At 73.3% G+C, this 57,671-nt stretch carries 39 protein-coding genes and 1 tRNA gene (2 of these 40 cut by a window edge); 23 read left to right on the forward strand and 17 right to left on the reverse strand.

Annotated features, from left to right (window positions below):
- Both ACZ4E1_RS28485 and ACZ4E1_RS28490 read left to right on the forward strand, forming a co-directional pair.
- Window positions 1-541 carry the 3' end of an NHLP family bacteriocin export ABC transporter peptidase/permease/ATPase subunit gene (locus tag ACZ4E1_RS28485; protein WP_467544532.1) on the forward strand. It extends 1,691 nt beyond the left edge of the window, so the window shows 541 of its 2,232 coding nt (coding positions 1,692-2,232); its start codon lies off the left edge, out of view; the stop codon is at window positions 539-541.
- A 1-nt stretch (window position 542) separates the two neighbouring features.
- Window positions 543-3,413, forward strand: coding sequence for an NHLP bacteriocin export ABC transporter permease/ATPase subunit (locus ACZ4E1_RS28490; protein ID WP_467544534.1), 2,871 nt, complete (start codon window positions 543-545; stop codon window positions 3,411-3,413).
- Window positions 3,414-4,126: 713 nt separating this feature from the next.
- Here the strand turns inward: ACZ4E1_RS28490 and ACZ4E1_RS28495 are convergent.
- Window positions 4,127-4,798, reverse strand: a complete 672-nt coding sequence (locus tag ACZ4E1_RS28495; RefSeq protein ID WP_467544537.1) for a GntR family transcriptional regulator — start codon at window positions 4,796-4,798, stop codon at window positions 4,127-4,129.
- Between the two features lie 208 nt (window positions 4,799-5,006).
- Here ACZ4E1_RS28495 and ACZ4E1_RS28500 point away from each other — a divergent pair, with 208 nt between their 5' ends.
- The 7 genes from ACZ4E1_RS28500 (at window position 5,007) to ACZ4E1_RS28530 (ending at window position 12,818) form a co-directional block, all read left to right on the forward strand.
- A complete protein-coding gene (locus ACZ4E1_RS28500; protein WP_467544541.1) occupies window positions 5,007-6,344 on the forward strand; it encodes an MFS transporter in 1,338 nt (445 codons plus the stop codon).
- On the forward strand, window positions 6,341-7,519 hold the full coding sequence (locus tag ACZ4E1_RS28505) for a maleate cis-trans isomerase family protein (RefSeq protein ID WP_467544543.1): 1,179 nt from the start codon (window positions 6,341-6,343) through the stop codon (window positions 7,517-7,519). Before ACZ4E1_RS28500 ends, ACZ4E1_RS28505 begins: the two co-directional genes overlap by 4 nt.
- Before the next feature lie 57 nt (window positions 7,520-7,576).
- Window positions 7,577-8,482, forward strand: coding sequence for a polysaccharide deacetylase family protein (locus ACZ4E1_RS28510; protein ID WP_467544546.1), 906 nt, complete (start codon window positions 7,577-7,579; stop codon window positions 8,480-8,482).
- A gap of 137 nt (window positions 8,483-8,619) precedes the next feature.
- Window positions 8,620-9,417 carry a purine-cytosine permease family protein gene (locus ACZ4E1_RS28515; RefSeq protein ID WP_467544548.1) on the forward strand — a complete coding sequence of 266 codons (798 nt, stop codon included), beginning with the start codon at window positions 8,620-8,622 and terminating at the stop codon, window positions 9,415-9,417.
- Between the two features lie 32 nt (window positions 9,418-9,449).
- Window positions 9,450-9,911, forward strand: a complete 462-nt coding sequence (locus ACZ4E1_RS28520; RefSeq protein WP_467544550.1) for a hypothetical protein — start codon at window positions 9,450-9,452, stop codon at window positions 9,909-9,911.
- A gap of 213 nt (window positions 9,912-10,124) precedes the next feature.
- Entirely contained in the window at window positions 10,125-11,600 is a 1,476-nt protein-coding gene (locus tag ACZ4E1_RS28525) for an amidase (RefSeq protein ID WP_467544553.1), read from the forward strand.
- An 81-nt stretch (window positions 11,601-11,681) separates the two neighbouring features.
- Entirely contained in the window at window positions 11,682-12,818 is a 1,137-nt protein-coding gene (locus ACZ4E1_RS28530) for a serine hydrolase domain-containing protein (protein WP_467544556.1), read from the forward strand.
- A gap of 3 nt (window positions 12,819-12,821) precedes the next feature.
- Here ACZ4E1_RS28530 and ACZ4E1_RS28535 read toward each other — a convergent pair whose 3' ends face one another.
- From ACZ4E1_RS28535 to ACZ4E1_RS28555, 5 genes are all read right to left on the reverse strand, one after another.
- On the reverse strand, window positions 12,822-14,993 hold the full coding sequence (locus ACZ4E1_RS28535; RefSeq protein ID WP_467544559.1) for an MGH1-like glycoside hydrolase domain-containing protein: 2,172 nt from the start codon (window positions 14,991-14,993) through the stop codon (window positions 12,822-12,824).
- A 109-nt stretch (window positions 14,994-15,102) separates the two neighbouring features.
- A complete protein-coding gene (locus tag ACZ4E1_RS28540; protein WP_467544563.1) occupies window positions 15,103-17,103 on the reverse strand; it encodes a beta-galactosidase in 2,001 nt (666 codons plus the stop codon).
- Window positions 17,100-17,927, reverse strand: a complete 828-nt coding sequence (locus ACZ4E1_RS28545) for a carbohydrate ABC transporter permease (RefSeq protein ID WP_467544567.1) — start codon at window positions 17,925-17,927, stop codon at window positions 17,100-17,102. The genes ACZ4E1_RS28540 and ACZ4E1_RS28545 overlap by 4 nt, the downstream gene beginning before the upstream one ends.
- Window positions 17,924-18,865 (reverse strand): carbohydrate ABC transporter permease, encoded by a 942-nt coding sequence (locus tag ACZ4E1_RS28550; protein ID WP_467544570.1) that lies wholly within the window; start codon window positions 18,863-18,865, stop codon window positions 17,924-17,926. The genes ACZ4E1_RS28545 and ACZ4E1_RS28550 overlap by 4 nt, the downstream gene beginning before the upstream one ends.
- Before the next feature lie 5 nt (window positions 18,866-18,870).
- On the reverse strand, window positions 18,871-20,226 hold the full coding sequence (locus tag ACZ4E1_RS28555; protein WP_467544573.1) for an ABC transporter substrate-binding protein: 1,356 nt from the start codon (window positions 20,224-20,226) through the stop codon (window positions 18,871-18,873).
- Between the two features lie 165 nt (window positions 20,227-20,391).
- On the opposite strand from ACZ4E1_RS28555, the gene gcvPA reads away from it, so the two are divergent.
- The 6 genes from gcvPA (at window position 20,392) to ACZ4E1_RS28585 (ending at window position 28,898) form a co-directional block, all read left to right on the forward strand.
- Window positions 20,392-21,822, forward strand: coding sequence for an aminomethyl-transferring glycine dehydrogenase subunit GcvPA (gene gcvPA, locus ACZ4E1_RS28560; protein WP_467544576.1), 1,431 nt, complete (start codon window positions 20,392-20,394; stop codon window positions 21,820-21,822).
- Complete coding sequence (gcvPB, locus tag ACZ4E1_RS28565) at window positions 21,819-23,408, forward strand: aminomethyl-transferring glycine dehydrogenase subunit GcvPB (RefSeq protein WP_467544579.1); 1,590 nt, start codon at window positions 21,819-21,821, stop codon at window positions 23,406-23,408. The genes gcvPA and gcvPB overlap by 4 nt, the downstream gene beginning before the upstream one ends.
- On the forward strand, window positions 23,405-24,559 hold the full coding sequence (locus tag ACZ4E1_RS28570; RefSeq protein WP_467544582.1) for an ATP-NAD kinase family protein: 1,155 nt from the start codon (window positions 23,405-23,407) through the stop codon (window positions 24,557-24,559). The genes gcvPB and ACZ4E1_RS28570 overlap by 4 nt, the downstream gene beginning before the upstream one ends.
- A gap of 70 nt (window positions 24,560-24,629) precedes the next feature.
- A complete protein-coding gene (locus ACZ4E1_RS28575) occupies window positions 24,630-25,376 on the forward strand; it encodes an SDR family NAD(P)-dependent oxidoreductase (RefSeq protein ID WP_467544584.1) in 747 nt (248 codons plus the stop codon).
- Window positions 25,377-25,426: 50 nt separating this feature from the next.
- Window positions 25,427-26,068, forward strand: a complete 642-nt coding sequence (locus ACZ4E1_RS28580; RefSeq protein WP_467544588.1) for a GntR family transcriptional regulator — start codon at window positions 25,427-25,429, stop codon at window positions 26,066-26,068.
- A gap of 187 nt (window positions 26,069-26,255) precedes the next feature.
- Window positions 26,256-28,898, forward strand: coding sequence for a glycoside hydrolase family 31 protein (locus ACZ4E1_RS28585; RefSeq protein ID WP_467544590.1), 2,643 nt, complete (start codon window positions 26,256-26,258; stop codon window positions 28,896-28,898).
- Between the two features lie 50 nt (window positions 28,899-28,948).
- Here the strand turns inward: ACZ4E1_RS28585 and ACZ4E1_RS28590 are convergent, their stop codons facing one another.
- Entirely contained in the window at window positions 28,949-29,176 is a 228-nt protein-coding gene (locus ACZ4E1_RS28590) for a hypothetical protein (RefSeq protein WP_467544592.1), read from the reverse strand.
- Between the two features lie 168 nt (window positions 29,177-29,344).
- Here ACZ4E1_RS28590 and ACZ4E1_RS28595 point away from each other — a divergent pair, with 168 nt between their 5' ends.
- Together ACZ4E1_RS28595 and ACZ4E1_RS28600 are read left to right on the forward strand one after the other, a co-directional pair.
- On the forward strand, window positions 29,345-29,980 hold the full coding sequence (locus ACZ4E1_RS28595; protein WP_467544595.1) for a hypothetical protein: 636 nt from the start codon (window positions 29,345-29,347) through the stop codon (window positions 29,978-29,980).
- 228 nt (window positions 29,981-30,208) lie between these two features.
- Entirely contained in the window at window positions 30,209-31,819 is a 1,611-nt protein-coding gene (locus tag ACZ4E1_RS28600) for a hypothetical protein (RefSeq protein ID WP_467544598.1), read from the forward strand.
- 12 nt (window positions 31,820-31,831) lie between these two features.
- Here ACZ4E1_RS28600 and ACZ4E1_RS28605 read toward each other — a convergent pair whose 3' ends face one another.
- Entirely contained in the window at window positions 31,832-32,356 is a 525-nt protein-coding gene (locus ACZ4E1_RS28605) for a hypothetical protein (RefSeq protein ID WP_467544602.1), read from the reverse strand.
- Window positions 32,357-32,564: 208 nt separating this feature from the next.
- Here ACZ4E1_RS28605 and ACZ4E1_RS28610 point away from each other — a divergent pair, with 208 nt between their 5' ends.
- Window positions 32,565-34,604 (forward strand): ATP-binding protein, encoded by a 2,040-nt coding sequence (locus ACZ4E1_RS28610; protein WP_467544605.1) that lies wholly within the window; start codon window positions 32,565-32,567, stop codon window positions 34,602-34,604.
- The gene (locus tag ACZ4E1_RS28615; protein ID WP_467544607.1) at window positions 34,598-36,133 is read left to right on the forward strand and encodes an ABC transporter substrate-binding protein; all 1,536 of its coding nucleotides are present in this window, start codon (window positions 34,598-34,600) and stop codon (window positions 36,131-36,133) included. The genes ACZ4E1_RS28610 and ACZ4E1_RS28615 overlap by 7 nt, the downstream gene beginning before the upstream one ends.
- Window positions 36,134-36,136: 3 nt before the next feature.
- On the opposite strand, the gene ACZ4E1_RS28620 is transcribed toward ACZ4E1_RS28615, so the two are convergent.
- Complete coding sequence (locus ACZ4E1_RS28620) at window positions 36,137-36,874, reverse strand: Mut7-C RNAse domain-containing protein (protein WP_467544609.1); 738 nt, start codon at window positions 36,872-36,874, stop codon at window positions 36,137-36,139.
- A gap of 129 nt (window positions 36,875-37,003) precedes the next feature.
- On the opposite strand from ACZ4E1_RS28620, the gene prcB reads away from it, so the two are divergent.
- The 3 genes from prcB (at window position 37,004) to ACZ4E1_RS28635 (ending at window position 40,765) form a co-directional block, all read left to right on the forward strand.
- Entirely contained in the window at window positions 37,004-37,831 is an 828-nt protein-coding gene (prcB, locus tag ACZ4E1_RS28625; RefSeq protein ID WP_467544611.1) for a proteasome subunit beta, read from the forward strand.
- Between the two features lie 322 nt (window positions 37,832-38,153).
- Window positions 38,154-38,996 carry an SIS domain-containing protein gene (locus tag ACZ4E1_RS28630; RefSeq protein WP_467544614.1) on the forward strand — a complete coding sequence of 281 codons (843 nt, stop codon included), beginning with the start codon at window positions 38,154-38,156 and terminating at the stop codon, window positions 38,994-38,996.
- Entirely contained in the window at window positions 38,993-40,765 is a 1,773-nt protein-coding gene (locus ACZ4E1_RS28635; protein WP_467544616.1) for a hypothetical protein, read from the forward strand. Before ACZ4E1_RS28630 ends, ACZ4E1_RS28635 begins: the two co-directional genes overlap by 4 nt.
- Here ACZ4E1_RS28635 and ACZ4E1_RS28640 read toward each other — a convergent pair.
- The 7 genes from ACZ4E1_RS28640 to ACZ4E1_RS28670 all read right to left on the reverse strand — a co-directional run bounded on the left by ACZ4E1_RS28640 (window position 40,752) and on the right by ACZ4E1_RS28670 (window position 54,658).
- Complete coding sequence (locus ACZ4E1_RS28640; protein WP_467544618.1) at window positions 40,752-42,857, reverse strand: tetratricopeptide repeat protein; 2,106 nt, start codon at window positions 42,855-42,857, stop codon at window positions 40,752-40,754. The genes ACZ4E1_RS28635 and ACZ4E1_RS28640 overlap by 14 nt on opposite strands.
- Window positions 42,858-42,965: 108 nt before the next feature.
- Complete coding sequence (locus ACZ4E1_RS28645; protein ID WP_467544621.1) at window positions 42,966-44,027, reverse strand: PucR family transcriptional regulator; 1,062 nt, start codon at window positions 44,025-44,027, stop codon at window positions 42,966-42,968.
- A gap of 80 nt (window positions 44,028-44,107) precedes the next feature.
- Window positions 44,108-48,928 (reverse strand): DNA repair ATPase, encoded by a 4,821-nt coding sequence (locus ACZ4E1_RS28650; RefSeq protein WP_467544623.1) that lies wholly within the window; start codon window positions 48,926-48,928, stop codon window positions 44,108-44,110.
- 88 nt (window positions 48,929-49,016) lie between these two features.
- Window positions 49,017-51,062 carry a flotillin family protein gene (locus ACZ4E1_RS28655; protein ID WP_467544790.1) on the reverse strand — a complete coding sequence of 682 codons (2,046 nt, stop codon included), beginning with the start codon at window positions 51,060-51,062 and terminating at the stop codon, window positions 49,017-49,019.
- A 721-nt stretch (window positions 51,063-51,783) separates the two neighbouring features.
- Window positions 51,784-52,398, reverse strand: a complete 615-nt coding sequence (locus tag ACZ4E1_RS28660) for a hypothetical protein (RefSeq protein ID WP_467544625.1) — start codon at window positions 52,396-52,398, stop codon at window positions 51,784-51,786.
- 71 nt (window positions 52,399-52,469) lie between these two features.
- Entirely contained in the window at window positions 52,470-54,392 is a 1,923-nt protein-coding gene (locus ACZ4E1_RS28665; RefSeq protein ID WP_467544627.1) for a serine/threonine protein kinase, read from the reverse strand.
- Window positions 54,393-54,570: 178 nt separating this feature from the next.
- A tRNA-Leu gene (locus ACZ4E1_RS28670) sits at window positions 54,571-54,658 on the reverse strand.
- Between the two features lie 123 nt (window positions 54,659-54,781).
- Between ACZ4E1_RS28670 and ACZ4E1_RS28675 the strand changes: the two genes are divergently transcribed.
- Window positions 54,782-56,140, forward strand: a complete 1,359-nt coding sequence (locus ACZ4E1_RS28675; RefSeq protein ID WP_467544630.1) for a DUF2254 domain-containing protein — start codon at window positions 54,782-54,784, stop codon at window positions 56,138-56,140.
- Window positions 56,141-56,270: 130 nt separating this feature from the next.
- Here ACZ4E1_RS28675 and ACZ4E1_RS28680 read toward each other — a convergent pair whose 3' ends face one another.
- Window positions 56,271-57,671, reverse strand: partial view of an aldehyde dehydrogenase family protein gene (locus ACZ4E1_RS28680; protein WP_467544632.1) — the 3' portion only. Its footprint extends 165 nt past the window's final position; 1,401 of the gene's 1,566 nt are visible here — the last part of the coding sequence; its start codon lies off the right edge, out of view; the stop codon is at window positions 56,271-56,273.

The following is a 57,671-nucleotide window of genomic DNA, read 5'->3' on the forward strand; positions in this document are numbered from 1 at the left end:
GGGCGTCATCCGCATCGACGGGACACGGCTCGACGACATCCCGCGCGGGGCGCTCGCCGCGTCGGTGTCCTTCGTCGACCAGGACGTCTTCCTCTTCGAGGGCACGGTGCGGGACAACGTCGCGCTGTGGGACCCGTCGATCAGCGACGAGGCGGTGGCGGACGCGCTGCGCGACGCGTGCCTGTACGAGGTCGTGGCGCGGCGGCCCGGCGGGATCCACGGACGGGTCGAGCAGGACGGCCGGAACTTCTCGGGCGGGCAGCGCCAGCGTCTCGAGATCGCGCGGGCGCTCGTGCGGCGGCCCAGCATCCTGGTGCTCGACGAGGTGACGAGCGCGCTCGACGCGGAGACCGAGCAGACGGTCATGGACAACATCCGGCGGCGCGGCTGCGCCTGCGTGGTGATCGCGCACCGGCTGAGCACGGTGCGCGACAGCGACGAGATCGTGGTGCTCGACCACGGCGAGGTCGTCGAGCGCGGCCGGCACGAGCATCTGGTGGCGGCCGGCGGGCCGTACGCCGAGCTGGTCAGGGAGCACTGAAGTGACGTACACGCAGGACGGGTTCACCTCGCACGCGGCGTCCGACCAGGTGGTCGCGGCGTTCGGCGGGCTCGGCACGCCGGTGGACTGCGCGGGGGTGCGCAGCCTGCCGCTGGAGGGGCCGCAGGTGCTGTGGCTGGTCGCGGACGGGGCGCTCGACCTGTTCGCGGTGGACGCGCTGGCGCAGGGCCACTGGCACTTCCTGGGCCGCCTGGAGCCGGGCACGCTGCTCCTCGGCCCGGTCGAGGGCGCGCAGCACACGCTGGTGGGCCGGCCCGCGACGGGCTGCGTACTGCGCCGGGTCCCGCTGCGGGAGCTGCCGTACACGCCGCCCGCGCACGACGGCTCGTACGACGCGACGTACGGGGGCGGGTACGGGAGCGGCTACGCGCCGGCGTGGAGTCTGCTGGAGGAAGCGTTCGCGCTCGGGGTGGGGCGTGGTCAGCGCGTCCTGTTCGAGGCGCCGCTCGACGGGCGGACGACGGACGCCGGGGCCGACGGGCACGAGGAGAGCGACGACGACGTGCTGTGGCCGCAGCTGTCGCCGGGCAGTGTGCAGTACGGGGCGGCCTACGCGGCGGACGCGGCCTCCGATCTGCTGGTCGACGGCGCGCTGTGGCAGCGGATGGTGAACCAGCAGTTCCGGCTCCTGTCGGCGCTCGACCGCTGGATCGAACGCCTGGAGAGCGCGCACGAGGACCGTGCCGCGGCCGGGATCCGGGCGGGCGAGGCGGTCCGCGAGCAGGCCGAGCGCACGCTCCTCGCCTCGATCGGCTCGGGCCGGCGGCGCAACCGGGGCGGTGAGGCGGCCGGGGTCGACGCGACGTACGCGGCGTGCGCGGTGGTGGCCCGGGCGGCCGGTCTCACGCTCGCCGAACCGCCGCGCGGGCAGGCGGTCAACGAGCGGATCGAGCCCGTGGAACAGATCGCGGTGGCCTCGCGGATCCGGACCCGCCCCGTGCGGCTGGCCGGGGACTGGTGGCGCCGCGACGCGGCGCCGCTGGTGGGGTTCCGGGCGGCGTCCGGGGCGCCGGTCGCGCTGCTGTGGCGGCGCGGCGGCTACGAGGCGGTGCATCCGGCCGGCGAGCGCAGGACGCGGATCGACGAGGACAACGCGGAGGACTTCGAGGAGCGGGCGGTCATGCTGTACCGGCCGCTGCCGGACGGGCCGTCGAGCCCGTGGCGGCTGATGCGGTTCAGCCTGCGGGCGAGCGGCGCGGATGTGCGCCGGCTGCTGCTCGCGGGCCTGGTGACGGTGGGGCTCGGCTCGCTCGTGCCGATCGCGACGGGCCGGGTCCTCGGCACCTACGTGCCGAACGCGCAGACGAGCCTCATCACGCAGGTGTCGCTCGCGGTCGTGGTGGCGAGCGTGGTGTCCGCGGCGTTCATGCTGTTGCAGAACCTGACGGTGCTGCGGGTCGAGGGGCGCGTGGAGAGCGTGCTCCAACCCGCCGTCTGGGACCGGCTGTTGCGGCTCCCGACCCGCTTCTTCGCCTCGCGTTCGACGGGTGAGCTGGCGAGCGCGGCCATGGGCATCAGCGCGATCCGGCGGCTCCTTTCCGGGGTCGGTCCCGTGGTCGTGCAGTCGGTGACCATCGGCGCGATGAACCTCGTGCTGCTGCTGGTGTACAGCGTGCCGCTGGCGCTCGCGGCGCTCGGCATGCTGCTGCTCGTCGCGGGTGTCTTCCTGACCCTCGGACTCTGGGAGCTGCGCTGGCAGCGGCAGTTGGTGGAGCTCGGCAACAAGCTGAACAACCAGGCCTTCCAGACCCTGCGCGGGCTGCCGAAGCTGCGGGTCGCGGGGGCGGAGAGCTTCGCGTACGGGGCGTGGGCGCAGGAGTTCGCGCGCAGCCGGGAGCTGCAACGCCGGGCGGGCCGGATCAAGAACGTCACGACGGTCCTCAACGCGGTCTATCTACCGCTGTGTTCGCTCGTGATGTTCATGCTGCTCGCCGGGCCCGCGCGGGGCACGCTGTCGGCGGCGGCGTTCCTGACCTTCAACACGGCCGTGACGATGCTGCTGACGTCGGTGACGCAGCTGACCGGGGCGCTGCTCTCGGCCGCCGCGGTGCTGCCGATGTACGAGCAGATCAAGCCGGTTCTGGAGGCGGAGCCGGAGGTGCAGGAGGCGGCGTCGCAGCCCGGGGAGCTGTCCGGCGCCCTGGAGGCCCGGGGTCTCTCCTATCGCTACGGCGACGACGGGCCCCTGGTCCTGGACGACGTGTCGCTCGCGGTGCGCCCCGGCGAGTTCGTGGCGGTCGTCGGCGAGAGCGGCTGCGGAAAATCGACGCTGCTGCGCCTCCTGATCGGCTTCGACGCGCCGACCTCCGGCAGCGTCCTCTACGACGGCCAGGACCTCTCCGCGCTCGACCGGGCCGCGGTGCGCCGGCAGTGCGGGGTGGTGCTCCAGAACGCGCAGCCGCTGACCGGGTCGATCCTGGACTGCATCTGCGGTGCGGAGGCCTTCTCGCAGGAGGAGGCGTGGGAGGCGGCCGCGATGGCGGGGCTCGCCGAGGACATCAAGCGGATGCCGATGGGGCTGCACACGATGATCGCCGGGGGCGGCGCGATCTCGGGCGGCCAGCGCCAGCGCCTGATGATCGCGCAGGCCCTCATCCGGCGGCCGAAGCTCCTGTTCTTCGACGAGGCGACCAGCGCCCTCGACAACGAGACGCAGCGCACCGTCATCGACAGCACGCGGGCCCTCCGGGCGACCCGCATCGTGATCGCCCACCGCCTCTCGACCGTCCTGGACGCGGACCGGGTGATCGTGATGGCGTCCGGCCGCATCGTCCAACAGGGCGCCCCGGCCGACCTGCTGGCCGACACATCCGGCCGCCTGCACGAACTGGTACGCCGCCAGATGGTGTGAGCGGACGGGGCCCAGAGCCTGCCGCCGGACCCGACGCCCGGACGCCCCGGCACCGGGCCCAATCGTCGGCGATGGTGCCTGCCGCCCCCCTGCGGCCGACCGAATCGCGCACCCGGCACCTGGGTGCCGCCTTGCCCACCCGTGCCGCCCCAGGCGGCAGACTGCCCAAGGCTGGGTCGACCAAAGCCGTACGCGGCGCCGGGGTACTGCCCATGCCGAGGCGCGGGGCAGTGTCGACATGCGGCTCCGCCGCGCGAGCGCGAGAAGCCCCACCGACGCGGCACCCGGCGATGATCCGCAACCCCCTACAGCGGCGACGAGGTCAGCGACCGGAAGACGCACCCGGCGCCAAAACACCTGCCCCCATGCCGAAGCGCCGGGCAAGAAGCGCCCCGTAAGGGGCGCGGGGAACTGCGCGAGAAGCCCCACCGACGTGGCACCCGGCGATGATCCGCGACCCCTACGGCGGCGACGAGGTCAGCGACCGGGCGGCGCACTACCCGAGGCCGGGCGCCGGACCGACGCCCCCGGAGGGGGCGGGAGGGTGGGAGCAGGGCCGGGGCCAAGGCGACATCGGCCCTGCCAGGCGCCAGATGCCGTAGCCGGGCGCGCGGCGCCGCTGCCGGCGGCGCCTTCGAGGCCGCCCCCAGGCAAGACCCCGGCACCACCCGCACCCCGGGCAACGACAACCGGCACCGGGCGGAGCCCAAGGGTCAGGGCTCGACCGGCGCCGGGCTCGGATCGAAGAGGAGGCGGATGGCCTCCTCCCGGTAGTGGCGAACATGGCGCAGCGCGCAGTCGGCGGCACGGTCCACGTCCCGGGCCGCGATGGCCTCGTACAGCTCGCGGTGTTCCTCCCAGACCGCCTCAGGATCGTCGACCTGCTGGAAGAGCCACCGCATCCGCCCTTCCAGCGGCTGGAGCGTACCCGCGAGCATCGTGTTGCCCGCGATCTCCACGATGTGATGGTGGAAGTCGGTGTTCGCGCGGGAGATCCGGGCGGCGCGGCCGGTACGGGTGGCCTTGCGCGCGGTGTCCAACAGGCGGCGCAGCGCGTCGAGTTGGGGCTTCTCCGCGCGTTCGGTGGCGCGGCGCACGGCCAGCACCTCCAGGGCCTCGCGCAGATCGAAGAGGTCGAGGACGTCCTGGAACGACAGTTGCTTCACCACGATCTTGCGCGGTGACACGGCCTCCAGAAAGCCCTCGCTGAGCAGGACGCGGATCGCCTCGCGCACGGGGATGCGGGAGACGCCGAACTCCTCGGCGACCTCCCGTTCGAGGAGCCGGTCGCCGGGCCGGAGATGCCCGGCGATGATCCGGTCCCTTATCCCCTCGCAGACCTGGTCGCGCAGCCATCCGACCTCGCCGGACCCCGCCTGTGCCATGTGTCCTCCCCGTGCGCTCCCGGAAAATTTGAAATTACGGTATACCAACGCCTTGACGCAGGCCATGGTCTTCCGCATTCTTTGGTATGCCATAGCGCCGAACGCGCACGTCACATGCACCTCACATCTGCCCTGCGACCGCCACCGCGGCCGCCCGCAGCATGCCCCGTTCCGCAGCTCGTCCCCCTGCCGAAACAAAGGGTCAGTCATGTCGTCAGCCAAGCCCACGTCTTCCCCCGACGTGGCCACCGAGGGCCCGGGAGCCACGTCCGCAGCCGCTCCCACCCGGACCCGCTGGAGGGTCTTCCTCCTGCTCCTGGGCGTCGTCTCGCTCAACTACATCGACCGCGGCTCCGTCTCCGTCGCGCTCCCCCTGATCACGAAGGATCTCCACCTCACGAAGGAGATCACCGGCTTCGTGCTCAGCGCGTTCTTCTGGACGTACGCGCTGATGCAGCTCCCCGCGGGCTGGCTGATCGACCGGTTCGGTCCCCGCAAGATGGCCGGCGGCGCGTGCGTCGGCTGGGGCATCGCCACCGGCCTCACCGCCGGAGCCACCGGTGTCGGCTCACTGCTCGCGGCCCGCCTCGCGCTCGGCGCCGTGGAGGCCCCGGTCATGCCGGCCGGCGGCAAGCTCAACGCGACCTGGCTGGCCCCCAAGGAGCGCGGTCGCGGCGCGGTCCTCATGGACGGCGGCGCCCCGCTCGGCTCCGCCCTCGGCGGCATCGCGATCTCCGGCCTCATCGCCTGGACCGGCAGCTGGCGGATCAGCTTCGTCGTCGCCGGTGTCGTCACGGTCGCCGTCGGCTTCCTCGCCCTGTGGTTCCTGCGCGACACCCCGCGCGAGCACCGCTCCGTCAACGACGCCGAGGCCACGTACATCGAGGAGGCGCACGCCGCCGAGGACGCGGCCGCCCCCTGCGAGGACCGCCCCGCCAAGCTCCGCTCCTACGTGCGCCACCGCTCCTTCTGGGGCATGTGCCTGGGCTGGATGGGCTTCAACGGCGTCTTCTACGGCCTGCTGACCTGGGGCCCGCTGTACCTGTCGGAGACCAAGGGCTTCGACATCAAGTCCATCGGCTGGTCCACCCTGGTCATCTTCGGCGCCGGCTTCGTCGGCGAGCTCATCGGCGGCTGGCTCTCCGACACCTGGCGCAACCGCGGCGGCAATACCAACACCGTGCTGCGGACCATGATGGGCACCGCGGGCGTCGCCGTCATGGCCGGCCTGCTCGGCGTGGTCCTCGTCCCGGACGCGCTCACCGCCGTCCTGCTGCTCGCCGGCGTCCTCTTCTTCCTGCGCTGGGCCGGCCTGTACTGGGCGCTGCCCTCCACGCTCGGCGGCCGGGCCAACGCCGGTGTCGTCGGCGCCGCCATGAACCTGTCCGGCAACATCGCCGGAATCGTCACGCCCATCGCGGTCGGCTTCATCGTCGGCGGCACCGGCTCCTACACCTGGGCGCTGCTCTACTTCGTCGGCGCGGGCGCCCTGTTCACCGTCTCGTCCCTGGTCATCGACTACTCGAGGAGGCTCGTCGTCCGATGAGCGACAACCGTCCGACGATCGGCACCCGTCCGCTGCGCGTGGGCATGCTCACGCCCTCGTCCAACACCTGCCTGGAGCCCGTGACGTACGGGCTGCTGCGGGGCGCGGCCGGCACGGTCACCGCGCACTTCGCGCGGGTGCCGGTCACCCGGATCGCGCTCGACTCGGGCAGCGACGCCCAGTTCGACCCGGTCCCGATGCTGGCCGCCGGCCGGCAGCTCGCCGACGCCAAGGTCGACGTCCTGGTCTGGAACGGCACCTCCGGCTCCTGGCTCGGCGTCGAGCGCGACCGCAAGCTCGCCGCCGCGCTCACCGAGGCCACCGGCGTCCCCGCCACCACCTCGACGCTCGCTCTGCTCGACGCCTGCGCCGCGTACGGCGTGACCCGGCTCGGCCTCGCCCTGCCGTACACCCGTGACGTCGCCGACGCGATCGTCGCGGAGTACGCCCGGGAGGGCCTGGAGTGCGTGCTCGCCGAGCCGTTCGGTGAGGACGACAACGAGGCGTTCGCCCGGATCCCGGCCGCCGACGTGGCCCGCCAGGTCGAGGCCGCCGCGACGGACGGCGCCCAGGCCGTCGCCGTCGTCTGCACGAACGTGCACGGCGCCTTCGAGGCCGAGCGCCTCGAACAGGCCCTGGACATCCCGGTGTTCGACTCGGTGACGGCCACGCTGTGGAACGCGCTGCGGCTCGCCGGCGCCGCCCCCTCGTGGTCCGGCTTCGGCACCCTGCTGCGCGACGGCGCCCTGCGCGCCGAGGTGCAGTCGGTGCTCACCGGTCTGCTGTCGGCGACCGGCGCGGACCGCACGACGTTCCGCGTGGATCTGCCCGCGCACGGTCTGCACGTGGACCTGACCGCGGGTGAGGCCCTGGGCGAGGGAGTGCGCTCGATCCGCCGCGACGCCTCCCTCGACCAGCGCCGCCTCAACACCGTCGAGTGGCTGGAGGCCGAGCGCCGCGCCCTGGTGCAGCCGCACTTCCGGGACGCCCCGAACCCGCCGCAGGCCCTCATCGACGTCTACGGCGTCAACGCCCAGATGCTGTCGCCGGTCCAGACGGGCGGCGCGATGACCGGCTGGATCTCCGTGCACAGCATGCGCGAGCGCGACTGGTCCGCCGCGGACCAGGAGGCGCTGGCCGCCGCGACGGCGGTCCTCACCGAGCGCCTCTCCTGACCCTCCCCGCCCGCCTTTTCCCCCGTACCAGTTGTAGTAGTTAGGGAGCACCCCTTCATGGCCAAGGACATTCAGATCGCACTCGGCGTCGACGTCGACGCAGTGGCCGGCTGGCTCGGCTCCTACGGCGGCGAGGACTCGCCCAACGACATCCAGCGCGGCGTCTTCGCCGGTGAGATCGGCACCCCCCGCCTCCTCAAGCTGTTCGAGCGCTACGACATCCGCACCTCGTGGTTCATCCCCGGCCACTCCATCGAGACCTTCCCGGAGCAGACCCGGATGGTCGTCGAGGCCGGTCACGAGGTCGGCGCGCACGGCTACTCGCACGAGAACCCGATCGCGATGACGCCGCAGCAGGAGGAGGACGTCCTCGCCAAGTCGGTCGAACTCATCGAGGAGTTCACCGGCCGCAAGCCCAAGGGCTACGTCGCCCCCTGGTGGGAGATGTCCGAGTCGACGGCCGCGCTCCTGCACAAGTACGGCTTCAGCTACGACCACTCGCAGAACTACCGGGACTTCACCCCGTTCTACGCCCGGGTCGGCGACTCCTGGACGAAGATCGACTACAAGGCCGAGGCCAAGGACTGGATGAAGCCTCTCGTCCACGGCCGCGAGGTCGACCTCGTCGAGTTCTGCGGCAACTGGTACGTCGACGACCTGCCGCCCATGATGTTCAACAAGCACAGCCACAACAGCCACGGCTATGTGTCGCCGCGCGCCCTGGAGCAGGACTGGAAGGACCAGTTCGACTGGGTGCACCGCGAGCTCGACTACGCCGTCATCCCGGTCACGCTCCACCCGGACGTGTCCGGCCGCCCGCAGGTGCTCCTCATGCTGGAGCGCTTCATCGAGTACGTCTCCGGGCACGAGGGCGTCTCCTTCGTGACGCTGGAGGACGCGGCCGACGACTTCCGCCGCCGCTTCCCCTTCGAGGGCACCGAGCGCCCCGCCGACATGCGCTGACGCTCCCCACCCTCCTCCTCTCCCCCCATGATCGGCCGCGCGTGCGTGCGGCCGGACGAGGGCGCCCGCCGCTCCCGCGGGCGCCCTCCCGTACTTCCACTCCCAGCTGCATCCCACCCACCCCTTCGGAGGGGCACATGGCCAGCGCAGAAGAGTACGAACACGCACCTGTCCCCACCACGGCACGCAAGAGTCTGCTGTCCGTGGCCGCCGTCTGGTTCGGCTTCCCCATGAACCTCGGCAACGCCGTCTTCGGCGGCGTCATCGTCTACAACCTCGGCCTCGTCCAGGGCCTCCTCGCGATCCTCGCGGGCAACCTCGTCCTGTTCGCCTACGTCGGCGCGCTCAGCCACTACGCGGGCCGCACCGGCAAGAACTTCGCCCTCCAGGCCGCCGACACCTTCGGCACCCGCGGCCGGATCGCCGCGGCGGGCTTCCTCGCCACCGTCGTCATCGGCTGGTTCAGCTTCCAGATCGGCCTCACCGGCTCCACCCTCGAATCCACCCTGGGCTGGAACCCGATGTGGGGCGCGGTCGTCGGCTGCCTCGTCTACACCCTGCTCACCGTCGCCGGCATCCGCGCCCTCGCGATCGTCGGCATGATCGCGACGCCCCTGTTCGTGATCCTCGCCGCCGTCGCCATCGGCTACGGCACCACGCACTCCTCGCTCGGCGACGCCGTCACCTACCAAGGTGCGGGCAGCGCGCTCGGCTTCGGCGGGGCCGTAGCCATCGTCATCGCCGGGTTCTCCGACTCCGGCACCATGACCGCCGACTTCACCCGGTGGTCGAAGACCGGCCGCAGCGCCGTCGCCGCCACGTTCTTCGCCTTCCCGCTCTCCAACTTCCTCGCCTACGCGCTCGGTGGCGTCGTCGTCGCGATCGGCGGGTCCGCCGACCCGGCCGCCGACGGGGGCGGCTTCTTCCCCTGCTGACCGGGCACGGGCCCCTGCTCACCGCCGTCGCCGTGGTGTTCGTCTTCGTCAACCTCGGCTCCGTCGCCTCGCACTGCCTCTACAACGGGGCCGTCGGCTGGTCGGCGCTCACCCCTCTGCGGATGCGGCCGCTGGCGCTCGGGCTCGGCGTCCTCGGTCTCGGGTTCGCGCTGGCCGGGGTGTGGGGGCACTTCGTGGAATGGCTCAACCTCCTCGGCGTGTTCGTCCCGCCGATCGGCGCGGTCCTCATCGCCGACCAGGTCCGCCGGCGGGGGCGCGCGGTCTCCGACGTGCGGGCGTTCCGGTGGAACGCGCTGGGGGCGTGGGCGGCGGGTGCCGTTGTGGCGGCCCTGGCCCACTATCTCCTGCCGGGTTCGCCGGATCCTCTGTTCGGTATCGCGGTCGCGGCGGGCGTGTACGTTCTGACGGACCGTCGGAGCCGTTCTGTGGAACCGGCGCCTGAGGCGGAACCCGCCGTGGTCCCAACCCCCTGACCCCGACCACCGGTTGAGTGTGGCTGGCCGCGCAGTTCCCCGCGCTCCTGGAAGGCATGCGGCTTCGCCGCGCCTTCCCCCGACAACAGGCGCCCCGCACCTTGATCGGGGAAATGCGCCCGAAGGGCATGCATTTCAGGGGCGCGGGGAACTGCGCGACCAGCCCCCACCGGCCCGCCACTCGCCAACGAACCTGAGAGGCCCCCGAACACAATGCGCCCCACCGACGCCGACGAACTCTGCCGGCTGACCGCCACCGAGATCGCCGCACGCATAAAGACCCGCACCCTCTCCCCCGTAGAGGTCACCGAGGCCGCCCTGACCCGTATCGCGGAAAGGGACGGGGAGTTGGGGGCCTTCTGCACCCCGACCCCCGACCTGGCCCGCGCCACAGCGCGCACCATCGAGGACGCCCTGGCGCGGGGCGAGGACGTGGGCCCGCTGGCCGGCGTCCCCCTCGGCGTCAAGGACCTGATCTGCACCCGGGGCATCCGCACCACCTCCGGCTCCCGCGCCTACGCGGACTTCGTCCCGGACGAGGACGACATCGTGGTCGAACGAGCGGTCGCGGCCGGCGCCGTCGTGCTCGGCAAGACGAACGCCTCGGAGTTCGGCTACGGCCCCACCGGCGACAATCCCCTGTTCCCGGTGACCCGCAACGCCTGGGACCCGTCCCGCACCTCGGGCGGCTCCAGCGCGGGCTCCGCGGCGGCGGTCGCGGCCGGGATGGCCCCGGTCGCGCTGGGCAGCGACGGCGGCGGCTCGATCCGGCTGCCCGCCGCACTGTGCGGCCTCGTCGGCTTCAAGGCGTCGATGGGCCGCGTCCCCGTCTACCCGGGCTGCCGCGACGAGCGCTACCCGGGGGTGAACGGCTGGGAGTCCGTCGAGCACATCGGCCCGCTGACCCGCACGGTCGACGACGCCGCGCTCCTGCTGTCCGTGCTCGCCGGACCCGATCCGCGCGACCGGCACTCCATCCCGTGCGGCGACGTCGCCTGGACGGTGCGCCGCCCGGTCGGCCGGCTGCGGATCGCGTACAGCCCGGACCTCGGGCACATCGCGGTCGACCCGGAGGTGCGCCGTGTCGTCGAGAACGCGGTCCGCGTCTTCGAGCGGGACCTCGGCGCGGACGTCGACCTCGTGGACCTCGAACTGCCCGACTACGTCGAGGCGTTCGGGGCGATCGTCGCCACGGAGACCGACCTGACCGGGATGCGGGCGATGGCCGAGCGGCTCGGCGACGGCATGTCCCCGCATCTGCGGGCCCTGCTCGCCACGCCGTGGACCGCCGAGCAGTTCACCGACGCGAGCCAGGTCCGCAAGGCCGTCGCGAACCGGCTGGCCCGGCTGCTGTCCACGTACGACCTGATCGTCTCGCCGACCACGGCCGTTCCCGCGTTCCCGGTCGGGATGCGCGGGCCGCGGGAGATCGACGGACGGACGGTGGACGAGGACCACTGGACGACGTTCACGCCGATCGCCAACATGGCGAGCCTGCCCGCCGCGTCGCTGCCCGCGGGGCTGACCGCACAGGGTCTGCCCGTCGGCATCCATGTGATCGGCCGGCATCTGGGCGACGCGGCGCTGCTCGACGCGTGCGCCGCGTTCGAGGCGGCGGCGCCCTGGCCGCTGCTGCCGCCGGACGACCGCTCCCGCGATCGGGCGGATCGAGTGCGTCAGGACCGATGAGCCGGGCCCCTCGGGGCAGTCTTCCCTTCACGACATGCGGGCGCGACGGGCGCGGCCGCGTCCGCACCGTGGAGGGTGACCATGACCGACAGGACCGCGCTGGGCGATGTGCTCGCACCGCACGTCCTCAAGGGGCCGGTGCCCGGCGCCGTCGCGCTCGTGGCCCGTGGGGGCGAGGTCGAGGTGGCGGCCGTCGGCCACACCGACGCCGAGGGCTCGCGGCCGATGGCCCGCGACTCGATCTTCCGGCTCGCCTCCCTGACGAAGCCGATCGTCGCCGCGGCCGTCCTGACGCTCGTCCAGGACGGCCGCCTGACGCTGGACGCTCCGATCGCGCACTGGCTGCCGGAGCTGGAGTCGCCCGGCGTCGTGCGGGATCCGGCAGGCCCGCTGGAGGACGTGGTGCCCGCGGCCCGGCCGATCACGGTCGAGGACCTGCTGACGTTCCGCGCGGGCTGGGGCTTCGCCCCGGACTTCTCGCTGCCCGCGACGCAGCCGCTGTTCGCCCTGATGAACCCGTTCCACCCGCTGCAGGTGCCGGACCCCGACACCTGGCTGGCGGCCCTGTCCCGGGTGCCGCTGCTGCACCAGCCCGGCGAGGCCTGGCTCTACAACGCCTGCTCCGACCTCCAGGGCGTGCTGATCGCGCGCGCCACCGGCTCCTCCCTGCCGGACTTCCTCGCCGAGCGGGTCTTCGGCCCGCTCGGCATGCGGGACACGGGGTTCCGGGTTCCGGCCGCGCGGCGCGACCGGTTCACGAGCCTCTACACGCCGACGCCCGACGGTGGCGCCGAGCTGGTCGACCGCCCGGACGGCGACTGGTCCGAGCTGCCCGCGTTCCCCTCCGGCGCGGGCGGGCTCGTCTCCACGGTCGACGACTGGTGGGCGTTCGCCCGCATGCTGCTGTCCGGCGGCGGCGACGTGCTGACCTCCGAGTCGGTCCGGCTGATGACGACGGACCACCTGACCGCGGGGCAGCGCGCGGCGAGCGAACTCTTCCTGGAGGGACAGGGCTGGGGCTACGGCGGCACGGTGGACGTCACCCGGCGCGACCCGTGGAGCGCGCCGGGCCGCTACGGCTGGCTCGGCGGCTCCGGCACGGCCGGGCATCTGACGCCGTCGACGGGCCTGGTCACGGTCCTGATGACGCAGTACGCGATGACCGGCCCGACGCCGACGCCGATGATGCGGGAGTTCTGGGAGTACGCGGCCTCGTGACCGTCAGCGGCCACGCAGCATCGGCAGGAGCAGCGCGGCCGACCAGCTGAAGTTCGGGGAGTTGAGCGGGGCGCCGGTCAGCGGGTCGTAGTTCTCCATGATCGGCCCGTTCCCGCTCAGCCCGGAGGCCTGCGCGAGGAGCCGGCCGGTGAGGTCGTCGGCGTCCGCCCCGTAGCCGTAGCGGCGCAGTCCGGCCTGGGCGAAGTAGGCCTGGTCGAGCCAGACGGGGCCGCGCCAGTACTGGGTCGACGCGAAGTAGGGGGAGGACTGGGCGACGGTCGGGAAGGGGACGCGGGTGGCGAACTCGGCCGGATCGGTGAGCCGGTCCCGTACCGCGCGGGCCTGTTCCTTCGTGGCGGTGCCGGTCCACAGCGGGACGGCGCCCTCGATGCCGCGGCCCCGGTCGGTGAGCGGGGCGCCGCTGGTGAGGCCGATGTCGTGGAACCAGCCGTCGGCGGGGTCGAACATCTTCGTGCGGACCGCCTCGTGCGTGGCGGCGGCGCGGGTCCGCCAGCGGTCGGCGTCGGCGCCCCGGCCGAGGGCATCGGCGATACGGGCCAGGTACTCCTGGTCCTGGGCGAGATAGGCGTTGAGGTCGACGGACTCCTGGTCGAGCGAGTAGCCGAGCAGGGTGCCGTCGGCGGCGTGGTTGGCGACGACGCTCGTGCCGAGCTTCGCGTCGAAGCGGGGCGCGTTGTCCATGCCGCTCTCCCAGGCGGCGGCGAGACGGCGTTCCTCGGTGGAGTCGTTGGCGGGGTCGACGGTGGCGCCGTACTCGGCGAGACCGTCGCGGTCGTGGTCCCGGTTGCGGTACCACCAGGCCTGGTAGGCGGCGAGTTTCGGGTACATCTCGCGCAGGAAGGCGCGGTCGCCGGACTTCCGGTAGACCTCCCACACCGCCCAGCCGGCCAGCGGGGGCTTGGAGTTGCGCTCGTTCCAGTTGCCGCCGCCGCGCGCCGGGTCGTTGTAGAAGACGACGTCGGGGATCATGCCGGCGTCCTGCGGCCGTTCCTTGTCCTCGGCGGTGATCTGCCAGTCGAACATGGAGCGGATCTGCGACTCGGCGAGCGTGGGGTCGAAGCGGGCGGTGCCGACGGCCTGCTTCCAGGTGTCCCAGGCCCAGACGCCGCCGGCGAACCACTTGTAGGAGAGGGACGGCGTGATCGCGTCGTGCTCGATCCGGCCCGCGGCGGAGCGCCAGTTGGTGACCAGGGTCTCCAGCGACTTCACGGCGATGCGGCGCCGCCCGGCGGGCACGCCCTCGGTGACGCCGTCGACATAGCGGCGCCAGCGGGCGTCGCCGGAAGCGGTGACGGAGTCGGGGCGGGCGAGGACCACGCGCACCCGTTCGGCCTCGCGGGAGCGTTCGGCGGCGGTGAAGGTGTAGGACTCGGTCCAGTCGAAGCGGTGGGCGGCGCCGGGCCGCAGGGTGACGGGGGTCTTCGCCGAGGACCGGTAGGTGTCCCCGTCGACCGTGGTGCTCACCGGCTCCTTGTGTGTGACCTCGAAGCGTTCGGTGCCGTCGGTGAGGTAGTCCCAGGTCTCGCGGACCTTCGCGAAGTCGACGCCGACGCCGTGTCCGGTGGCGGCGAGCGAGGGGGCGTCCTTCATCGGCGCGTCGGCGGGCCGCAGCAGGCTGCCGGACCAGTCGGCGCGCACGGTACGGGCGCTCGTACCCGCGTTTCTGACCTCGGCGCGCACGAGGGCCGACCGATCGGTGGCGAACCGCAGCTCCAGGCTCAGTCTGAGGCCGTCCCCGAGGTCGTACTCCTGGGTGAGGCGGCCCGGGAGCGAGGTGAAACGCGGGGTGCCGCCGGCGTCGAGTGCGAGGGTGCGGCCGTCCTCGGTGAGCCGCATCCGGCTGAAGGAACGGCTCAGCCACCAGGGGTACTCCTGCGCGATGTAGAGCGGCCCGCCGAACCCGCCGTACGCGTCGCGGTCCCCGGCGTCCGGGAGGCTGTACGCGTGCCAGGCGCCGCGGTCGGCGAAGACGCCGACGGGGTTGTTGTCGTCGGCGTCACCGGCCTCGGCGGCGGCCGGGGTGCCGTGCAGGTCGAGCACGTCGGCGTAGTCCCCGGGCGGTGCGCCCGCCGCGGCGGGCGGCGCGGCGAGCGCACCGCCCCCGACGAGCAGCAGTGCGGCGAGCAGGGCGCGGGTCGTGCGATGTGCGGTCACGGTTCTGCCTCCCGGAGGGGGTAGGGGGACGTGCCTCGGTTCGTGCACGGGCGGTGCGGGCCGTCGGATCGGCCCGCCGAGCTGTCCGGTTAGGCGCGGGGCGCCCGTCTCACCCCTCCCGCAGGACGGCCGCGCCCAGCGCCGGCAGGTGCAGCCGGCCGTCCGCGGGGGTGCCGGTGAGGAGGTCGGTGCCGGTGGCGGGGAGGTCCTGAGGGCTGTCGGTGTGGTTGAGGAGGAAGCGGTAGCGGGCGCCGGTCTCGGTGACGCGGACCGTCGTCTCGACGCCGGCGGGGAGTGGAGCGTTCGGGGTGATGCCCGCCTCGGCCAGGGCCGGGTCGAGGACCGTGCCGATCGCGTCGGGGAGATGGCAGCTCACGTAGCGGGCCGTGCCGGTGCCGTGGCGGGCGAGGGTGACGGCGGGGCGGCCGGCGAGCGGGCCCGAGGCGTAGGTGTCGAGGACGTCCGCGCCCGGGGTCTCCAGCCATTCGGTCCACAGCGTGGCCCGCGCTCCCGAGGCCAGGGGGACGCTCTCGCCGTCGGGGACGGGCCAGAACTCGTCGACGCGGACACCGAGGAGGCCGGCGAGGGGGCCGGGTGCGCCGCCGTCGTGGATGTGGTCGTGCTCGTCGACGACGCCGCTGAAGGGGCCGCAGACCAGGTGGCCGCCGCCCTGGACGTACGCCGTGAGGCGCTCGGCGTCGGCGGTGCGCAGGAGGTGGAGGCTCGGGGCGAGGACGAGGGGGCGGCCGGTGAGGTCGGCGTGCGGGGGCACGAAGTCGACGGTGACGCCCCGGGCGTGGAGCGCGGCGTACCAGGGGCCCAGGAGTGCGGGCCAGCGCATCCGCGCGGAGGGGTGGTCGTCGGATTCGAGGGCCCACCAGGAGTCCCAGTCGAGGACGATCGCCGCGCCGGGGACGACCCGGCTGCCGGCGAGCTCGGCGAGCCGGCCGAGTTCGGCGCCGAAGCGGACGGTCTCGCGCCAGCCGCGGGTGGCGGTGCCGCCGTGCGGGAGGAGCGCGCTGTGGTACTTCTCGGCGCCCGCGCGGGCGGCCCGCCACTGGAAGTAGAGGATGCCGTCGGCGCCGCGCGCGAGGGCCTGGAGCGACCAGAGGCGTTGCAGTCCGGGCTTCTTGGGCACGTTGACGGGCCGCCAGCTGACGGCGGAGGGCGCCTGTTCCATGAGGATCCAGGGGCGGCCCTGTTTGAGGGAGCGCATGAGGTCGTAGTTGCGGGCGGCGGTGATGTGGGCCTCGGGGTCGGACGGGTCGGGGTAGGCGTCGTCGGAGACGAGGTCCTCGTGCTCGGCCCACTTCCAGTAGTCGAGGGCCTTGAACATCGACATGAAGTTGGTGGTCGCCGGGAGGGTGCCGTGTTCGGCGAGCACGGCGCGTTCGGCGCGGTGGAGGGCGAGGAGGGCGTCGGAGCAGAAGCGGCGCCAGTCGAGCAGCTGCGTCGGGTTGACGGGGCCGGGGGCGGTGCGCGGCGGTTCGATCTCGTCGTAGGTGCCGTAGCGCTGGGACCAGAAGGCGGTGCCCCAGGCGTGGTTGAGGGCGTCGACGGTCTCGTACTTGTCGCGCAGCCACTGCCGGAAGTGCTGGGCGGAGCGCGGGCAGAAGCATTCCGTGACGTGGTCGCCGTACTCGTTGTGGATGTGCCACAGGGCGAGGGCGGGGTGGTCGGCGTAGCGCTCGGCGAGGGCGCGGGTGACGCGCAGGGCGGCGTCCCGGTACTCCGGGGACGAGGGGCAGTAGTGCTGCCGGGAGCCGAACTCGAGGCGGACGCCGTCGGCGGTGACGGGGAGGATCTCCGGGTGGGCGCGGACGAGCCAGGCGGGCGGGGACGCGGTGGCGGTGGCGAGGTCGACCGCGATCCCGTGGGCGTGCAGCAGGTCGAGGAGCCGGTCGAGCCAGCCGAAGTCCCAGGTGTCCGGGCCGGGTTGGAGCCGGGCCCAGGAGAAGACGCCGACGGTCACCATGGTGACCCCGGCCTCGCGCATGAGGGCGGCGTCCTCCTTCCACACCTCCTCGGGCCACTGCTCGGGGTTGTAGTCCCCTCCGTAGAGCAGGCCGTTCACTCGGGTGAGGTGTTCCGCCGTGGGCACAGGGGTCATCCCTTCACCGCCCCGCCGAGCAGTCCGGCCACGAACTGCCGCTGGAAGAGCAGGAACAGGGCCATCAGCGGGAGCGTCGCGAGGAGCGAGCCGAGCATCAGGCCGGAGTAGTCGACGTGGGAGAGGCCCGTGAGGGTGTTGAGGGCGACGGGCACGGTGTAGCGGTCCTCGGAGTTCAGCATGAGCAGCGGCCAGATGAAGCTGTTCCAGCCGGCCATGAACGTGAAGATGACGAGGGCGCCGAGCTGGGGGCGCACGCAGGGCAGGACGACGCGGTAGAAGGTGCGCAGTTCACCGGAGCCGTCGATGCGGGCGGACTCGATGAGTTCGTCGGGGAAGTCGACGAAGGACTGCCGCATGAGCAGGATGCCGAAGGAGTTGGCGAGGAAGGGCAGGATCACGGCCTGGTAGGTGTCGATCCAGCCGATGCTCGCCATCATCTGGAACAGCGGCACGAGCAGCACCTGGAACGGGATCATCATGGTGGCGAGGACGACGCCGAGCAGCAGGCCGCGCCCGCGGAAGCGGTACTTGGCGAGGCCGTAGCCGCACATCGCGGAGACGACCGAGCTGAGCACGGTGTGCACGAGGGCGACGCCGAGGCTGTTGAGCATGACCCGGCCGAAGCCGATGGTCTCCTGGAGCCGGCTCAGGTTGTCGAGCAGCTTGCCGCCGGGCAGGAACGGGGGCGGCGAGTGGAACAGCTCGGACGTGGAGTGCGTGGCGGCGATCGCCATCCACAGGAACGGGACGAGGCTGACGATCCCGCCGGCGACGAGGACGGCGCGGGCGAGCAGCCGCATTCCGAATCGGGCGCCCTTCATCGGCGGCGCTCCCTTCCGAACAGGAGGTACTGGAGCGCCGAGATCGCGGCGATGAGCGCGACGACGACCCAGGCGATGGCGGCGGCGTACCCGAAGTCGAACTGCTGGAAGCCGACCTTGTAGAGGTAGACGACCGGGGTGAGGGTGGCGTCGTCGGGGCCGCCGCGGGTCAGCACGTAGTTCTCGTCGAAGAGCTGGAGGGTGCCGATGGTGGAGGTGACGACGCAGAACAGCAGGACGGGCCGCAGCTGGGGCAGCACGACGCGGGTGTACGTGGTGAGGGTCCCGGCGCCGTCGATGGAAGCGGCCTCGTACTGGTCCTTGCCGATGGCCTGGAGTCCGGCGAGCAGGATCACCGCGTTGTAGCCGGTCCAGCGCCAGGTCAGGGTGAGGATGAGCGAGATCCGGGCCCAGGTGGGGTCGTTGAGCCAGTCGACGGGGCCGATGCCGAACACGCCGACGATCTGGTTGACGAGGCCGCCGTCGGTCTTGAGGAGGACCTGGAAGACGACGGCGTACGCGACGAGGGTGGTGACGGCCGGCAGGAAGTGCAGGGCGCGCCAGGTGCCGCGGAAGCGCAGCCAGGACTGGTTGAGCAGGACGGCGAGGACGAGGCCGAGCCCGATCATCACGGGGACCTGCACGACGAGGATCAGCCCCGTGTTGGCGAGGGACTTCAGGAACGCCGTGTCGTGGAACATGCGCCGGTACTGGTCGAGGCCGACCCAGTGGACGGCGCCGGCGTCCTCGCTGGTGAAGGACTGCAGGACGCTCGCGCCCAGGGGGTAGGCGAAGAAGAGGGCGAAGAGCGCGGCGGCCGGTGCGGCGAAGATCCAGCCGGTGCGTCGCAGGCGGCGGCGCGGCCGGCGGGTGCGGCGGCCGGGCACCGGGCGGGCGGAGGTGGTGCCGGGCCCGGTGCGGGTGTCGAGGACGGCCATGGGTGCTAGGCCACCTTCTTCCGTTTGGTGGCGTCGGCGAGCTGGTCGGCGGCGGAGGCGAGGGCGGCCTTCGGGTCCTTGCCGCGCAGCATCACGGCGTTGACGGCCGCCGTGGCGATGTCGCTCGCCTTGGCGTCGTCGTCGGTGTACTCGACGGGCGGGATGTTCTGGGCGAGGCGGGCGAAGACGGCGTTGGCGCGCTGTCCGCCGAAGTACTCCTGCGGCGCGCTCAGGTACGGGTCCTCCAACGCGGGGAGATAGGCGGGGAACAGGCCCTCGCGTTTGAGCATGGAGACCTGGTTGGCCCTGCCGGTGAGCAGGAAGCGGATGAACTCCCAGGCGAGGTCGGCGTTCTTGGTCTGGGCGGGGACGCAGAGGGTGGAGCCGCCGATGTTGGAGGTGCGGACGCCGTCGGCGGTGAAGCCGGGCAGCGGGACGACGCCGAACTTGCCCTTCAGCTCGGGCATCTCGGCGGTGAGGGTGCCGGTCCACCAGGCGGCGGTGGGTGTGGTGGCGACCTTGCCCTCCTTGGTGGCGGTGACGAGTCCGTCCCAGCCCTTCTCGTAGGAGACGAGTCCGTGCTCGGCGAGGTCGCGCATGACGGTCATGGCCTTGAGCGCGGCGGGGGTGTCGAGGGCGACGCGGCCGCCCTTGAAGTAGGACTGGCCCTGCTGCTGGAGCAGCATGGGGAGGATCCCGGAGTCGGTCGAGTCCATGACGAGGAGCTTGTGTCCGGTGGCCTTCTTGATCCGGATGCCGGCCGTGACGTAGTCGTCCCAGGTGCGCAGGGAGTCCGGGCGGACTCCGGCCGCGCGCAGGTGGTCGCTGCGGTGGTAGAGGGCGCAGGGGCCGATGTCCCAGGGCAGGGCGAAGACCTTGTCGCCGTCCGGGCCGCCGGTGACGGTGCGCCAGGCGGCGCGGTCGAAGTCGCCGCCGTAGCGGCCGCCGAGGGACGCCAGGTCGTAGAAGCCGGTGGGGAAGTTGGCGGTGTAGCGGGGCAGGTAGCTGCCTTCCATCGTGAGCACGTCGGGCAGGCCTCTGCCGCCGCGCAGGCCCACGGTGATCTTGTCGTAGGCGTTGTCGTAGCCGATGTCGACGACCTTGATCGTCGTGTCGGGGTGCTTCGCCTCGAAGGTCCGGCCGAGCCGTTTCATGGCGGTGGCGGCGACGTCCCACGACCAGACGGTGATCGTGCCGGAGAGTTTCGGGCGGTCGCCGGTCTTGTCGCTCTTGCCGCCGAGTTCGCGCGTCTCGCCTCCGCCGCCGCCCGAGCCGCCCATGGCACAGCCGGTGAGCAGGGCGGATGCCGAGACGGTGAGACCCGTGGCCAGAACGCTGCGCCGGGTGGGTGCTGTTGACACTCTTGCCTCCTGGAGCCTGAATGCCTAATGCTGTATTCAGAACACTGAATGACGGACCCGGCCGTCAAGAGGCGTACACACAAAGACTTCTCGGCCCCGCCGGGCCCGCTCCCCCGCTGAGCCCCCTCCAGTCACCCCGACTTCCGCCCACCCGAAAGGCGAGGCATGACGTCGTCCCAGGCCCAGGCCTTCGAACCCTCCGAGCCCGCAGAGCCCATCGAGCCCTTCGAGCCCGCTCCGCACCCGTACATCCCGAACGCCGTGCCCGCCGTGCGGCGGGCGATGCTCGACGCGATCGGCGCCGCGAGCGTCGAGGAGTTCTACGCGGACATCCCCGACGGGATCCGGCTGCACCGCCCGCTGAATCTGCCCGCGCCGCTGCGCTCCGAGGCCGAGCTGACCCGGCACATGGAGCGGCTGCTCGGCCGCAACACGACGACCCGTGAGGCCCTGAGCTTCCTCGGCGCGGGCTGCTACCAGCACCATGTGCCGGCCGTGGTGGACGAGATCGTCGACCGCAGCGAGTTCCTGACGGCCTACGCCGGTGAGCCCTACGAGGACCACGGGCGCTTCCAGGCCCTGTGGGAGTACCAGTCGATGATGGCCGAGCTGCTCGACGTCGAGATCGTCAACGTGCCGGTGTACGACGGCTTCCAGGCCGCGGGCACCGCGCTGCGCATGGCCGGACGCGTCACGGGCCGCCGCCGGCTGCTCGTCGCCTCGTCGGTCGGCGCCGACGAGCTGTCGCGGATCCGCGACTACGTGCGCCCCGACCACGACGTCACCGTCGTCCCCGTCGACCCCGCCACGGGAGGCGCCGACCTGGCCGCCGTGCGGGCGGCGCTCGCCGGGGGCGAGGTCGCCGCCGTGTACGCGCAGGCCCCCTCGGCGCTCGGCGTGATCGACGCGGCGCTGCCGGACCTGGCCGAACTCGCTCACGCCGCAGGCGCGTTGTACGTCGTCGGCTGCAACCCGATCACGCTCGGGGTGCTCGCTCCCCCGTCCTCCTACGGCGCCGACATCGCGTGCGGGGACATCCAGCCGCTCGGCGTCCACCAGAGTTTCGGCGGGGGCAACGCCGGGTTCATCGCCACCCGCGACGAGGAGCGGCTCGTCGCCGAGTACCCCTCGCGCCTGTTCGGGCTCGTGCCGACCGAGGTCGAGGGCGAGTACGGCTTCGGCGACGTCGCGTACGAGCGCACGTCCTTCGCCCGGCGGGAGGAGGGCAAGGAGTGGGTCGGGACCGCCGCCGCGCTGCACGGCATCGGCGCCGGGGTCTACCTCGCCTTGATGGGCCCGCAGGGCATGCGGGACATCGGCGACACGATCCTGCGGCTCACCGCGTACGCGCGCACCCGGCTGGCCGAAGTACCCGGGATCGAGGTGCCGTTCGGCGACACCCCGCACTTCGCCGACTTCACGGTCCGGTACACGGGCTCCCGCTCGGCCGCCGAGATCCGCACCGACCTGCGCGGGCACGGCATCTTCGGCGGGGTGCCCACCGGGGAGCGCACGGCCGCGTTCTGCGTGACCGAGGTGCACACCAAGGCCGACATCGACCTGCTCGCCACGACGCTGGAGGAGATCGTCAAGTGACCGCCCACGCCACCCCCGCCCCCGTCTCCCCCGACGCGGCGCGCATCGCCCCGAAGCCCGCGCTGCGCCGCTTCCACCAGGCGTCCTGGGACGAGAAGCTGATCTTCGAGCTGGGCTCGCCCGGCGAGCGCGGCGTCCTGGTCCCCGCTGCCGACCCCTCGCTCCCCGCGCCCGAGCTCCCCGCCGCCCTGCGCCGCGCCGAGCCGCCCGCGCTCCCCGAGATGTCCCAACAGCAGGTGCTGCGCCACTACTTGAGGCTGTCGCAGGAGAACCTCGGCGCCGACCTCAACATCGACGTGGGCCAGGGCACCTGCACGATGAAGTACAGCCCGAAGGTCAACGACCGGTTCGTGCGCGATCCGCGCATCGCCGCCCTGCACCCGCTCCAGGAGGAGGAGACCGTCCAGGGCGTGCTGCGGATCATCCACGAGCTGGAGGGCCTGCTGAAGGAGATCTCCGGCATGGACCGGGTGTCGCTCCAGCCGGGCGCGGGGTCCGCGGCGATCTACACCAACGTGGCGATGATCCGCGCCTACTTCGCGGCGCGCGGCGAGCTGGAGCAGCGCGACGAGGTCATCACGACGATCTTCTCGCACCCCTCGAACGCGGCCTGCGCGAAGACCGCCGGGTTCAAGGTGATCACCCTGCACCCGGACGCGGACGGCTACCCGGACATCGAGGCCCTGAAGGCCGCCGTCGGACCGCGCACCGCCGCCCTCCTCATCACCAACCCGGAGGACACGGGCATCTACAACCCGCGCATCGAGGAGTTCGTGCGCATCGTGCACGAGGCCGGCGGCCTGTGCTCCTACGACCAGGCGAACGCCAACGGCATCCTCGGCATCACGCGGGCCCGCGACGCCGGGTTCGACCTGTGCCACTTCAACCTGCACAAGACGTTCTCCACCCCGCACGCCTGCGGCGGTCCGGCGGCCGGCGCGTGCGCGGTCACCGCCGAGCTGGCCCCGTATCTCCCGGTCCCCACCGTCGAGTTCGACGGCGAGCGCTACCGGCTCGACGCCGACCGCCCCGAGTCGGTCGGCAAGATGCGCCCCTTCCACGGCGTCGTCCCGAACCTGGTCCGCGCCTACGCGTGGATCATGTCGCTCGGCGCCGACGGCCTGCGCGCGGCGGCCGAGACGGCCGTCCTCAACAACAACTACCTGCTCCACAAGGTGCGGCGGATCCCCGGCGTCGAGGTCCCCTACGCCGAGGGCCGCCCCCGCGTCGAACAGGTCCGCTACAGCTGGCGCAAACTGTACGAGGACACGGGCGTGCACTCCGAGGACCTCGGGCTGCGCGCGGCCGACTTCGGCACCCACTACTGGACCAGCCACCACCCGTACGTCGTCCCGGAGCCGATGACCCTGGAGCCGACGGAGTCGTACACGCGGGCCGACCTGGACGAGTACGCGGCGATCCTCGCGGAGGTCGCCCGGGAGGCCTACGAGGATCCGGAGACGGTCCGCACCGCGCCCCACCGCTCGACGATCCACCGGGTGCGCCCCGAGGCCCTGGACGATCCGTCGACCTGGGCGGTGTCCTGGCGCGCCTACCGCCGCAAGATCCTCGGCGAGCCCGCGTGACACGGCCCCGCGTCGGTCTCGTGGTGAACCCGGTCGCCGGGCTCGGCGGCCGGGTCGGCCTCGGCGGCACGGACGGCCGGGACGCGGCCCGGCGCGCCCTGGAGCTGGGCGCGGTCCCGCAGGCCCCGGCGCGCGCCGGGGAGGCCCTGGCCGAACTTCGCGCCCGTGGGTGCGACCCGGTGGTCGTGACCGCCCCGGGGGCGATGGGTGCGGAGGCGGCGCGGGCAGCGGGCCTGGAGGTGGAGACGGTCGCCGTGCCCCGTCCCGGCACGCCGGGCCCGCTCGGCACCACCGCCGAGGACACCGTCGCCGCCGTCCGGGCCGTCGTCGCCGCGGGGGTCGACCTGGTGCTGTTCGCCGGGGGTGACGGGACCGCGCGGGACGTGGCCCGGGCGCTCGACGGCGCCCCGTGCGTGGTGCTCGGGGTGCCGACGGGGGTCAAGATGCACTCGGCGGTGTTCGCCGTCGGGCCGCGTGCCGCCGGGGAGGTCGCGGCGGCGCGGCTGAGCGGGGCCGCGAGAGGAGTCCGGGACGCGGAGGTCATGGACCGCGACGAGGCGGCGCTGCGCGCGGGCCGCACCGCCTCCCGGCTGCACGGCTGGCTCACCGTGCCCGATGTGCCGGCCCGGGTGCAGCAGCGCAAGACGGGCAGCGCCTCGGCCGCGTACGACACGAGCGGCGGGATCGCGGCCGAGCTCGCCGGGCGCGCGGGCGACGGACTGCTCGTGCTCGGGCCGGGCACCACGACGCGTGCCGTGGCGGCGGCCCTCGGCGCGGACGTCTCCCTCGCGGGCGTCGACGTGCTCGACCTGCGCGACGGGCAGGCCGTCGTCACGGCGAAGGACGCGTCGGAGGACGGGATCCTCGCGCGCCTGGATCCGGCCCGGCCCTGTCATGTGGTCGTCTCCCCCATCGGCGGGCAGGGCTTCCTGCTCGGCCGCGGCAATCAGCAGATCTCGCCCCGCGTGCTGCGCGCGGCGGGCGGGCGCGACGGGCTGCTCGTGGTGTGCGCGGAGGCGAAGCTCGCCGCGCTCCGGGGCCGTCCGCTGCTCGTCGACACCGGCGACCGCGCTCTCGACGCCGAACTGACCGGCCACGTCCGGGTGATCACCGGGCACCGCCGGATCTCCCTCTACCGAACCGAAGCCTGAATTCCAACCTGAACCCCAGCCTGAATCCCAGCCTGGATCCACACCCCTTCAGCTCCTCCAGGAGGACACGATGATCTCTCTCGACGGCAAGCGCGCGATCGTCACCGGCGGCGGCGCCGGCATCGGCCGGGCCACTGCCCAGGCCCTCGCCGAGCTGGGCGCCCGCGTCGTGGTCGCCGACATCGACTCGGACGGCGGCGAGCAGACGGCGAAGGACGTCGGCGGCGTGTTCGTCCGGTGCGACGTGTCGCGGCGGGCGGACTGCGAGGCGGTCGTGGCGACGGCCGAGGACCGGTTCGGCGGCGTCGACGTGCTGTTCAACAACGCGGGCATCATCCGCCGTTCCACGGTCTGCGAGATCACCGAGGACGACTGGGACCTCGTGATGGCGGTCAACGTCCGCTCGATCCTGCTGATGAGCCGGCTCGTCATCCCCGGCATGGCGGCGCGGGGCGGCGGCTCGATCGTCAACACCGGCTCCGGGTGGGGCATATCGGGCGGCGCCCGGGCCGTCTCGTACTGCGCGTCGAAGGGCGCGGTCGTCAACATGACCCGCGCGATGGCCATCGACCACGGCCCGGACAACATCCGCGTGAACTGCGTCTGCCCCGGCGACACGGCCACCGGGATGCTCGCCGAGGAGGCCCGGCAGCTCGGCGAGAGCGCCGACGCGTTCTACACCGATGCCGCCGACCGGCCGCTCGGCCGGATCGGGCAGCCCCGGGACATCGGGCAGACGGTCGCGTTCCTCGCCTCGGACGCCTCGGCGTTCATCAGCGGCGCGATCATCCCGGTGGACGGCGCCGGTACCGCCTGACCGGCGGCGTGGCGGATAATCGACCGGACCGAATGGGGAGGGCTGCCGAGATGCCGATCGAGAACCGACCGTTGCGTGAGCAGGTGAAGGAGGAACTGCTCAGGCGCCTAGGCAGCGGCACGATCGCGACCGACGAGCCGATCAACGAGGGACAGCTCGCGACCGAGCTCGGCGTGAGCCGTACGCCCCTGCGCGAGGCCCTGATCACCCTGGAGCGCGAGGGCGTGATCACCAGCGAGCGCGGCAAGGGCTTCCGGTTCACCCCGCTCAGCGCGCAGGAGTTCCGGGACCTGACGGCCATCGTCGCGACCCTGGAGGCGCTCGCGCTGCGCTCCAGCGCCCCCGGCCATCTCGCGGAGGTCGCGCCGCGTCTGCTGGAGGAGGCCCGGGCGTTCTCGGCGCCGCAGGCCCCGCACGACGTCATAGAGCGCTACGACGACGCGTGGCACGACCTGCTCCTGTCGGGCTGCGCCAACGGCCGGCTGATGCAGCTGATCACGTCCCTGAAGCTGACGATGCACCGCTACGAGCGGGTGGCGCTCGGCGACCAGGACGTGCTGGAGCGCTCGGCCGTGGAGCACGAGCGGATCGCCGAGTGCCTCCAGAGCGGTGACCTGGACGCGGCGGTGGCGGCGCTCCAGGAGAACTGGAACAGCGGGATGGACCGCATCCTGGAGCGCCTGAAGGACTGAGCGCGCTCTTCGAAGTCCGAGGAAGGGGCCCGGCGTCGTCACGCCGGGCCCCTTCCGCACTTTCGGTTGACATGAACCTGCGTGACGCGGAAATCTTCAGCACGACGCTTGCGCGAAGCTGCACACTGACCGCAAGTTTCAAGCACAAGTAAACAACTGCTGGTCGTTCTGAGTGGAGACGCGCCACATGCGACAACCGCACCAACGACAACCGCACCGCAGAGCCAGAGCCCTCGCCGCCTGGACCACCACCGCGCTCGCGGCGGCGCTGCTCGCCGCACCCGCCCAGGACGCGGGCGCGGCCACCCCCGGCAGCGGCACCCTCGACGCCGAGCACAAGAGCGTCACCTGGCAGAGCCCCACGTACGCGGCGGGCACGGTCGACAGCCCCTCGAAGTGCCCGACGGCCGCCGAGGATCCGGACGGCAAGGTCTGCGACCGCTTCGACCTCAAGGTGTCGGTCCCGGACGGGTACTGGGACGACAATCCCGAGGGCGGCGTCCCGGTCTCGATCGAGTGGGCCGAGCGCCCCACCGACGACTTCGACATGTACATCTATGACGACGCGGGCAAGCAGGTCGCCTCCAGCGCGGGCACCGCCGACCCCGAGGCCACCGTCATCCCGAAGGCGAACGGCACCTATCACGTCGTGGTCGTGCCGTACGACGTGCACGACAACTCCTTCGTCGGCAAGGCCTATCTGCCCGAGACCACCGACGCGGGCGACCTGACCTCCTTCAAGGGCGGCGACGGCCGGTACGAGATCGCGGCGGGCGGCCTCAAGGCCCGCGCCGACTTCCTGAAGGGCGGTCAACTCCGCCTCCAGGCTGACCCGTCGGGCGCCTTCAGCGACCCGGCCGGCTCCCAGATCGTGCGCGAACAGCCCGCCCTGAACACCCACACCTCGTCCTTCGACGCGGGCGCCTACTACGGCATCCGCTCCGCCGACGCGGTCCTGCGCGTCTACAAGAAGCCGCTGCGCTTCGGCCTCTACAAGGCAGACAACAAGACGCGCGTGTGGCAGGAGGACAAGCCGCTGCGCTGGTCCACCGGCGGCATGCGGCAGAGCCTCCAGCGCGCCGCGGACGAGCAGTTCTTCGGCGGCGGCGAGCAGAACGGGTCCTTCTCGCACCGCGACAAGACGGTCCGCGTCGCCAACAACACGAACTGGAACGAGGGCGGCTACCCCAACTCCCAGCCGTTCTACCTCTCTTCGGCGGGCTACGGCGTCTACCGGAACACGTTCGCGCCCGGCGTCTACGACTTCGGCCCCTCGGTCCACACCGGGCAGCAGGAGCGCCGCCTCGACGCGTACTACTTCCTCGGTGACGCCAAGCAGGTCATCGGCAAGTACACGTCACTCGTCGGCAAGCCGTTCATGCCGCCGGTCTACGGCCTCGAACCGGGCGACGCCGACTGCTACCTCCACAACGCGAACCAGGGCGAGCGGCACACCCTCGACTCCCTGAAGGTCGCCGACGGCTACGTCCAGAACCAGATGCCGCTCGGCTGGATGCTCGTCAACGACGGCTACGGCTGCGGCTACGAGAACCTCGCCGAGACCGCCAAGGGCCTCCAGGAACGCGGCGCCCAGCTCGGCCTGTGGACACAGGACGGCATCGACAAGCTCGCCGACCAGGTCAAGGCCGGCCAGCGGGTCGCCAAGCTGGACGTCGCCTGGGTCGGCAACGGCTACGGCATGGCCCTGGACGCCTGCGACCGGGCGAAGGCCGGCATCGAGGACAACAGCGACGCGCGCGGCTTCGTGTGGATGCCGGTGTCATGGGCGGGCGCCCAGCGCTGCGCCGTCCTGTGGTCCGGCGACCAGAAACTGTCCTGGGACTACGTGCGCTGGCAGATCCCGACCTACGCGGGCGCGACCTTGTCCGGCATCGCGTACAACACGGGTGACGTGGGCTCCATCTACTCCCACGACGCCAAGATGTACGCCCGCGACCTCCAGGCGAAGACCTTCCTGCCGGCCGTCATGACGATGGACGGCTGGGCCCGGGACATGACGACCGGCCAGAAGATCAACCAGCAGCCGTGGGTGGACGGCGAGCCGTACACGTCCATCAACCGCAAGTACCTCCAGTTGCGCGAGCGCCTGATGCCGTACCTGTACACGCTGGCGAAGCAGGCCTCCGACACGGGCGTCGGCGGGGTCCGGCCGCTGTGGCTGGAGTACCCGGACGACCCGGAGACCCTGGGTGCGAACGCCAAGTACGAGTACCTGGCCGGCGACGACTTCCTCGTCGCCCCGGTCTACAAGGACGCGGACAAGCGTGACGGCATCTACCTGCCCAAGGGCACGTGGACGGACTACTGGACGGGCAAGCAGTACAAGGGTCCGACGACCCTCGACGGCTACGACGCCCCGATCGACACGCTCCCCGTCTTCGTGAAGTCCGGGGCCGTCGTGCCGATGTGGCCGAAGGGCACGACCTCCTGGAAGACCCGGGACAAGGCGCAGCTCGGCTGGGACGTGTACGCGGACCGGGGCGGCCGGAGCTCGTACACGCTCTACGAGGACGACGGGGTGACCCGGAAGTTCGCGAAGGGCGAGTCGGCGACGCAGCGTGTGACGCTGGAGTCCGACCGGGACGGCACGGTCCTCAACGTCGGCGCCGCCAAGGGCAGTTACTCGGGCCAGGCCGCCCAGCGCTCGTACACCTTCACCGTGCACGGGGCGCCGGAGCCGCACCGGGTGACGGTCGACGGACGACCGCTGCCGAACGGCTCGTGGTCGTACGACGCGGCGAAGGACGTGACCACGATCCGTACGGCGACCCTGCCGACGGACCGGTCCTTCACGGTGCGCCTGAGCTGATCCGAACGAGGGAGTGTGCGGGGCGGCCTCTCACCGGGCCGCCCCGCACATCAGTCGGCGCGTTCGGACTCGTGCCAGCCGGCGTGGAGCGCGCGGTACTCCTCGGCCGTCGCCTTCGGCACGAAGGTGCCCGGGCCGAACATCGCCTTCGCCAGCCGCGCCCTGACCCGCTGCCGGAAGCTGAACCGGCGCGCACCTCCAGGCTCCAGCGCGTAGGCGACGGGCTGCTCGTGCGCCGTCAGCCGATACAGCTCCCCGCGCGACAACGGCTCCTGCACCTCGACGACCTCACCCCGCGACGCCCGCCTCCCCCGACGGAACAGGAACCACCGGAACCCCGTACGCCCACGTCCGCCCATGCGACTCCCCCTCGGGGTCGATGCGTCCCTCCCAGGGTAGATCCGGGGGACGACCCACCGACAGAGGGCACGGCTACGGTGACCGGCATGGGATTCACCTCGGCCTGGGGCATCAGCGCGCACGACGACGCGTTCGTGACGGCACTGGCCCCGCGGATGCGGCCGCTGCTCGCGGGGAAACGCGACGACCCGGCCGCGCGGGAGCGCTGGAACGCCTGGCAGCGGGGCCCGCTTCCCGACCACCGCACCTGGTGGACACCGGCGCTCACGGCCGAACAGGACGCGCGTGTCGCGGCGTTCCAGACGCTGATGTTCACGGACGGAATGCTCGACGACCTGTGGTGCGGACCTGCGGACGACGACTTCTACCTCCCGGACGACGTGTGGGAGCGGACCGCAGACGACGTGACCATGTTCCTGTCCGTCCACAGCAAGGACTTCGCGCCGGCCGCCCTGTTCCACGCGATCGGGCCGCGCCGGGCGGCGCTGCTGCCGGGCTGGTGCGGCAGCTTCCTGCTCGACTCGGCGAGGACCGCCGCGGCGTTGCCGTCCGTCGAGGCGGCGCTCACCTTCACGCCCGCCGAACGAGCCGCCGCACAGGATCGGGACTGGCTGGACTACGCGGACGGCGAGGAGTCCGTGCTGGACGGGCCGTTGCGGGTGTGGCGGGAGGCCGTCGCGGTCGGGCTCGGGGTGTGTGGTGTGGGGCTCACGATCTGCTGACGCTGGTGAGGGGTCCGTGAGGGAAGGGGGGTTTGCCGTTGCGATGTGGGGGCGAGCGATAGGATTTCGCGTCCAGCGGTCCGTTCGGGGCCGCTGGTGGTGTACGTGGACCAGACGGGACCGGGCAGGGGCGCAATGCGGGGGTCAGCCGATGAGATTCGCCGTTCCGACGAGGACGGGTGTGCCGCGGAACCGATTCTTCGCGAACCGGCCGAACCGGCGGCTTCGGTGAGCGCCGCCGAGGCCGTGGGGCCCGCTGATTCCGTCGGGGCCGACGAGACCGTCGAGGCCGTCGGGTCCGCTGGGGGCCCGGCTCCCGGGGAGTCCGCCGGCAAGTCTCCGCTCCCCGTCCGCCACCCGGACGCGCACCGGCCCAACCCGGGTGACCGCAGTCTGAAGCGCAAGGGGACGGGCGAGGAGGCCTCGTCGGAACCGGTGTCCGGCGACTCCGTGGTGCGGCCCGCGGTGCCCGAATCCCTGCTGGCCTCGCTGAAGTCGCTGCCGGACGAAACGCCCGAGACCGCCGAGGCTCCCGTCGGCCCGGAGACCGCCGCACCCGCCCCCGCGGAGACGGCCGCCCCGGGCCCTGCCGCCACGCTCCCGGAGACGGCGCCGTCGACCGCCGAGTCGTCGGCGGAAGCCCCCGCCGATCCCGTTGCCGGCCCACCGGCCCCGGAGACGGCACCGGTCGCCGCCCCCCAGTCCGTACTGGCTTCCTTCGCGCCCCAGCCGCACGACGCGCCCGAGCCGGAGGATGCCGTGCCCGCCGAATTCACCGTCCCGATGCCGCCGCAGGACCCGCCACCGCCAACCCCGGCGCCGCAGGCACTCCCCGTACCGCCTCCTCCGGCCCCGTACACGACGCACCCGGCGCCCCCGGCGACGGCCAACGTGCCGGTGGTGCGGCCCAGGGCCGAGCTCGCGTTCCCCGCGCCGGAGTCCGTGCTGACCGTCGATCCCCGGCTCGCTCCCGCCGCGGGCAAGCCGCTGCGCGGGGATTCCGTGGTGCGGCGTACGGGCCGGTCGATCCGGCGGATCACGTCGTCGGACGCCGAGGAGGGCGCGCGGCTGCTGCGCGATCTCCAGCAGCCGACCGGCATCGGCCGCCTCGTGGCCGTGACCTCGATCCGCGGCGGCGTCGGCAAGACGACCGCGGCCGCGCTCGTGGCCCGCTCGCTCCAGATGCACCGCCAGGACCCGGTGCTCGCACTGGAGGCGGACGCCGCTCTCGGGACGCTCGCGGTGCGGCTCGGCGCCACGTCGGTGCGCTGGTCCTGCGTGGAGCTGGCCCGGATCCTGACCCCGCGGATGGACCTGCTCGACATCACGGGCTATCTGGTGCCGCTGCCGAACGGCGGCTGGCTGCTCCCCGCGAGCCGGGGCCGGGTCGGCCCCCCGCTGGACGTGCCGACGTACCGCACCGTCACCCTCGCCCTGCGCCGCCACTTCGCGGTGACGGTCGCGGACTGCGAGACGCTGCCCGGCGAGGTGGCGCGGACCGCGATGGACACGGCGCACGCCCGGATCGTGGTCGCGCCGATGACCGTCGAGGGCGTGGGCGGGACCCGCGTGGTGCTCGACTGGCTGGCGGGTCTGCCGAAGTCGGCGCTGCCGTCGACGGTCGTCGCCCTCACCTCGGGCGCCCCGGACCAGAATCTCGACCTGTCCGCGGCCGAGGCCCATCTGCGCGAGACGGGCGTCGGCGTCGTGCACCTGCCCTACGACCGGCACCTCGCGGCGGGCGGCCCGATCCAGCCGGAGCTGCTCGCCGAGTCCACCCGCCGCGCGGCCGTGCGGCTGGCCGCGGAGGCCGTGCAGCGGGCGGTGTGGGCGCCGTAGCGCGGCAGGGTCTCAGCAGCCCTTGCCGAGGGGCTCGAAGCTGACCTTCGCGTGATCCTTGGCCGAGTTGACCTCGCTGTAGACGGACCGCTGGACGTGGAACCAGGCGTCGTCCCGGCCCTTCTTGCCGCCGACGTCGTCGAGCCGGACGCACCAGCGCTCGGGGCGGACGACCCGGGTGTACGTCTCGGTGCCCTTGCGCACCCGGTCGCAGTCGCGGACCTTCTTGGTCGTGTACCAGGTCCTGGTGCGGCCGTTGGTGCGCTTGGTGTGGCGCACGCGCTTGGTGTCGTACGCGCACTTCTTCACGTAGTGCGGACGCTTCCCCTTGGCCGTCCTGCGGGTCTGGTGGCGGACGGCGTCGCGCAGACCGGTCACCTTGGTGCTCTCCACGGGGCGGGAGTACCCGCTGTCGGTCTTGCCCCCGCCGCGCGCGTCAGAGCCCTTGTCCGAGCCGGAACCACCGCCGCAGGCCGCGAGTGCGGCCACGAGCACCATCGTCAGTCCGGCGAGCGCCGAACGTCGCTTCAGGGCCATAACTCCTCTTGCTATACACGCCGTCAGGAAACGGCAGCGTAGCCGATGCCCTCCGGGCTCCCGCCGCCGCCCCGGATCGGGAAAGTCCGCGCCTGTCTTCGATCATCCGAATAACCTTGCGAGGAACGGGAATTGAAGAGTTCCCGCAAGGGTCGGCAGCAGTCGGCAGGGGTCCGCGGGGACGGGTGCGGCCGGTGGGGGGAGCGGGGTGGCCGAAGACACAGGGACGACGAGCGGCGGTGCGGGGCGCTCGGAGCGCGACGCGGCGGTGCGCCGGCGCGTCGCCGACGAGATCGACCGGCCGCCGGGCCCGCTGCGCCCGCTGCCGGTCCTGGTGCTGCTCGGTGAGCGCGGCAGCGGCAAGACCACGCTCACCGGCCATCTGCGCGGCTGGGCCCGCCGGGTGCCGATCGCCGCACTCGACCTGGAGCCGATCGGCGAGCGCGGCGGCACCCGGATCGACGTGCTGACCGAGCTGGCCTTCCAGCTCAGCGCCCGCCACGACGACCTGCCGCAGCTGTCGTTCCCCGCGCTCGGCTCACTGCTCGCCGCGGTCGGCACGGCGGTGGACGAGCGCAGCCGCGAGCGGGCGGTGCGCGACATGGCGGAGGCGCTGCGCGAGGGCCGGGCGCGGGAGTACGCGTACGAGGACCTGCTCGGGATCGCGGACACGGCGGCGCAGGCCGCGGGGCTGCCGGGCTGGACCTCGGCCGTCGTGCCGCTCGTGCAGGGCGGGCTGCGCTCGTGGCGCGGCCTGAAGCTGCGCCGGCGCTTCGCCGAGACCTCCGCGACGGCCCCCGGGCGCGGCGGCACGGCCGACTTCCTGGTGGGTGTGAACCGGCTGTACAACGGCTATCCGGCGCAGCGCGAGGAGGCCGAGCGGGTGCTGCTCGACGCCTTCCTCGCGGACCTGCGCGGCGCGTACGCGTCGAGCCGCGCCGACCGGCTGCGCACCACCCACTGCCTGGCCCTGCTCGACAACGCGGACTCCCCCGTCGGCGAGGCCTTCCTGCAACTGCTGCTCGACGCGCGGGAGCGCGCCCGCCGCCCCGACCCGCTGCTCGTCGTGGCCACCGCGAGGCGCCGCCCGGAGGCGCTGGTGCGGGCGGAGACCGGCAGCGGGCGCCGCCCGGAGTACGGGGACAGCTGGCCGCAGCAGGGCGAGTTCGCGCCGCTGGACGCGGGTCCGCTGCGCGCGGGCCGGCTGCGGAATCTGACGCGGCGCGAGGTGGAGGAGCAGGCGGCGGCGACGGTGGACGCGCTGCCCGCCGGTTCCGTCCTGCCGCGCGCGGACAACGCGGTGCAGTGGCTCGGCTGGATCGTGCACGAGCTGACGCGCGGCCATCCGGCGGGCACCGCCCGGGTCCTGGACGTGCTGCGCCGGATGCCGGCCGACCTGCCGTGGGACGAGCGGGTGCGGCAGTGCCTGGCGCCCGCCGACGGCAGCGTGCACCCCGAGCCGCTCCTCACGGCGGGCCCCGATCTCCTCGAGTGGCTGCTGCGGGACTGCTCGGGGCAGCTGCTGCGGGTGCTGCCCCGTGCCGCGGCGGCGCTCACCCTGGGCCGCGCCGAGACCTGCGAGCCGCTGTGGGAGAACCAGGAGTCGGTGCTGCGCGAGTTCGTGAACCTGAGCGCGGACGATCTGCGCACGGTGCGCGAGCCCGAGGAGGGGCTGCCGGCGCTGCCCCGGCTGACCCGGTTCCTGCTGCTGCGCCGGCTCGACGGGGCGGCGGGCCCGGACACGGACGCGGGGACCTGGACGGGCGCGCACCGGGCGCTGCGCCGGGCCGCCCAGGGGCGCGGCGATCTGCGCGCGGTCGCCTACCACGATCTGGCTCTGGGCGACCTGCCCGCCGCCGTCGACTTCCTGCGGGAACGATTCGACGAGACGGGCGCCGACGCGTGGTGCGCCGACCTCGCCTGGGTCCAGCGCGCCCCGGCCCGCTGGGCGGGCGCTCCGCCGGAGTCCGCGCGCGAGCGGTACGAGCGCCTGGTGGGGGTCGCCGAGGGCGACGCGGCGCGGCGGGCGATCACCCGGCTGCTCACGGCGGGCTGGATCACCGCGCACCCCCGCCCGGAGGGCGGCGCGCCGCAGCCGTACGCGGACCCGCTGGGCGACCCGTACGCGGAGCTGTACCCGGACATCGCCGAGGAGTTCCTCACGCTGCGCCGGCCGATCGGGGACGAACACGACCGCCATGTGCTGCTGCGCATGGCCCAGCGGTACGAGAGGAAACCGTGGTGGTAGACGAGAGAGGGTTCACGCCACGGCGGCCTCGGCCGCGCCGCTGGCCCTGGGCGCTGCTGTCCGCCGTCGTGCTGGGCGCCGGGGTGTGGCTGCTGGTCTCGCTCCTCGGCGAGGACGGCGACGGGCACGGCAAGGAGTGCGCGCCCGGCATCTACGAGACCGGTCCGCGCAAGGAGTGCGTCGGCGTCTCGGACGGCTCGTTCGTCTTCGACGACTCCCTCAAGGACGTCATGGGGAAGATCGAGAAGGAGAACGCGCGGGTCGAGGGGTCCGGCAAGAAGTATGTGTCGGTGGTCTACGTGGAGCCGCTGACTACGGTGCCGGGCGAGGAGGAGACCAAGTACGGGCTGCGCGCCGAGCTGCTCGGCGCGTATCTCGCGCAGCGCCGGCTCAACGATCCGGACCTGGGCGGCGGGCGCGGCGATCTGCCGCAGATCCGGCTGCTCGTGGGCAATCTGGGGCTGCGTTCGGAGCAGTGGAAGCCGCTCACCGAGGACGTGATCGCCCGGTCGAAGGGCGCGGACCACGTGGTCGCCGTGGCCGGGTTCGGGCAGAGCCGCGGCGGCACCGGGAAGGCGGTCTCGGAGCTGCGCAAGAAGGGCATCCCGATGATGGGCGCGACGGTCACGGCGGACGGTCTCGCGGACCCGGCGGACCCGGGCTTCTTCCGGGTCTCGGCGCCCAACCGGGACCAGGCCTCGGGCGCGGTCAACTACCTGCGCGAGCAGCAGAAGAAGCACCCCGGCTACAAGGTGGCGGTCATCCGGGACCGGAACACGGACGACATGTACAACACGTCCCTGTACCGGTCCTTCCAGACGGCCGCGCAAGGCCGCGGGCTGAAGCTGGAAGGGGTGCCGCTGGAGTTCCTGTCCAGCACGGACGGGGTGTCCAACGCGTTCTCGTCGGTCGCCGACAAGGTGTGCGCGCTCAAGCCCGACGCGGTGTTCTTCGCGGGCCGGGGCCTGAACATCCGCAACTTCATCAACTCGATGTCGGCGCCGGACCGCCGCTGCACGGTCACGCTGCTGACCGGGGACGACGCGCTGGGCGCGTACTACGGGGCGAAGGAGAGCGACGCGCGGCGCGCCCGGTTCCGTACGGAGTGGCAGGACAGCCGGGTGACCGTGCTGTACACGGCGCTGGGCCACCCGGCGCTCGCGGGCGAGCTGTACGCGAAGGAGAACGATCCGCTGCCGGACTTCGTGGAGCTGTACCGCGCCGAGTTCGGCGGCAGCGTGCAGGCCGTGAACAAGGCGCTGGAGGACGGCCAGTCGGTGCTCGGGCACGACGCGGTGTGGTCGCTCGGCATCGCCGTACGGGCCGCCGCGGGCCCCGACGGCAAGGGCCAGGTGAACCCGGGCGCGACCCTGCAGATGCTGCTCCAGCTCGGCGGCAGTGAAGCGGTGTCGGGCCTGAGCGGCCCGCTGTCGTTCGGCTCGGACGGCAACCCGGACGGCAAGCCGATGGCCCTGGTGCGGATGGAGCCGAGCGGGACGTACACCTTCCGGCAGGTGCTCAGGCCGTAGGAACTATCTGCGGGCGGGGCCGAACTCGGCGAGGGCGTTCGCCACCATCGTCTCCAGGCGGGCGTGGTGGGCGCCGCGCCAGTAGACGCGGCGGCACTCGGTGCAGGCGGCGAACACGTCGTAGGTCGCCCGGGTGCCGCCCTCCAGGCGGTCGGCGACGTCCTCCTTGCTCGCCTCGGTGAGCGGCCCGTTGCACGCGGTGCAGCGGGTCCAGGGGCGCAGCTCGGGGGCGAACCGGCCGAGCACGTCGCGCAGTTGCTCGTCCGGCTGGTCGCTGTACACGTAGGCGCCCGCGAACAGTTCGCGGCGGCGCAGCAGTCCGCGGTCGCGGCTGAGCAGGACGCGCCGCTCCTCGGCGGAGCGGGTGGCGAGGGCGGGGTCGCCGATGTCGACGGCCTCGTACGCGGCGTCGACGCCGAGCAGCCGGAGCCGGCGGGCGAGGGTGCCCAGATGCACGTCGAGCAGGAAGCGCAGGGGTGCGCCGGGCACCTCCTGGGGGCGGTGGACGGGAAGCACCTCGACGTGTTCGCCCGCCGACGGGACGTGGGCGGTGGGCACGTCGTGGCCGTCGACGCGGAGCGTGCCGGCTTCCGTGAGGGGCACGCCGAGCGACTCCACGACGTGACCGAGCGTGGACACACCGTCCGTGACGAGCGGGGCGGGCTCGCCGGAGCGCCACTGCGCGGGCACGAAAAGCCCCAGTTCGGGGGCGACTTGGAGGAGGATCTCCGGACCGTTCATCGGGACAGAATGCCATGCCGGGGCGGCGGCGCGCCGGGGGTGTCCCGGGCGGCCCGGCAGGTTCGCCGGGCGGCACGCCGGGGAAGGTCCCCCGGAGGCCTTGGGGACGAACCGGAGGGCGAGAAACGGATGACCGATCACATGCAGGGGCTGCCGGCCGTGTTCCTGGACGCCGACACGTCGTCGTTCACGCGGTTCGCGGAGCGGGTCGCGCCGCACTCGCTGCCGTGGAGCGGGGTGACGGGCCCGGTGCGGGACGTGCCGCACGGCACGACGGTGCTGGCGCTCACCTTCGAGGGCGGCGTCCTGATGGCGGGCGACCGGCGCGCGACGATGGGGAACGTGATCGCCCAGCGGGACCTGGAGAAGGTCAACGCGGCGGACGAGTACACGGCGGTCGCGTTCGCCGGGACGGTCGGGCTGGCGAAGGAGCTGGTGCGCCTGTTCCAACTGGAACTCGCGCACTACGAGAAGCTGGAGCGCCGCCCGCTGAGCCTCAACGGCAAGGCGCAGCGGCTCGCCACGATGATCCGCGAGCATCTGCCGCAGGCCATGCAGGGGCTCGCCGTGATCCCGCTCCTCGCGGGGTACGACGAGGCGCGCGGCGTGGGCCGGATCTTCAACTACGACGTGGGCGGCGGCCTGTTCGAGGCGACCGCCTTCCACGCGGACGGGTCGGGGTCGCCGTACGCACGGGGCGCCCTGAAGAAGCTGTACCGGCCGGGGCTCTCGGCGGCCGACGCGACGACGCTGGCCGTGCAGGCCCTGTACGACGCGGCGGACGACGACTCGGCGACGGGCGGGCCCGACCTGAACCGCGGGATCTATCCGTCGGTGGCCCTCGTGACGGAGGCGGGCTACCGCGCGGTGCCGGAGGACGAGGTGCGGGCGGTCGCGGAGGCGGTGGTGGGGGCGCGCGCGTCTTCTCCCGGGGGGCCTCGGGCGCCGCTGGTCTGAAGCGCAGCGGGGCCTGTTCCGCGGATCCGTCTGCCGCGTGTGCTTTCGTCGGCGGCCGCGGCCCGGTGGGGGCTGGTCGCGCAGTTCCCCGCGCCCCTGAAATGCAGGCACTGCGTGCCGCATTTCCCCGATCAAGGTGCGGGTCGCCTTTCATCTGGGGAAGGCGCGGCGAAGCCGCAGCCTTCCAGGGGCGCGGGGAACTGCGCGACCAGCCCCCACCGGAGCCGCACCCGGCCACGAAACGTGAAGGCCTACGGACGGGCGCCCCTGGACGTCGAGTAACGTCCAGGGGAACATCCGAGATCAGCCCGGGGGGGCTCATATGGGGACGCGGAGCACACCCGCGCCGCAAGACGTCGCAAGCCAGCCGGATTGCTGGACCCGCGCCGCAGAACTGGCCGACCAGCACCGCGAAGCGCTCCCGCACCGCGGAGAACGCGTCGCGGTCATCGGCTCCGGCCCCGCCTACGCCATGGCCCAGTCCTACGCCGCGCTCCGCGAGTGCCGCGGCCACGGCGAGACGGACGCGTTCAGCGCGTCCGCGTTCCTGTACGGGCGCGAGTACGACCGGATCGTGGCCCTCACGCGCACCGGCACCGCGCCGGTGATGCTGCGGCTGCTCGGCCGGGTGCACGGCAGCGTGCCCAGCGTCGTGATCACGGCGGCGCCGGACGCCCCGGACATCGCCGATCACACGGTGCGGCTCGACTTCACGGACCAGCCGGCGACCGAGGTCGCGACCCGGTTCCCGACCACCGCCCTCGCCCTGCTGCGCGCGCAGCTCGGCGAGAAGCTGGACGACGCGACGGACGACGCCCACGAGGCGATCGAGGAAGCACTGCCCCATGTACTGCTGGCGGCACGGGAGTTCACGTTCCTGGGGTCCGGCTGGACGTACGGGATAGCGGAGGCTGCCGCGCAGTTGATGCGGGACAACGCGGGCGCCTGGGCGCAGGCCTACCACGAGCCGGAGTACCGGCCGGGTCCGGCGGCGGCGCAGCAGGTGACGTGGGTGTTCGGCGAGGTGCCGGAGCGGCTCGCGCGGGCCGTCGCGGAGGCGGGCGGCACGCTCGTCGCGTCGGCGCGCGATCCGCTGGCGGATCTGGTGCGGGTGCAGCGGCTCGCGCTCGGGTCCGCGGCGCACGGCGCGGTCGGGGCGGCATGACGGAGGCGGCGCCGGACCACTGGATACGGGTCCCCGTGGGTGCGGACGCGGCCCGCTGGGCGACCCGGGGCCGCACCCGCACCGTGCTCTTCGTCCTGCACAACGTCACGTCGGCGACCCGGCTGCTCGACGTCCTGCCGCTCTTCGACGACGACCTGCGGGTGCAGCTGCTCGCCACGTGCACGGAGTCCTCTGCGTTCGGCGCGGGCGTGCGGGAGCTGCTCGCGGAGACGGGCGTGCCCGTGCTCCCGTGGGATCAGGCCCTGGCCACCCCGGTCGACCTCGCCGTCTCGGCGAGCTTCGGCGGTCAACTCGCGGACATTAAAGGCCAGTTGGCCATCCTGTCCCACGGCGTTGGATACACTAAAAGGCTGGGGGTGCCGGGTGCCGGGTGCCGGGTGCCGGGAGCCGGGAGCCGGGAGCCGGGAGCCGGGAGCCGGGAGCGGAGGAGTGGCGCGCCCGTTTTCGGGTTGTCACCGCAGTGGCTGCTCGGCCCCGACGGAACGCCGGTCGCCGACGCGCTCGTCCTCTCGCATCCCGAGCAGGAGGAGCGGTTGCGTGCCGTCTGCCCCGAGGCGGCCCACACCGGGGTGCTCGCCGGTGACCCGTGCTGGGACCGGATCCTGGCCGCCCGCGCCCACCGCGACCGCTACCGCCGCGCACTCGGCGTCCGCACCGGGCAGCGGCTCGTGCTGCTCAGTTCGACCTGGGGGCCCGACGCCCTGTTCGGCGACGGCGGTGACGACACCCTCCCCGCGCTGCTGCCCCGGCTGACCTCCGAACTCCCCGCGGACACGCACCGTGTGGCCGCGGTCCTCCACCCCAATCTCTGGTACGGCCACGGCCCCGGCCAGATCCGGTCCTGGCTCGACCGGGCCCGCCGCGCCGGGCTCACCCTGATCGACCCGCTGCACGGCTGGCGGCAGGCGCTGCTCGCGGCGGACGCCGTGATCGGCGACCACGGCGCGGTGACGTACTACGGGGCCGCGCTGGGCACGCCCGTCCTGCTGGGCGCCGCCCCGCTGTCCGCGCTCGCGCCCGACGCCCCGGTCCACGCGTTCGTCCGCTCGGCGCCCCGGCTGGACCCGGGGGCCCCGCTGCGCCCCCAGCTCGACGCGCTGCTCGCCCGGCACCGGCCGCTGCCCGAGGCGGCGGAGTTCGTCAGCGCGGTGCCGCACGAGGCCGCGCCCCGCCTGCGCCGCCTGTTCTACACGCTCCTGGACCTCCCCGAACCGTCCTGGCCGGCCCGACTCACCCCGCTCCCCCTGCCCCCGTACGAACCGGCGGCACCGTCGGTCCCCCTGCACGTCCGCACGCGGATCACGGGCCCGGGCGAGGTGAGCGTGGAGCGGTACGCGGGCCCGCACCCGGCCCCGTACGACCACGCCGCCGACGCGACGCACCTCGCGCTCCACGAGGACACCCGCGAGCAGGACCGGCTCGACCTCGCGGACGTGGTGTACCGGCACGGGGCCGCCGACGACCCGCGCCTCGGTCCGCCCGAGCGGTGGGCCGCCGAGACCCTCGACCGATTCCCGCAGTGCGCGCTCGCCGCGTACGTGACGGGTCCCGACGCGTGCGTGGTGCGGACGCGGGCGGGCGCCCTCGTGGAACTGCGCGGCCCCGACGGCCCGGACCCGGCGGCATGCGCGTCCGCGCTGTACGCGTGGCTGGCCGCCGGCAAGGACCTGTCCGAACTCACCGAGTCGGGGCTGCTGTTGGACACCGGCGGGCCCGATCGCCACCGGGTGCGGGTCACGCTCCGCTGACGCAGCGCTCACGCAGGGCGCGCAGCGCGTCCACGTGCTGGGTGGCGCCCTCGGCGACGAGGATGCCCAGGGCCTCGTCGATGAGCGGCAGCACGGTCGCGCGCTCGCCGTCCTCGTAGCGGGTCCAGGCGAGGTCGGTCAGGACGCGCGCGGTGTTGTAGCCCTCTCCCCGGTCGCGGAAGAAGCTCAGGGCGCGGTCGAGGCGCGGGAGTGCCTCGTCGCGCCGCCCGGCGCCGCGCAGGGCCCGGCCGCGGTGCCGTTCCAGCAGGGCGCGGGCCCGGGGCAGGTCGGCGTGGCCTTCGGTGCCGGGCTCGATGCCGTCGAGGATCGCGCCCGCCGCGTCGAACCGCTCCAGCGCCTCGGCGTAGCGCCACTGCCGTAGCCGGAGCAACCCGAGGAACTCGACGGCAGAGGCCTCACCGCGCAGATGCCCGGCAGCCGCCTCGTCGCGGGCGGCGGCGACCGCCTCGGCCCCGGCCTTGCCGTGCCGTCCCAATTCTGTGTACGTGTGCGCCAGTTGGGCGTGGAGTGCGCCGGACATCCTGGTGCCGGGCGCGTGCGCGTCGGCGAGCCGGGCGCCTGTGCGCAGGGCGGGCAGCAGCGTCTCGTGGTGTCCGGCCTTGAGCTGGAGCGGCCACAGGGCACGGCAGATCCGCAGCGCCGTCGTCACCTCGCCCGACTCCTCGGCCGCCGCGACGGCCTCGACGAGCACGGCGGCGTCGTCCGCGAGGACGGCGAGGGCGGCGCCCCGGTCGGCGTGCGGGGCGGGACGGTGGTCCGGGAGGGCGTCGGGGATCCGCCAGCTCTCCGGGAGGGCGGCCCGGGCGGCGTCCACGGCGCGCCGCTCGTAGTGGGTGAGGGTGCGGGCGAGGGCGGCGGAGCATGCGGCGATGCCGTCGGTGGCGACGGCGGTCCGCTCGGCGTGGGCCCGCACCGCGGCACGGTAGCGGTACCGGCCGTCGTCCGTGCGGTCGAGCAGCAGGGCGTCGGCGAGCTCCTCCAACAGGGCGGCGGGCTCCGCCTGTTGAGGGCCGGTGACCGCGGCGGCGGCTGTCGCGTCGAGGGCGGGCCAGGCGCGGAGCGCGGCGAGCCGGTAGAGGCGTGCAGCCTCGGGGCTCAGCCTGCGGTAGGTGCCCTCGGCCGCGGCCCCGACCGGATCGTTCGCACCGTCCACGGCGGGCTCCAGGGGTTCGTGCGGCGCGGTCGACAGGCGGCGGGCCGCGGCGTGCAGGGCGTACGGGTGGCCGCCGCAGCGGTCCAGGACAGCGGGCAGGGTCGCCTTCGCGGCGGCGACCGCGGGCTTGCCGGCGACCTCGGTGAGCAGGCGTTTGGCGTCGCGGGGCGGCAGCGGCCCGAGGGCGATGCGTACGGCGCCGAGCCCGGCGAGCCGGTCGCGGGCGACGACGACGGTGCAGACGCCGGGCGCGGTGACGACGAGGGGCTGCACCTGGGCGGTGGACGTGGCGTGGTCGAGGACGACGAGCATCCGGCGCTCGTCGAGGAGGGCGCGCAGCGCGGCGATCCGGTCGGCCTGCGCGGGCGGCATCCGGTCGTCGGGCACGCCGAGTTCGCGCAGCAGCAGGGCCGCGCCCTCGCCGGGGCCCCGGCCGCGCAGGTCGGCGTAGAGCTGTCCGTCGGGGAAGCGGTCGGCGCGCCGCCATCCCCAGTGGACGGCGACGGCGGTGGTGCCGATGCCTTCGGGGCCGTGCAGTTGGACGGTGCGGGGGCGGCCCGCGAAGGGCCGGCCGGCCTCGTCGTCGAGCTGTCGCATGACGTCGCGCCGGTCGGTGAAGACGTACGGCGCGGACGGGAGGCGGGGCCGGGCGCCGGCCGGTCCGGTGAGCGGGCTCGCGAGGCCTACGGCCAACTGCCGGAATTCAGCGAGGAGTTCGGGGCGTCCGGCCGCGCCCTCGACGACCAGACGGGCGACGTGCTCGCGCTGCTCGGGGGTGGCGGGCGCGGGGACCTCGCGTCCGGTGATGCGGCGCACCAGCGCGCCGGTCGTCTCCCAGGCGCGCTTCCCGGCCTCGTTGGCCATCCCGGAGCCGACCGCTATCAGCACTCCGGCGACCGCCGTGACCGGTTCCACCATGAGTCCACTCCCCCGCGCACCGACAGCCCTGCACCGCCTGACGAATGATCAAGCCTACGGCGCGGGGCACCCCGTTCACAGGGGAACGGGCCGCTCGGGGGCGGGACTTCAGAACTGCCGGTTCGGCCAGTCCAGGAGCCGCGCGCCGATCACCGCCGTCTGGAGCGTGTACCGGTGCACGGGGTCGGCGGGGTCCGCGCCGGTCAGCTGGTGGATGCGGGCCAGCCGGTAGGTGAAGGCGCGGACGCTGAGGGAGAGGCGGCGGGCGGCCTCGGCCGCGACGCAGCCGGTGTCGAAGTACGTGGCGAGCGTGTCGATGAGCGGCTGGGCGCCGCCGCGCGCCTGCTGGAGCGGGCCGAGGGCGTTCTGCACGAGGTCGGCCATGGCCTGCCGGTCCCGGGTGAGCACCGGGTAGACGAGGAGGTCGGCGGCGCGCAGCACCGGGTCCTCCAGTTCGAGCCGGTCGGCGAGATCGAGGGCGCCCAGGGCCTCCTCGTAGGACTGGACGACGCCGCCGGGTCCGGACTGGGGACGCCCGATGGCGACGCGGCCACCGTCGGTCGCGGCGTGGGCCTGCTTGGCGAAGTGGACGAGGACCTCGTCCTGGTCGCCGGGCGCGATGCAGACGAGGCGGCCGTCCTTGGTGGTGAGCAGGACGTTGCGGTCGCCGAAGCGGGCGCTGAGGGAGCGCTCGACGTCGCGCGGGGCGCTGTCGCCCTCGTCGTAGGCGCGGGCGCCCTGGGCGACGGCGACGGCGTGCGCGTAGGACAGGCGCAGGCCGAAGCGTTCGGCGCGCTCGGCGATCCGGCCGAGGTCGCTGCGGCCGTGCAGGAGGTCGTCGATGAACTCGCGGCGGGCCGCCTCCTCGCGGCGTACGGCGACGCGCTGGGCGCGCTCGTAGCCCTCGGCGAACGCGTCGACGCCCTGGGCGACGGCCGCCAGGACGGCGTCCAGCGGGGCGGCGAAGTCGTACGGATGGGCGCGGGCCTGGGCCAGATGGACGCCGACGAGCTCCCGCAGTCCGTGCCCGGCCTCGGCCGCGCGCTCGCCGAGGGCGCGCCGCGAGTCGAGTTCGGCGCGGGTGAGGCGGCGGCCGGTGGCGGAGGCCTCGGCGACGATCCGGACGAACCCGTCGAGGAACTCGTCCGGTATGCCCCGCTCCGTCGCCATGTGCGCCCCCGCCTCGCTGAACTCCCGCCGTGGCCTTTGTAGCGCAGGGCCGGGCAGCGGCCACAGGCGGGGGCGTCCGGTCACGCCGGGGGTGGGGTGGTGGCGCGGGTGATGGCGGACTCGACGGCGGCGACCCGGTCGGCGAGCAGTCCGAGCGCGGCCACGGCCCGCACGAGCGGGTCGGTCTCGGGGCCGCCGAGGGTGCGGGCGCGGACGTGACCGGCCTTGATCTCGGCCCAGCGGGCGAGCCGCTCGCCGATGAGCGTGCCGCGCAGCTCGGCGAGCTTGAGGAGGTTGGCCTCGGCGCCGGTGGTGAGAGTCTGGGCCTCGCTCGCGTAGTGGTCGGACACGACGGCCGCGAGCTCGTCGTCGTTCATCGCGGGGTCGATGCGGGCGGCGATCCTGTTCATGTCGCGGTACGAGCCCTGGAGCCGGAAGGGCGGTTCGGTGCGGGTCGCCGGGTCCTGGGCGGCGGACGCGATGTAGGCGGCGTTGACGGCGAGGACGGTGGCGCGGGCGGCGAGCAGGTGGCGCAAGACGGTGACGACGCGCTCGCGCTCGGCGGGCGGGTAGGGGTGGACGAGCCGGTCGGGGCGTGCGGTGGGATCGCCGGCGGCGAGGCGGACGAGGAGGTCGAGGTCGGCGCGGTCGCGGCCGGCGAGCGGGGCGAGGTGCGGGTTGGCGGTGAGCGCGTTCTCGACGAAGGAGAGGGCGAAGGCCTCCTCCTTGCCGGTGAGGACGTCGCCGAGGTTCCACACGTCGGCGCGGTTGGCGAGCATGTCGGGGATGCGGAAGCGGGCACCGGACTCGGTGTACGGGTTTCCGGCCATGCAGACGGCGAAGCGCTTGCCGCGCAGGTCGTAGGTGCGGGACCGCCCGTTCCAGACGCCCTCCATGCGGCGCTGGGCGTCGCACAGGGAGATGAACTTCTGGAGGAGTTCGGGCGAGGTGTGCTGGATGTCGTCGAGGTGGAGCAGGACGTTGTTCCCGGCCTCCAGGGCGAAGTTGACCTTCTCGATCTCCTGGCGGGCCGCCGCGTTCGGGGCCTCGTCGGGGTCCAGTGAGGTGACGCCGTGGCCGAGGGCGGGGCCGTTGACCTTGACGAGGATCATGCCGAGGCGGTCGGCGACGTACTCCATGAGGGTCGTCTTGCCGTAGCCCGGCGGCGAGATCAGCAGCAACAGGCCTCCCGCGCTGCCGAGTTGGGCCGCAAGGTTGTCGCCGATCAGCGGCAGGTACACCTCGTCGATGAGCCGGCCGCGCACGAAGGTGGGCAGGACGTGCGGGCGGTGCTCGTCCAGGCGCAGCCGGTCGCGTTCGGCGGCGGCGAGGCGGGTGCGGAGCTTCTGGTAGGCGCGGTGCCCGGGGACGGTCTCGGTCCTGAACCGGCGGGTGCGCGCGAGGAGTTCGTCGAGTCGCACGGTGAGGGTGCGGGAGCTGATGCGCGGGTGACTGCCGAGCAGTCCGGTGACGGTGGCGGTAAGGTCGGCGGCGCCTTCGTAGCGCTCCAGGTCCGGGCAGAGTTCGACGGCGACGGCCTCGGGCAGGTCGGGGGCGCTCTCCCCCGCCGGGTCGGCCGAGGCCGCGTAGGCCTGGAGCCAGGCCTCGACGATCTGCCGCCGGGAGCCGAGATCGGGCAGCCCGCGCAGGTCCTCCTCGTACGCGGGGCCGTCCACGGTGCGGCGGAACTTGTCGAGGAAGGTGCGCACCCGGGTGGAGGTCACGAAGCCGTGGGGTGCGGTGCTCAGCTCGTCGAAGAGGTACGCGGCGGCGTCCGTGTCGCCGTCCATGCGGGCGGCGAGTTCCCGCCGGAAGTCCTCGATGGCGGGGGCGAGGCCGAAGGTGTCGCGGGCGCGGGCGAGGGAGCGGGCCCGGCGGGCGAGCGGCTCGCGCTCGTCCTCCGGCACCCCGTGCGCCCAGAACAGCTGGGCCGCGGCGCGGGCGGCCGGGGTGTGCCGCAGAAGCCCGGCGCCGGCGTGCAGGCGCAGCACGGCGGTGAGGATCTCGGTGGCGTCGTGGTCGTGCACACCGCGTTCGTGGCCCTCGTCGTACGCGTCCTCGGCGGCCCGGCGGACCAGCGCGGGCAGGTCCTCGGCGGCGGCGAGGGCGTCGGCGCCGTGCTCGTCGAGGAGGCGGGCGGCGAGGTGCTCGGCCCGGTAGACCTCGGGGGTCTCGGAGGTGAGGTGCTGCTCCCAGTAGGGGCGGGTCGCGGCGAAGTCGGGGTCGGTGACGGGCGCGCGGTAGTCGGTGCCGGTGACGGCGAAGGCCATGCCGTCGCCGTGCGGGACGAGGGTGAGCTCCAGGGGCTGGCTGTTGACGGCGAAGCGGTGGCGGCCGAGGCGGATGGTGTCGCCGCCGTCGGTGTAGAGGTCGGCGCGGTCGCGCAGGGCGCGGACGGCTTCCTGCCGGGCGGCGGTGAGGCGGCCCGCGAGTTCGTCGGCGCGCACCTGGTCGCCGAGGGCGCGCAGCTCGTCGATGGTGCGGCCGACCTTGGCGACGAGCGGGTCGGAGGCGAAGTAGGTGTGGACGGCGTCGGCGGAGTCCAGGCCGGCGGAGCGGCGGGCGACGGTCTCCAGGACGCGCCCGGCGGAGCCGACGAGCCGTTCGGCGCGGCGGGCCCGCTCGTCGGTGAGGCCCTGTTTGCGGACGGCGAAGACCTCGTGGATCTCGGTCCGCTTGGCCTCCAGGTCGTCGAGGAACTCCTCGGATTCGGCGAACCGTCCGTGCAGGTCCTCGAGTTGGAGGACGAGCCGGGAGAGGTGCTCGTCGCAGGCCTGCGGGGTGTCGGCGGCGGCGAGCGCCCCGGCGACGGCCTGCCCGAGCAGCGCGAACTCGGCGGCGAACTCGGCGCGCCCTTCACGGGCGGTGAGCTCGCGGCGGCGGACATCCAGGCCGGCGCGGGTGCGGTTGACGCCGGCGAGGGCCTCGGCGATGCGCTCCAGGACGGTCGCGCGGACGGTGGCGTCGGCGATGTCGAGGCCGGTGACGACTTCGGTCACCGTCTGCAACTGCTCTCCGGCCTCCCGGAGTTCGCCGTGCAGGGCGCCGGCCTCGGCGACGGTCGTGAGCTCCTCGGCGCGGCGCGCCAGCGCGTCGACCTTCTCGTGGTGCGCGGCGAAGGCGTCGGGGCGGGCGAGGAAGGTGACGGCGCGCTGCCCGGCGGCGGTGATGTCGTCCGCCAGTTCGGCGGCGAGCGCGTCGATGCGGGCGGCGTCGGCGTAGCGCATCTCCTTGACGGCGAGCAACTGCCCCTGTGCGCGACGGAGTTCGGTGATCCGCTCGACCCACTCGGGAGCGGAGCGCGGGGCCTCGCCGCGGATCCGGCGGACCAGTCCGGTGATGCGGGCGGCGCACTCGGTGAGCCGGTCGGCGGCCTGCCGGGTGAGGTCGCGCACGGTCGCGTACTCGGTCACGACCTGTTCGGCGGTGGCCTTCAGCGCGTTCAAGGGTTCGCCGAGCGCGTCGAGTTCGGGGTCGCCGAGCCAGTGGTACTGGCCGGTGGCGCGGGCGCAGGCGGCGACGAGGGCCTCGTAGGCGGCGGTGGTGGGGGTGTCGGCGGTGCCGCTGACGGTGCGGGCGACGGCGAGGGCGTCGGAGATGCCGCGTACCAGGTCGGCGTTGCCGACGCGGGCCAGCGGCCCCTCGCCGGCGGGGCGGGCGGCGGCGTGCGCGTCGGAGACGTACGGGGAGCGCCAACGCTGGACCGGGTGGACGCGGGCCGGCTCGGCGTCGGCGGCGGTGCGCAGGACGATGAGGGTGCCGTCGTCGAAGAGGGCGTGGCCGCGGCAGGCGATCGGGGTGGCGAACTCCTTGCGGATGACGTTGTACGAGAGCAGCAGCGCCCGTTCGCCGCCGCGCGCCTGGAAGACGTAGAGGACGTCCTCGCCGTTGGGCGAGCGGACGGTGCGCTCGTACTCCAGGCCGGTGGTGTCGAGGGCGTCGAAGCTGCGGTGCTCGCCGGTGGCGAGGACGTGGCCGCCAGGGAAGACGACGCCCTGCTCGTCGGGGAGGACGCGGCCGGTGCGCCCGAGGCCGTCGAGGCGGACGGTGCCCCGGGTGAGGGTGTCGTGGACGAGGTAGCGGTCGGTGTGCTCCTTGTAGGGGCGCACGCGCAGCAGGACGAGCGGGCCGACGCGGGCGTGGGCGACGGCCGCGTCGGCGAGCGACTGGAGCGGTTCGTCGACGGGCTCGCTGTAGATGCCCTCGCCGGTCTCGGTGTCGTCCTCGGCCTTGAGGGTGAGGGTGCCGTCGAGCGTGTCGACATAGAGTCCGGCGCCCGGGATCGCGATGTGCGGATGGCGTCCGGGCACGTGGTCGTCGCGGGTGGCGGGGGTCCAGCGCAGGTCGTGGGCGGGCGGCACGACATGGTCGCGGTCGCCGCGCGCGTCGAGGAAGGCCGCGCGGCCGTCCACGGTGAGCGTCCAGCGCAGCACCCGGATGTCGTCGGCCTTGTCGCCGGTGCGGAAGACGGCGAGGAGCTTTCCGTCGAGGGGGCGCAGCCGGATCAGCCGGGCCGCGCGGAAGTAGCGGTGCAGGGCGCCGAACTCGCGGACGAAGTCGGGGTCGTCGAGCAGTCCGGGCGCCGCGCTCGCGTCGAGCGGCTCCAGGCTGTGGCGGTCGTGGAGGGTGAACACGTCGGCGACGGCCGGCTCTCCGGAACCGCCGTCCGACGGGGTGGTCCGGCCGAAGAGGAGCAGGTCGCCGACGGCGACGACGTCGCGGGCCACGGCCGGGTGCCCGGTGCCGAGGTGTTCGGTGCCGTCGAGCGCGAGGCCGGTGGAGCCGAAGGTCTCCAGGCGGCGCTCGTTGAGCCGGCCGGCCCGCTCGGCGAGCTGCCGGGCCTGCCCGGCGAGCCGGTCGCGCAGGACGTCGTACGTGCCCGCGTCCAGACCCGTTTCCATGTGCGGGTTCCCTCTCGTTCGTCTCGGCGGATCGAAGCCCGGCCGGGGCCGCCCACCCCCGTGGAGCGGTCCCGGCCGGGGTCTCGGGTCAGGTGCGCGCGGCGCCGTTCAGCTCGGCTATCGGCAGATCGGCCAGCCCCAACTGGCCTGCCTTGTCGAGCAGTTCGCGCACCTGACCGGCCTGTTCGCCGCCGCCCTTCATGAGCTTCATGAGCAGCGCGGAGACGGTGAGGTTCTGCACGTCGGCCGTGGAGACCGACCCGAGGATCTTCGAGAGGTCCGCGGTGAAGTCCGCCGAACCGTCCAGCCACGGCCCCGCGAGGGTCCGGGCGGTGTCGGAGTGACGGACGAAGGAGTCGACGCCCTTGCCCAGCGCGATCGAGTTGACGATCTTGTCGAAGAACGCGGACTCGCCGCCGACGATGCTGATGTCCGCGCTCTCCAGGCCGGTGGCGAGCACCGTGGCCTGCGCCTCGGCGACGTGCCGCTGCGCGTCGAGCCCGGCGAGCCGGATCTCCTTCTCGGCCTGGAGCCGCAGCCGGTACTCCTCGTGTCCGCGGGAGGCCTCGTCGAGCGCGGCCATCGCGACGGCCTTCTGGTTGATGCCCTCGGCCTCCGCCTTCAACTTCTCGGAGATCGCGGTGGCCTCGGCGAGGGCCTTGGCGCGGGCCCCCTCGGCCTCGGCGCGCATACGGGCCTCCGTCGCCTCGGCCTCGGCGCGGCCGGCCTTCTCGATGACCTCGGCCTCCTTGTCGCGCACCTGCACCTCGGCGAGCCCGCCGGCCGCCGCCTCCGCCTGGAGACCCGCGGCGAGCTTCAGCTTGGCCTGCGACGTGAGCTCGGCGGACTTCAACTCGGCCTCGGCGAGCGTGAGTCGTTCGGCGGCGCGGTGCGTGGCGGCCTGTTCGGCGGCCTCCGCGGCCTTGATGTCCTTGACGAGCTTCTCCTGCGCCTCGGCCTCCGCCGCGATGATGACGGCCTGCCGCCCGCGCTCGGCCTCCTCGACCGCGCGCAGCTTCTTGATGGACTCCTCCTGCTCGGCGACCGTGCGGTCGACGGCGACACGCTCGCGGACGACCTCGGCGATCTCCCGCCTCTCCGCCTCGACCTCCTTGTCCGCGGCGATCTTCGACAGCTGCGTCTCGCGCTCCCGGGCGATGACCTCCAGGAGACGGTCCTTCTCGATGCGCTCGTTCTCGACGGCGATGACGCGCTCGCGGTTCTTCTGCGCGACGGCGACCTCACGGGCCTGGTTCTCGCGCTGCACCCCGAGCTTCTCCTCGGTGACGAGGAACGCGCCCTGCGCCCGCAGCCGTTCCTCCTCCACGACCCGCGCGGTCTCGGCCTCCTCGCGGGCCCGCACCGTGTCGATCTCACGCTTCTGCTTGATCTCGGCGTCGGCCTGCCGGCGCTCCAGCTCCAGGATGGTCTCGCGCGCGTCGACGTTCTGCCGCGTGATCTCCTTCTCCTCCGTGCGCTGGAACTCGTTGGTCTTCACATGCTCCACGGTGGTCAGCTCGGTGATCTTCCGGATGCCCTGCGCGTCGAGGACGTTGTCCGGGTCGAGCTGGCTGAGCGGCGTCTGCTCCAGGTAGTCGATCGCCGCGTCCTCGAGGTGGTAGCCGTTCAGGTCGACGCCGATGACCTCGATGATCCGGTACCGCAGCTCCTCGCGCTTGGTGTACAGGTCGGTGAAGTCGAGCTGCTTGCCGACCGTCTTGAGCGCCTCCGAGAACTTCGCGTGGAACAGCTCCTGGAGCGTCTTCTGGTCGCTGGCCCGCGCGGTGCCGACGTTCTGCGCGACGCGGATGACGTCGTCGACGGTCTTGTTCACCTTCACGAAGAACGAGATCCGGATGTCGGCCCGGATGTTGTCCTTGCAGATCAGGCCGTCGCGACCGGTGCGGGTGATGTCGATGGTCTTCACCGAGATGTCCATGATCTCGGCCTTGTGCAGCACCGGCAGCACGACCTGCCCGGTGAAGGTCACGTCGACCCTGCGCATCCTGGAGACGATGAGCGCCTTGCCCTGCTCGACCTTGCGGAACAGGCGCGTGAAGGCGAACAGCAGCGCGGCGACGACGAGCAGGGCGACGACGACGGACACGCCGATGCCCACGGTGGTGGCATCCATGAAGAAGTCCTTCGGATCCAGGGCCGGTCGGCCCTCGGTGACGGTGAAGACGCGGTACGGCCGCAAGGGTGCGACCGGCACAGGGATGACGTCAGTCACGGACGCGGTGCGCACCGGTTCGGTTGCGGACCGTGGCGGTCTGTCGGTGTGCCGTGACGTCGCGGCTCTCCGCGCAGGGATGGGTGGTTCGGCGCCGGGTGTCAGACGCCGGCGTCAGACGCCGGCGCCGGGCGACTCCGCGCGACGGCGGCCGGGTTCGTCCGGCGCGGGTTCGTCGGGCGCGGGTTCGTCGGGTGCGCGTGCATCCGGAGCGCGTTCGTGAGGTGCCGGGTGAGCCGGCGCGGGTTCGTCCGGTGCGAGATGGTCCGGCGCGGATTCGGCCGGCCCCGGCTCGGCGGACCCGAACGGCTCGGCGGACCCGAACGAGTCGGGCGCGAGGGGCGGAGCCGTGCGGACGACCGGACAGGTGATGCCCGTTCCCCCGTGAGCGAGCGCGATCCCCCCTGCCGCGTACGCCTCGTCCATGCCCCCGCCCCCTCGTGCCGTGACTCCCCCGACGGCACTCCGATGCCGGGCCCCGTTTCCGGAACCCGGCATCGGAGTCAGCCCCCCGTTCCTGCCACGATCATCCTGCCCCGCGCCCGCCCCACCGCACATTGCCGCAATCCGGCAATCTTTACGCGCCCTTGATGCCGAGGAGTGACGGGTGAGCGGTGCTCCGCTACCAGCGTGGCTGCAACGGCCGCCCGGCACCCGGGCCTTGACGCTCGGCGAGCAGACGCTTGCGATGGCCGCTGCGGCGGAAGGCGGTGACGATCGCGATGACGGCACCGGCGGCGACACCGAGCACCGGGAGAAGAACGGCCGGCACCAGTCCGATGCCGAACGCGAGGAAGCCTCCGGAGTAGCCGATGGCATACCGGTCCGGGTCCGGGGAGGAACAGGTGACCTCGTAGTCGCCCGTCCGCGACACCTCGATCGTGTAGCGCGGGTTCCAGACCTCGTGACGGGTGTGGAACACGTCGATGCCCGGACCGGTGAGCCGCGGCTCGCCCGGCCCGGTGATGCCGCACTTCTGATCGGGCGTCGGGCCCGGGGGGTCCCTGACCCAGATCGCCTTGTCGCTGTCCGGCCCGATGTGCAGGGAGACGGTGTCCCCCTTGCCGAACTGGTGCCCGGTGTCAACCGCGTCGACCACCCGGCTGAACCGGTACACGGCGATGACCGCGCCCAGCACGATGAGTGCGAGGGCGACGGCGGCCGCCACCGCGTACCAACGGCGCCCGGGTCTCAGTTCGTTCGCCGATATCCGCGGCGGCGGGGAGCTGATCTGCATCGACACACCTTAGAGGCGGGGTGCCGGCACCCCGCGGGCGCGGCCACCCCGCCGCCTCGCCGTGCCGCGACTCAGTCCTCCTGAACCGGCTCCTCCGCGTTGCGCCACGTCGTGACGTCGAGCGTGATGTACGTACTGGGGTCGTTGGTCCCGGACTTGCCGCGGAAGGTGATGAGACCGATGTGCCCGGCGTTGCTGCGGACGCAGATCTGCGAACCGGCGCCCAGCTGGTCCATCGTGATGTCTTCCGTGAAGCGCGTCTCGTTGCGGCAGGTCTCCAGCGAGCCCTTCTGCGAGTTGTTGAGCAGGACCAGCTTCCCGTTGTCGGTGCCGACCTTCGCGTCGCTGAAGCCCATCGAGTCCGCGTAGAAGAAGAAGTCACCGCCGGAGTACGAGGCCCCCGTGCCGCCACCGTCGAGCGGCTTGACCGGGTTGTCCCCGAGCTGGAGGTAGTAGTTCTCCGTCAGGTTGATGTTCTTGTACGTGGCCGGCTTGGGGTCGGGCCGCTTCCCGTTGTCGGTGCCCTTCGCGGACCCGCCCGATCCGCCGGAGCCGCTCGAACCGCCCGAGGACGAGGACTGGTCGCCCTTGTTCTCATCGGGCACGAGCGCGCCGATCACCCCGAGCGCGACCAGCACGCCGACGATCGAGGCGGCGACGATGAGCCCGGTGCGCTTCTTCGGGGGCGGCGGCACGGCGCCCCAGGGACGCCCGGCGCCCGGGTGCGGCGCGCCCATCGGCACGTGGCCTCCGGTCGGCGGCATCGGACCCCGGTAGCCGGGACCCGGCGGAGGCGTCTGGTACCCGGGCTGCGCGTATCCGGGCTGCGCGACGGGCGGCGGGGTCTGGGCGAAGGCCGTGGGGGCGTACGGCGAGGGGCCGGTCGGCGGCGGGACGGCGGCCGTCGGCGGATGCGGCGTCGAAGCGGCCCCGGGCGGCGGCGTGTGGGGCGCCTGGGTCGGCGCGTGCGAGACGTGACCGGCGACCGGCGGGGGCGTGGCGGACGCCTGGGTCGGCGGGTACGGCGGCTGCCCCGCGACGGGCGCCGGCGTGGCGGCCCCCGCCGTGGGCGGCGGGGTCTGCGCCGGGGCCGGCATCTGCGAGCGGTCGACGAGCGCGGTCGCGAACGACTGGGGCAGCCAGTCCTCGCCCTGGCGCAGCGGCGTCGGCGACACCTCGTGGCACAGCGCGATGACCTCGTCGAGGGACGGCCGGTCGGCCGGATCGCGGCTCAGGCAGCGGGTGACCAGCGGGCGCAGCACGTCGGGCAGACGGCTGAGGTCGGGGTCCTCGTGCACGATCCGATAGAGCACGGCGTGCGAGGCACCCTCCCCGTAGGCGGGCGCGCCGATGGCGGCGAACGCGGCGATCTGGCCGAGCGCGAAGACGTCCGTCGCGGGGCTCACGGTGCCGGACATCGCCTGCTCGGGGGCCATGAACGCGGGGGTGCCGACCGTGACGCCGCTGCTGGTGAGCGAGGTGGCGTCGGCGGCGCGGGCGATGCCGAAGTCGATGACGCGCGGGCCGTCGCCGGCGAGCAGGACGTTGCCGGGCTTCAGGTCGCGGTGGACGATGCCCGCGCCGTGGATGACCTGCAGCGCCTCGGCGACACCGACGGTGAGCAGCAGGGTGCTCCGCACGGGCAGGGCGCCGTGCTGGGCGACGGCTCCGGCCAGGGACGGGCCGGGCACGTAGGCGGTAGCGAGCCAGGGCGGGTTGCCCTGGGTGTCGCAGTCGATGACGGGCGCGGTGTAGAGGCCCTGGACGCGCTGAGCGGAGTGCACCTCCTGCTCGAAGCGCCGCCGGAAGTCGGCGTCCTCGCTGAACTCGGGCCGGATGACCTTGACGGCGAGGGGGCGGCCGCCCGGGGTGTACGAGAGGTACACCTTGCCCATGCCGCCCGCGCCGAGGACGGCCACCACGCGGTAGCCGCCGACCACGGCAGGATCGTCGGCCTGGAGTGGCTGGAACGGACTCTGCGACGGTGTCGTCATCGCGACACATCCCCCTTTGCTGCGGCCGGCACCGGCTGCCCGGTGCCCGAAAGACCTGGGGAGCGTACCGAATGGCGCGACCGGTTCGAGTCACTGCGGGGGTTTGTCCCCGGCGCGGCAACCCGGCGCCCGGGACAACGAAAAGTGCCGGTCGAGAAGGATCTCGACCGGCACTCCGTGGTGTCCGAGGGGGGACTTGAACCCCCACGCCCGATAAAGGGCACTAGCACCTCAAGCTAGCGCGTCTGCCATTCCGCCACCCGGACAAGGTGTCTGCCGCCTGTTTGCGGGGTGTTCCCCGCGGCGACATGGACAACAATACCAAGGTTTCGGAGTGCCTTTCACCTGCGTATCCGCGCGGCCCGGGCGGCACCGCCTAGAGTCTCACCATGAGTGACGCGACGATGACGCAACGTCGAGGAAAGGTGCGCCGACCTCGGATGTTGTCCCCGCTGCGGGAGCATCTGCGGGACACCTTCTGGTTCGCCCCGACCGCGGCGATGGTGCTGGTGTGGCTGGTGTGGATGCTCGCCGCCGCGATCGACGGCGTGATCGTGGAGTCCCTCCAGGACAGCGGCGACTTCGACGCGGTCAAGGACCTGATGAGCATCGCGGACGACGCGAAGACGGTCGTGACGACGATCAGCTCCGCGATGATGACCTTCATCGGTGTCGTGTTCAGCATCTCGCTGGTGGCCGTGCAGATGGCGGCGGGGCAGCAGACGCCCCGCGTGGTGCGGCTCTTCGTACGGAGCCGGATCACGAAGGCCACCTTCGCCGTCTTCCTGGCCACCTTCCTGCTGTCCCTGCTGGTCCTGACCTCGTTCGAGAGCGAGGAGGATCCGCGCCTGGTGACGACCGTGCCGTTCCTGGAGGCGCTGCTCACCCTCGTCCTGGTGGGCCTGAGCCTCCTTCTCTTCGTGATGTACGTGAACTCGACGCTGCGGATGCTGCGCGTCGGGCACGTCATCGACCGGGTCACGGCGGAGGCCTTCCGCGTCGTGGCCCGCATGCCGTACGTGGAGGGAGGCGCCCCCGGACCCGGACCCGGGGAGGGGCGCCCGGAGGAGGGTCTCGGGCCGGAGACCGGCCGGGTGGCCTACCGCGGCCGGGCCGGGGTGCTGCGGGACGTGAACATCGCGCGGCTCGTGCACGCCGCCCGCCGGCAGGGAGTCGTCCTCAGAGTGCTGCCCGGGCTCGGTGACTTCGTCGTGCCGGGCACGCCGCTGCTCGCGGTGCACGGTGGAGCCGCACCGTCGCCGCGGGCAGTGGGGCGGTGCGTGTCGGTGGGCGTCGAGCGCACCTTCCACCAGGACCTGGGCTTCGGCCTGCGGGTCCTCGCGGACATCGCGCTGCGCGCCCTGTCGCCGGCGGTGAACGATCCGACGACCGCCGTGCAGTCCCTCGACCGCATCGTGCAGTTCCTGGCGGCGCTGGGCCGGCGGCCGCTGATGGAGCTCCAGTACACGGACCGCGGCGGCGCTGTCCGGCTCGTCCAGCCGGTGCCGCGCTGGGACGAGCTGGTCGACCTCGCCTTCACCGAGATCCGCACGTGCGCCGCCGGGAGCCCGCAGGTCGTCCGGCGGATGTTCGCCGCGTTCGACGATCTCCTGACCCTGGTGCCCGAGGAGCGTCGCGCCCCGCTGCTGCGCCACCGTGAACTCCTGGTCCAGAGCGTGGAGCGCACGGTGCCCACCGCCGCCGACCGGGCCTTCGCCCTGCAACCCGACCGCCAGGGCATCGGCTGACGCTCGGGCAGGCGCGGGCCCACCGGGCGGTGAGGCATGAGGGCCCGGGAGCGCGGGCCCCCCGCCTCCGGCCGGCGCGGCGCGGACACGCGGCCCGCGCCGCGCCCACGCCGCTCCGACTCGGCACCGGTCAGGGCATCAGGTGGTACTCCGGGAAGTTCCCCGGCAGGCGTTCACCGGCCGGGCCCTCGGTGACGGCCCGGACGAGCAGCTCGCCGCCGACGAACGCGCCGCGCCACGACGCCCCGAACCCGCCGAACAGCTCGTCCCGGTCCCCGCGCGAGCGCGCGTTCCCGTGACCGACCTTGAACGCCCGGATCTGCGGGGCGAGCCGCGCGAAGGTCGCCGGGTCGTCCGTGGAGAGGGTCGCCACGAGCGCCCCGTTCGACGCGTTCATGGCCGCGAGCAGCTCGGCCTCGGTGTCGACCAGGACGATGGTGTCGACCGGGCCGAAGGGTTCGGCGTGGTGCAGTGGTGAGGACGGCGGCGGTCCGAGCAGCGTCACCGGGTGGACGTAGGCGCTGGTGTCCTGGCCGGGCAGGAACCGGCCGGGGTCCGCGCTCGCCCGGTGCAGCGGCACGGCTCCGCGGTCGATGGCCTCGCCGACCTGGTCGCTGAGCTCCTTGGCCTTCGCGGCGTTGATGAGCGGCCCGAAGTCGAGGTCCGGGTAGGGGTCGGAGGGGTCCGCGACCGCGAGGGGGTGGCCGACGCGCAGGGTGCGCACGGCGGGCAGGTACGCGTCGAGGAACGCGTCGAACGCCTCGCGCTGGACGACGAACCGGGGGTAGGCGGTGCAGCGCTGCTTCCCGTAGTCGAACAGCTTGGGGATCGCGGCCGTCAGGCCGGCCCAGTCCGTGTGGTTCCAGATACCCCAGGTGTTGAGTCCTTCCTGTTCGAGGATGTGCCGTTTGCCGAGGTCGGCGACGGCCGTCGCGACGGCCGCGCCGGTGTCGCGTCCGCCGACGAAGGAGACGCAGCCGATCTCCGGCGCCCGCACGAGCGCCTCGGACAGCTGGCCGCCGCTGCCGCTGACGAGCGTGACGGGGAGGCCCTCGCGGGCGGCGAGGGCGCAGGCCAGGGTGAGGCAGGCGACGCCGCCGTCGGTCGGGGTCTTGGCGATCACCGCATTGCCCGCGAGGGCCTGTACCAGCAATGCGTGAACGAGCACGCTCATCGGATAGTTCCAGCTCGCGATGTTGGACACCGGGCCGGGCAGCGGGGTGCGCCCGTCGAGCATGTCGTCGATGCCGTCCACGTACCAGCGGACGCCGTCGACGGCCCGGTCGACGTCGGCCAGGGCCAGGCGCCAGGGCTTGCCGATCTCCCAGACCAGCAACAGCGCGAGCAGTTCACGGTGTTCGGCGAGGGCGTCGAGGGTGGCGGCGACGCGGGCCCGGCGCTCGGGCAGCGGGATGTGCCGCCAGGCGCGGTGCTGGTCGAGCGAGGCGCGGACGGCGCGGTGGGCGGCCTCGGCGTCGAGGCGTGGCGGGCCCGCGACGGGACGGCCGTCGACCGGGCTGGTGGCGGGCAG

It is taken from the genome of Streptomyces sp. NPDC025806, assembly GCF_055558275.1.

Bases quoted from the DNA above. Each gene is read 5' to 3' on its own strand.
- ACZ4E1_RS28500 (WP_467544541.1), top strand. From the start codon at position 5,007: ATGTCGTCAGCCAAGCCCACGTCTTCCCCCGACGTGGCCACCGAGGGC.
- ACZ4E1_RS28575 (WP_467544584.1), top strand. From the start codon at position 24,630: ATGATCTCTCTCGACGGCAAGCGCGCGATCGTCACCGGCGGCGGCGCC.
- ACZ4E1_RS28650 (WP_467544623.1), bottom strand. From the start codon at position 48,928: ATGGAAACGGGTCTGGACGCGGGCACGTACGACGTCCTGCGCGACCGG.
- ACZ4E1_RS28545 (WP_467544567.1), bottom strand. From the start codon at position 17,927: ATGAAGGGCGCCCGATTCGGAATGCGGCTGCTCGCCCGCGCCGTCCTC.
- ACZ4E1_RS28495 (WP_467544537.1), bottom strand. From the start codon at position 4,798: ATGGCACAGGCGGGGTCCGGCGAGGTCGGATGGCTGCGCGACCAGGTC.
- ACZ4E1_RS28655 (WP_467544790.1), bottom strand. From the start codon at position 51,062: ATGGATGCCACCACCGTGGGCATCGGCGTGTCCGTCGTCGTCGCCCTG.
- gcvPA (WP_467544576.1), top strand. From the start codon at position 20,392: ATGACGTCGTCCCAGGCCCAGGCCTTCGAACCCTCCGAGCCCGCAGAG.
- ACZ4E1_RS28595 (WP_467544595.1), top strand. From the start codon at position 29,345: ATGGGATTCACCTCGGCCTGGGGCATCAGCGCGCACGACGACGCGTTC.
- ACZ4E1_RS28510 (WP_467544546.1), top strand. From the start codon at position 7,577: ATGGCCAAGGACATTCAGATCGCACTCGGCGTCGACGTCGACGCAGTG.
- ACZ4E1_RS28605 (WP_467544602.1), bottom strand. From the start codon at position 32,356: ATGGCCCTGAAGCGACGTTCGGCGCTCGCCGGACTGACGATGGTGCTC.
- ACZ4E1_RS28620 (WP_467544609.1), bottom strand. From the start codon at position 36,874: ATGAACGGTCCGGAGATCCTCCTCCAAGTCGCCCCCGAACTGGGGCTT.
- ACZ4E1_RS28660 (WP_467544625.1), bottom strand. From the start codon at position 52,398: ATGCAGATCAGCTCCCCGCCGCCGCGGATATCGGCGAACGAACTGAGA.
- ACZ4E1_RS28540 (WP_467544563.1), bottom strand. From the start codon at position 17,103: ATGACCCCTGTGCCCACGGCGGAACACCTCACCCGAGTGAACGGCCTG.
- ACZ4E1_RS28585 (WP_467544590.1), top strand. From the start codon at position 26,256: ATGCGACAACCGCACCAACGACAACCGCACCGCAGAGCCAGAGCCCTC.
- ACZ4E1_RS28505 (WP_467544543.1), top strand. From the start codon at position 6,341: ATGAGCGACAACCGTCCGACGATCGGCACCCGTCCGCTGCGCGTGGGC.
- ACZ4E1_RS28665 (WP_467544627.1), bottom strand. From the start codon at position 54,392: ATGACGACACCGTCGCAGAGTCCGTTCCAGCCACTCCAGGCCGACGAT.
- ACZ4E1_RS28635 (WP_467544616.1), top strand. From the start codon at position 38,993: ATGACGGAGGCGGCGCCGGACCACTGGATACGGGTCCCCGTGGGTGCG.
- ACZ4E1_RS28550 (WP_467544570.1), bottom strand. From the start codon at position 18,865: ATGGCCGTCCTCGACACCCGCACCGGGCCCGGCACCACCTCCGCCCGC.
- ACZ4E1_RS28630 (WP_467544614.1), top strand. From the start codon at position 38,154: ATGGGGACGCGGAGCACACCCGCGCCGCAAGACGTCGCAAGCCAGCCG.
- ACZ4E1_RS28525 (WP_467544553.1), top strand. From the start codon at position 10,125: ATGCGCCCCACCGACGCCGACGAACTCTGCCGGCTGACCGCCACCGAG.
- ACZ4E1_RS28645 (WP_467544621.1), bottom strand. From the start codon at position 44,027: ATGGCGACGGAGCGGGGCATACCGGACGAGTTCCTCGACGGGTTCGTC.
- ACZ4E1_RS28515 (WP_467544548.1), top strand. From the start codon at position 8,620: ATGGCCAGCGCAGAAGAGTACGAACACGCACCTGTCCCCACCACGGCA.
- ACZ4E1_RS28640 (WP_467544618.1), bottom strand. From the start codon at position 42,857: ATGGTGGAACCGGTCACGGCGGTCGCCGGAGTGCTGATAGCGGTCGGC.
- ACZ4E1_RS28530 (WP_467544556.1), top strand. From the start codon at position 11,682: ATGACCGACAGGACCGCGCTGGGCGATGTGCTCGCACCGCACGTCCTC.
- ACZ4E1_RS28580 (WP_467544588.1), top strand. From the start codon at position 25,427: ATGCCGATCGAGAACCGACCGTTGCGTGAGCAGGTGAAGGAGGAACTG.
- prcB (WP_467544611.1), top strand. From the start codon at position 37,004: ATGACCGATCACATGCAGGGGCTGCCGGCCGTGTTCCTGGACGCCGAC.
- ACZ4E1_RS28675 (WP_467544630.1), top strand. From the start codon at position 54,782: ATGAGTGACGCGACGATGACGCAACGTCGAGGAAAGGTGCGCCGACCT.